The sequence below is a fragment of the Pseudomonas resinovorans NBRC 106553 genome (assembly GCF_000412695.1).
Taxonomy (GTDB): Bacteria; Pseudomonadota; Gammaproteobacteria; order Pseudomonadales; family Pseudomonadaceae; genus Metapseudomonas; species Metapseudomonas resinovorans_A.
This window is the reverse complement of the sequence record NC_021499.1, coordinates 4,352,904-4,410,250: the sequence shown is the minus strand read 5'-3', so window position 1 is coordinate 4,410,250 and position 57,347 is coordinate 4,352,904. Positions and strand designations below refer to the sequence as shown.

Annotated in this window: 53 protein-coding genes and 1 pseudogene (2 of these 54 cut by a window edge); 53 read left to right on the top strand and 1 reads right to left on the bottom strand. The window is 65.3% G+C overall.

Going from position 1 to position 57,347, the window contains the following annotated elements; genetic code table 11:
• Positions 1-574, top strand: the 3' portion of a protein-coding gene (gene flgD / locus PCA10_RS20020; RefSeq protein ID WP_016493896.1) for a flagellar hook assembly protein FlgD. It extends 101 nt beyond the left edge of the window; only the last 574 of its 675 coding nucleotides appear in the window; the start codon falls outside the window, past its left edge; it ends in the stop codon at positions 572-574.
• 46 nt (positions 575-620) lie between these two features.
• On the top strand, positions 621-1,958 hold the full coding sequence (flgE, locus tag PCA10_RS20015) for a flagellar hook protein FlgE (RefSeq protein WP_016493895.1): 1,338 nt from the start codon (positions 621-623) through the stop codon (positions 1,956-1,958).
• 103 nt (positions 1,959-2,061) lie between these two features.
• On the opposite strand, the gene PCA10_RS30445 is transcribed toward flgE, so the two are convergent.
• Positions 2,062-2,385 carry a hypothetical protein gene (locus PCA10_RS30445; protein ID WP_016493894.1) on the bottom strand — a complete coding sequence of 108 codons (324 nt, stop codon included), beginning with the start codon at positions 2,383-2,385 and terminating at the stop codon, positions 2,062-2,064.
• Here PCA10_RS30445 and flgF point away from each other — a divergent pair.
• The 51 genes and pseudogenes from flgF to PCA10_RS19755 form a co-directional block, all read left to right on the top strand.
• On the top strand, positions 2,384-3,127 hold the full coding sequence (flgF, locus tag PCA10_RS20010) for a flagellar basal-body rod protein FlgF (protein ID WP_016493893.1): 744 nt from the start codon (positions 2,384-2,386) through the stop codon (positions 3,125-3,127). The two genes, PCA10_RS30445 and flgF, sit on opposite strands and share 2 nt — an antisense overlap.
• 45 nt (positions 3,128-3,172) lie before the next feature.
• Positions 3,173-3,958: a flagellar basal-body rod protein FlgG gene (gene flgG, locus PCA10_RS20005; protein WP_016493892.1), complete on the top strand. Its 786-nt coding sequence runs from the start codon at positions 3,173-3,175 to the stop codon at positions 3,956-3,958.
• Positions 3,959-3,976: 18 nt separating this feature from the next.
• Positions 3,977-4,690 carry a flagellar basal body L-ring protein FlgH gene (flgH, locus tag PCA10_RS20000; RefSeq protein WP_016493891.1) on the top strand — a complete coding sequence of 238 codons (714 nt, stop codon included), beginning with the start codon at positions 3,977-3,979 and terminating at the stop codon, positions 4,688-4,690.
• 11 nt (positions 4,691-4,701) lie between these two features.
• A complete protein-coding gene (locus tag PCA10_RS19995) occupies positions 4,702-5,802 on the top strand; it encodes a flagellar basal body P-ring protein FlgI (protein WP_016493890.1) in 1,101 nt (366 codons plus the stop codon).
• Between the two features lie 9 nt (positions 5,803-5,811).
• On the top strand, positions 5,812-6,978 hold the full coding sequence (gene flgJ / locus PCA10_RS19990; RefSeq protein ID WP_016493889.1) for a flagellar assembly peptidoglycan hydrolase FlgJ: 1,167 nt from the start codon (positions 5,812-5,814) through the stop codon (positions 6,976-6,978).
• A 9-nt stretch (positions 6,979-6,987) separates the two neighbouring features.
• Positions 6,988-9,039 carry a flagellar hook-associated protein FlgK gene (gene flgK / locus PCA10_RS19985; RefSeq protein ID WP_016493888.1) on the top strand — a complete coding sequence of 684 codons (2,052 nt, stop codon included), beginning with the start codon at positions 6,988-6,990 and terminating at the stop codon, positions 9,037-9,039.
• Between the two features lie 11 nt (positions 9,040-9,050).
• Positions 9,051-10,298, top strand: a complete 1,248-nt coding sequence (flgL, locus tag PCA10_RS19980) for a flagellar hook-associated protein FlgL (RefSeq protein WP_016493887.1) — start codon at positions 9,051-9,053, stop codon at positions 10,296-10,298.
• A 23-nt stretch (positions 10,299-10,321) separates the two neighbouring features.
• Positions 10,322-11,017, top strand: coding sequence for an acyltransferase (locus PCA10_RS19975; protein WP_016493886.1), 696 nt, complete (start codon positions 10,322-10,324; stop codon positions 11,015-11,017).
• A 62-nt stretch (positions 11,018-11,079) separates the two neighbouring features.
• Entirely contained in the window at positions 11,080-11,550 is a 471-nt protein-coding gene (locus tag PCA10_RS19970; protein ID WP_041770374.1) for an adenylyltransferase/cytidyltransferase family protein, read from the top strand.
• Positions 11,547-13,130 (top strand): CDP-glycerol glycerophosphotransferase family protein, encoded by a 1,584-nt coding sequence (locus PCA10_RS19965; RefSeq protein ID WP_016493884.1) that lies wholly within the window; start codon positions 11,547-11,549, stop codon positions 13,128-13,130. Before PCA10_RS19970 ends, PCA10_RS19965 begins: the two co-directional genes overlap by 4 nt.
• The gene (locus PCA10_RS19960) at positions 13,120-14,400 is read left to right on the top strand and encodes an ATP-grasp domain-containing protein (protein WP_016493883.1); all 1,281 of its coding nucleotides are present in this window, start codon (positions 13,120-13,122) and stop codon (positions 14,398-14,400) included. The genes PCA10_RS19965 and PCA10_RS19960 overlap by 11 nt, the downstream gene beginning before the upstream one ends.
• Before the next feature lie 38 nt (positions 14,401-14,438).
• Positions 14,439-15,929 carry a glycosyltransferase gene (locus tag PCA10_RS29290; protein WP_016493882.1) on the top strand — a complete coding sequence of 497 codons (1,491 nt, stop codon included), beginning with the start codon at positions 14,439-14,441 and terminating at the stop codon, positions 15,927-15,929.
• A 133-nt stretch (positions 15,930-16,062) separates the two neighbouring features.
• Positions 16,063-17,187, top strand: a complete 1,125-nt coding sequence (locus tag PCA10_RS19945; RefSeq protein ID WP_041770371.1) for a DegT/DnrJ/EryC1/StrS family aminotransferase — start codon at positions 16,063-16,065, stop codon at positions 17,185-17,187.
• A gap of 31 nt (positions 17,188-17,218) precedes the next feature.
• Positions 17,219-18,496, top strand: a complete 1,278-nt coding sequence (locus tag PCA10_RS19940; protein ID WP_016493880.1) for a CDP-glycerol glycerophosphotransferase family protein — start codon at positions 17,219-17,221, stop codon at positions 18,494-18,496.
• Positions 18,497-18,543: 47 nt separating this feature from the next.
• Positions 18,544-22,029 carry a glycosyltransferase gene (locus PCA10_RS19935; RefSeq protein ID WP_051148087.1) on the top strand — a complete coding sequence of 1,162 codons (3,486 nt, stop codon included), beginning with the start codon at positions 18,544-18,546 and terminating at the stop codon, positions 22,027-22,029.
• A gap of 303 nt (positions 22,030-22,332) precedes the next feature.
• Positions 22,333-23,487, top strand: a complete 1,155-nt coding sequence (locus tag PCA10_RS19930) for a flagellin (protein ID WP_016493878.1) — start codon at positions 22,333-22,335, stop codon at positions 23,485-23,487.
• 81 nt (positions 23,488-23,568) lie between these two features.
• On the top strand, positions 23,569-23,934 hold the full coding sequence (locus PCA10_RS19925; protein WP_016493877.1) for a flagellar protein FlaG: 366 nt from the start codon (positions 23,569-23,571) through the stop codon (positions 23,932-23,934).
• A 95-nt stretch (positions 23,935-24,029) separates the two neighbouring features.
• Positions 24,030-25,472: a flagellar filament capping protein FliD gene (gene fliD, locus PCA10_RS19920; protein ID WP_016493876.1), complete on the top strand. Its 1,443-nt coding sequence runs from the start codon at positions 24,030-24,032 to the stop codon at positions 25,470-25,472.
• Between the two features lie 3 nt (positions 25,473-25,475).
• Complete coding sequence (gene fliS / locus PCA10_RS19915) at positions 25,476-25,874, top strand: flagellar export chaperone FliS (RefSeq protein ID WP_016493875.1); 399 nt, start codon at positions 25,476-25,478, stop codon at positions 25,872-25,874.
• Between the two features lie 84 nt (positions 25,875-25,958).
• Complete coding sequence (fliS, locus tag PCA10_RS19910) at positions 25,959-26,339, top strand: flagellar export chaperone FliS (protein ID WP_016493874.1); 381 nt, start codon at positions 25,959-25,961, stop codon at positions 26,337-26,339.
• Positions 26,340-26,364: 25 nt separating this feature from the next.
• Positions 26,365-26,661, top strand: a complete 297-nt coding sequence (gene fliT / locus PCA10_RS19905; RefSeq protein ID WP_016493873.1) for a flagellar protein FliT — start codon at positions 26,365-26,367, stop codon at positions 26,659-26,661.
• Positions 26,662-26,879: 218 nt separating this feature from the next.
• Positions 26,880-28,352 carry a sigma-54 dependent transcriptional regulator gene (locus PCA10_RS19900; protein WP_016493872.1) on the top strand — a complete coding sequence of 491 codons (1,473 nt, stop codon included), beginning with the start codon at positions 26,880-26,882 and terminating at the stop codon, positions 28,350-28,352.
• Between the two features lie 110 nt (positions 28,353-28,462).
• Entirely contained in the window at positions 28,463-29,668 is a 1,206-nt protein-coding gene (locus PCA10_RS19895) for a sensor histidine kinase (protein ID WP_016493871.1), read from the top strand.
• A 6-nt stretch (positions 29,669-29,674) separates the two neighbouring features.
• Positions 29,675-31,084: pseudogene (fleR, locus tag PCA10_RS19890) on the top strand (sigma-54-dependent response regulator transcription factor FleR).
• 235 nt (positions 31,085-31,319) lie between these two features.
• Positions 31,320-31,649, top strand: a complete 330-nt coding sequence (gene fliE, locus PCA10_RS19885) for a flagellar hook-basal body complex protein FliE (RefSeq protein WP_016493868.1) — start codon at positions 31,320-31,322, stop codon at positions 31,647-31,649.
• A gap of 14 nt (positions 31,650-31,663) precedes the next feature.
• Positions 31,664-33,454, top strand: a complete 1,791-nt coding sequence (fliF, locus tag PCA10_RS19880) for a flagellar basal-body MS-ring/collar protein FliF (protein ID WP_016493867.1) — start codon at positions 31,664-31,666, stop codon at positions 33,452-33,454.
• On the top strand, positions 33,447-34,463 hold the full coding sequence (fliG, locus tag PCA10_RS19875; RefSeq protein WP_016493866.1) for a flagellar motor switch protein FliG: 1,017 nt from the start codon (positions 33,447-33,449) through the stop codon (positions 34,461-34,463). Before fliF ends, fliG begins: the two co-directional genes overlap by 8 nt.
• A gap of 7 nt (positions 34,464-34,470) precedes the next feature.
• Positions 34,471-35,271 carry a flagellar assembly protein FliH gene (gene fliH, locus PCA10_RS19870; RefSeq protein WP_016493865.1) on the top strand — a complete coding sequence of 267 codons (801 nt, stop codon included), beginning with the start codon at positions 34,471-34,473 and terminating at the stop codon, positions 35,269-35,271.
• Positions 35,261-36,613 (top strand): flagellar protein export ATPase FliI, encoded by a 1,353-nt coding sequence (gene fliI / locus PCA10_RS19865; RefSeq protein WP_016493864.1) that lies wholly within the window; start codon positions 35,261-35,263, stop codon positions 36,611-36,613. The genes fliH and fliI overlap by 11 nt, the downstream gene beginning before the upstream one ends.
• 6 nt (positions 36,614-36,619) lie before the next feature.
• Entirely contained in the window at positions 36,620-37,069 is a 450-nt protein-coding gene (gene fliJ, locus PCA10_RS19860; RefSeq protein ID WP_016493863.1) for a flagellar export protein FliJ, read from the top strand.
• Positions 37,070-37,613: 544 nt separating this feature from the next.
• The gene (locus PCA10_RS19855; protein WP_016493862.1) at positions 37,614-37,919 is read left to right on the top strand and encodes an STAS domain-containing protein; all 306 of its coding nucleotides are present in this window, start codon (positions 37,614-37,616) and stop codon (positions 37,917-37,919) included.
• Positions 37,920-37,930: 11 nt separating this feature from the next.
• On the top strand, positions 37,931-39,625 hold the full coding sequence (locus PCA10_RS19850; protein WP_016493861.1) for an ATP-binding SpoIIE family protein phosphatase: 1,695 nt from the start codon (positions 37,931-37,933) through the stop codon (positions 39,623-39,625).
• 31 nt (positions 39,626-39,656) lie between these two features.
• Positions 39,657-40,010 (top strand): Hpt domain-containing protein, encoded by a 354-nt coding sequence (locus PCA10_RS19845; protein WP_016493860.1) that lies wholly within the window; start codon positions 39,657-39,659, stop codon positions 40,008-40,010.
• Positions 40,011-40,091: 81 nt separating this feature from the next.
• On the top strand, positions 40,092-41,357 hold the full coding sequence (locus PCA10_RS19840) for a flagellar hook-length control protein FliK (RefSeq protein WP_016493859.1): 1,266 nt from the start codon (positions 40,092-40,094) through the stop codon (positions 41,355-41,357).
• A gap of 326 nt (positions 41,358-41,683) precedes the next feature.
• Positions 41,684-42,202: a flagellar basal body-associated protein FliL gene (gene fliL / locus PCA10_RS19835; RefSeq protein ID WP_016493858.1), complete on the top strand. Its 519-nt coding sequence runs from the start codon at positions 41,684-41,686 to the stop codon at positions 42,200-42,202.
• Between the two features lie 13 nt (positions 42,203-42,215).
• Positions 42,216-43,187, top strand: coding sequence for a flagellar motor switch protein FliM (gene fliM, locus PCA10_RS19830; RefSeq protein ID WP_016493857.1), 972 nt, complete (start codon positions 42,216-42,218; stop codon positions 43,185-43,187).
• A gap of 42 nt (positions 43,188-43,229) precedes the next feature.
• The gene (gene fliN / locus PCA10_RS19825; protein WP_016493856.1) at positions 43,230-43,694 is read left to right on the top strand and encodes a flagellar motor switch protein FliN; all 465 of its coding nucleotides are present in this window, start codon (positions 43,230-43,232) and stop codon (positions 43,692-43,694) included.
• A 4-nt stretch (positions 43,695-43,698) separates the two neighbouring features.
• Complete coding sequence (fliO, locus tag PCA10_RS19820) at positions 43,699-44,145, top strand: flagellar biosynthetic protein FliO (RefSeq protein WP_016493855.1); 447 nt, start codon at positions 43,699-43,701, stop codon at positions 44,143-44,145.
• Positions 44,145-44,900, top strand: a complete 756-nt coding sequence (gene fliP / locus PCA10_RS19815; RefSeq protein ID WP_016493854.1) for a flagellar type III secretion system pore protein FliP — start codon at positions 44,145-44,147, stop codon at positions 44,898-44,900. Before fliO ends, fliP begins: the two co-directional genes overlap by 1 nt.
• A gap of 10 nt (positions 44,901-44,910) precedes the next feature.
• Positions 44,911-45,180 (top strand): flagellar biosynthesis protein FliQ, encoded by a 270-nt coding sequence (gene fliQ, locus PCA10_RS19810; RefSeq protein ID WP_016493853.1) that lies wholly within the window; start codon positions 44,911-44,913, stop codon positions 45,178-45,180.
• Positions 45,181-45,182: 2 nt separating this feature from the next.
• Positions 45,183-45,959, top strand: a complete 777-nt coding sequence (fliR, locus tag PCA10_RS19805) for a flagellar biosynthetic protein FliR (RefSeq protein ID WP_016493852.1) — start codon at positions 45,183-45,185, stop codon at positions 45,957-45,959.
• A 63-nt stretch (positions 45,960-46,022) separates the two neighbouring features.
• Positions 46,023-47,159 carry a flagellar biosynthesis protein FlhB gene (gene flhB, locus PCA10_RS19800; RefSeq protein ID WP_016493851.1) on the top strand — a complete coding sequence of 379 codons (1,137 nt, stop codon included), beginning with the start codon at positions 46,023-46,025 and terminating at the stop codon, positions 47,157-47,159.
• A 307-nt stretch (positions 47,160-47,466) separates the two neighbouring features.
• Positions 47,467-49,590 (top strand): flagellar biosynthesis protein FlhA, encoded by a 2,124-nt coding sequence (gene flhA, locus PCA10_RS19795; RefSeq protein WP_016493850.1) that lies wholly within the window; start codon positions 47,467-47,469, stop codon positions 49,588-49,590.
• A gap of 15 nt (positions 49,591-49,605) precedes the next feature.
• Positions 49,606-50,952 (top strand): flagellar biosynthesis protein FlhF, encoded by a 1,347-nt coding sequence (flhF, locus tag PCA10_RS19790; RefSeq protein ID WP_016493849.1) that lies wholly within the window; start codon positions 49,606-49,608, stop codon positions 50,950-50,952.
• Between the two features lie 76 nt (positions 50,953-51,028).
• The gene (gene fleN / locus PCA10_RS19785; RefSeq protein WP_081663982.1) at positions 51,029-51,862 is read left to right on the top strand and encodes a flagellar synthesis regulator FleN; all 834 of its coding nucleotides are present in this window, start codon (positions 51,029-51,031) and stop codon (positions 51,860-51,862) included.
• Positions 51,859-52,605, top strand: coding sequence for an RNA polymerase sigma factor FliA (gene fliA / locus PCA10_RS19780; RefSeq protein ID WP_016493847.1), 747 nt, complete (start codon positions 51,859-51,861; stop codon positions 52,603-52,605). The genes fleN and fliA overlap by 4 nt, the downstream gene beginning before the upstream one ends.
• 82 nt (positions 52,606-52,687) lie before the next feature.
• Entirely contained in the window at positions 52,688-53,062 is a 375-nt protein-coding gene (locus PCA10_RS19775; RefSeq protein WP_003083073.1) for a chemotaxis response regulator CheY, read from the top strand.
• A gap of 19 nt (positions 53,063-53,081) precedes the next feature.
• Positions 53,082-53,870, top strand: coding sequence for a protein phosphatase CheZ (locus PCA10_RS19770; protein ID WP_016493846.1), 789 nt, complete (start codon positions 53,082-53,084; stop codon positions 53,868-53,870).
• 11 nt (positions 53,871-53,881) lie between these two features.
• Positions 53,882-56,098 carry a chemotaxis protein CheA gene (locus tag PCA10_RS19765; RefSeq protein ID WP_016493845.1) on the top strand — a complete coding sequence of 739 codons (2,217 nt, stop codon included), beginning with the start codon at positions 53,882-53,884 and terminating at the stop codon, positions 56,096-56,098.
• 44 nt (positions 56,099-56,142) lie between these two features.
• Positions 56,143-57,264 (top strand): protein-glutamate methylesterase/protein-glutamine glutaminase, encoded by a 1,122-nt coding sequence (locus PCA10_RS19760; protein WP_016493844.1) that lies wholly within the window; start codon positions 56,143-56,145, stop codon positions 57,262-57,264.
• 16 nt (positions 57,265-57,280) lie between these two features.
• Positions 57,281-57,347: the beginning of a flagellar motor protein gene (locus PCA10_RS19755; protein WP_016493843.1), read on the top strand. It continues 674 nt past the right edge of the window; only the first 67 of its 741 coding nucleotides appear in the window; its start codon is at positions 57,281-57,283; its stop codon lies beyond the right edge, outside the window.

The window sequence follows — 57,347 nt, the reverse complement described above, 5'->3', positions numbered from 1 at the left end:
ACTGCTGGTGGCCCAGTTGAACAACCAGGACCCCCTGGCGCCCCAGGAAAACGGCGAGTTCATCGCCCAGCTGGCGCAGTTCAGCCAGGTGGAAGGCATCGAGAAGCTGAACAGCAGCATGGGTTCGCTGCTCTCCGGCTACCAGTCCTCCCAGGCGCTGCAGGCCTCCTCGCTGGTGGGCCGCAAGGTCATCGTCCCGAGCGAGAAGGCGGTGGTGGATACCGCGGAAACCTTCAAGGCCTCGGCCGTGCTGCCGGTGTCCAGCAGCAACGTCTGGGTCAACGTCTACGACAGCGCCGGCGCCCTGGTGAACCGCGTCAGCCTCGGCCAGCAATCGGCCGGCAACGTCAGCTTCATGTGGGACGGCAAGGACTCCAGCGGCAAGGTCATGCCGCCCGGCACCTACAAGTTCGAGGCACAGGCGCAGTACGAAGGCGAAACCAAGTCGCTCTACACGATGCTGCCGGCCAACGTCGACAGCGTCACCCTCGGGCAGAACGGCGGCGAGCTGATGCTCAACCTCGCCGGTCTCGGCAGCGTGCCGCTGTCCCAGGTCCAGGTCATCGGTCAGTAACTTCCCGGTTCAGAACGCCGGGAAGCACCGGCAAAGGAGATAAGAAATGGCGTTCAACATCGGTCTCAGCGGCCTGCGAGCCGCGACCAGCGATCTCAACGTCACCGGCAACAACATCGCCAACGCCGGTACCGCGGGCTTCAAGCAGTCCCGTGCGGAGTTCGCCGACGTCTATGCCGCCTCGGTGCTCGGCACCGGCAAGAACGCCCAGGGCAGCGGCGTGACGCTGGGGGACGTGTCCCAGCTGTTCAACCAGGGCAACATCAACTACACCCAGAACGCCCTGGACCTGGCCATCAACGGCAACGGCTTCTTCCAGACCAGCAACAACGGTGAGATCAGCTATACCCGTGCCGGCTACTTCGGTACCGACCGCAACGGCTACATCACCAACAACTTCGGTTACCGCCTGCAGGGCTATGGCGTGGACGGCAACGGCAACCTGCAGAACGGCGTGGTCAGCGACCTGCGCATCGAGTCGTCGAACCAGGCGCCCAAGGCCACTACCCAGGTGGCGCAGAAGTTCAACCTGAACTCCACCACCAAGGCGCCGACCAACACCCCGTTCGACCCGGCCGATCCGACCACCTACACGTCGTCCACCTCGGTCAACATCTATGACTCCCAGGGCAATGCCCACGTCATGACCCAGTACTTCATCAACAACTCCGACCCGGCCGCGACGCCGCCGGTGACCAACAACTGGAGCATGGCCGTGCTGGTGGATGGGCGTAACCCGTCCGACCCGACCAGCACCGACCCGCACACCACCAACCTGCTGTTCAATGCCGACGGCAGCCTGGACACGGCCGGCATGGCGGCGGGCGGTGAACTGAACTACGACCCGGCCACCGGCCTGATGACCCTCGACGACTGGGTGCCCGCCGTTTCCGATGGCGGTACGCCGGCGAACTGGTCGGGCAACGGCGCCACCGCCAACGCCGGCGGCATCAGCATCGATATTCGCGGCTCCACCCAATATTCCAGCACCTTCGCGGTGAACAGCATCAGCCAGGACGGCTACACCACCGGCCAGCTGGCGGGCCTGGAAATCGACGACACCGGGGTGATCTTCGCCCGCTACACCAACGGCCAGTCCAAGGTGCAGGGCCAGGTGATCCTGGCCAACTTCGCCAACGTCCAGGGCCTGACCCCGGTGGGCAAGACCGGCTGGGTGCAGTCCTTCGAGTCCGGCGAGCCGGTGGTCGGCACCCCGCGCTCCGGCACCCTGGGCGCCCTGCAGGCCGGCGCCCTGGAAGACTCCAACGTCGAACTGTCGGACCAGCTGGTGAACCTGATCGTCGCCCAGCGCAACTACCAGGCCAACGCCAAGACCATCCAGACCGAAGACGCCGTCACCCAGACCATCATCAACCTGCGTTGATGAGTGGCTGCGCGTCGGCCATGCGTTGTTGAAACTGACCCGAGGAATGCTCATTTACAGTCGTAAACTCCGCTTCCTCGGGCCACTTTCGCCTAGCCTGGCTCTAGCTCGCGAGCTCATCCGTTTCTGCATCCATCTGTAGGAGCGATTTCAATCGCGATTGGTCGGCGCAGCCGGCCCAGGTCCGGATTGGCAGGTCTTCGACCTGCATCGCGAATGAATTCGCTCCTACAAGCGGCAAATCCCCTTGCCGCTGGCGGCAGCCGCTAGCCGCCAGCGGTTTGACAAGGCCCTGCAAAGGGCCTTTTTCTTTTCTGTAAATTCCTTTTAATTCAATGGCTTGTAATTGAGTTTCGACATTGGCACGACGCTTGCTGGATAGCTTGCAAAGAGCCAAGGGCGGCAACGCCCACTCGGAGAAATTCATGGACAAGATGCTTTATGTCGCGATGAGCGGAGCCAGCCAGAACTCCCTGGCCCAGCGCGCCCACGCCAACAACCTGGCGAACATTTCCACTTCGGGTTTCCGCCGCGACTTCGAGCAGGCGCGTTCCATGCCGGTGTTCGGCGACACTTTCCCGTCGCGGGTCTACGCCATGACCGAGCGCCCCGGCACCGACTTCACCCCCGGCGCCCTGCAGGAAACCGGTCGTGACCTGGACGTGGCCGTGAAAGGGGAGGGCTGGATCGCCGTGCAGGCCCCCGATGGTGGTGAAGCCTATGTACGTACCGGCAGCCTGCAGATCGATGCCCTCGGCCAGCTGCGTACCGGCAATGGTTTGCCGGTCATGGGCAATGCCGGTCCCATCGCCATTCCGCCGGAGCAGAAGGTGGAGATCGGCCAGGACGGCACCATCAGCGTCCGCGCCCTGGGCGAGGCTCCCAACGTGGTGGCCGAGGTGGACCGCATCAAACTGGTCAACCCCGACCCCAAGCAGCTGGAGAAAGGCACCGACGGCATGATCCGCCTCAAGGACAACCAGCCGCCGGCCGCGGCCGACGCCAATGTCCAGGTGACCTCCGGCTTCATCGAGGCGAGCAACGTCAACGCCGTGGAAGAGATGACGGCGATCCTCTCGCTGTCCCGCCAGTTCGAGCTTTCCGTGAAGATGATGCGCACCGCTGAAGATAATTCCGCGGCAATGGCGCGGGTCTTGCAGTTCAGCTAATCACCAGTACGCGGCGCCATGATTCCGGCGCCCGAGGAGAAATAGATGCTTCCGGCACTCTGGGTCAGCAAGACCGGCCTGTCCGCCCAGGACATGAACCTGACCACCATTTCCAACAACCTGGCGAACGTTTCGACCACGGGCTTCAAGCGCGATCGCGCCGAGTTCGAGGACCTGCTGTACCAGATCCGTCGCCAGCCGGGCGGCCAGACCAGCCAGGACAGCGAGCTGCCCACCGGCCTGCAGCTGGGTACCGGTGTGCGCATCGCCGGCACCCAGAAGATCTTCACCCAGGGCAGCCTGCAGACCACCGAGCAGCCGCTGGACATGGCCATCAACGGCCGCGGCTTCTTCCAGGTGCTGATGCCCGACGGCACGGTCGCCTACTCCCGCGACGGCAGTTTCCACCTGAACTCCGACGGCCAGATCGTCACCTCCCAGGGCTTCGCCCTGGAGCCGGCCATCGTCCTGCCCGCCGAAGTGCAGACCTTCACCGTGGGCGAAGACGGCACCGTCTCGGTGACCACCACCGGCAACCCCGCAGCACAGATCATCGGCAACATCCAGACCGCCGACTTCGTCAACTACGGCGGCCTGCAGGCCATCGGCAACAACCTGTTCCTGGAAACCTCCGCCAGCGGCGCCCCGCAAGTCGGTACGCCGGGCCTCGCCGGCCTGGGCGTGGTGCAGCAGAACACCCTGGAAAACTCCAACGTCAGCGTGGTCGAGGAGCTGGTGAACATGATCACCACCCAGCGCGCCTACGAGATGAACTCCAAGGTCATCTCCACCGCTGACCAGATGCTCGCTTTCGTCACGCAGAACCTGTAACGCCCTGAGGTAGTTGTCATGAACCGGCTGATCATTCTTCTCCCGCTGCTCGGAGTCGCCCTCATCCAGGGCTGTGTGCAACCTGCGCCGCGACCGAACGATCCCTACTATGCGCCCGTGCTGCCGCGTACCCCGCTGCCCGCCGCACAGAGCAACGGCGCGATCTACCAGGCCGGTTTCGAGACCAACCTCTACGACGACCGCAAGGCCTACCGCGTGGGTGACATCATCACCATCACCCTCAACGAGCGCACCCAGGCCAGCAAGAACGCCAACTCGCAGATCCAGAAGGACAGCAACGCCAACATCGGCCTGACCTCGCTGTTCGGCGGCGGCGTGTCGGTGAACAACCCCAATGGCGGCCTCAATCCGCTGGACGCCGCGCGCCTGTCCCTGGACGCCGAATACAACGCCTCCCGCGACACCAAGGGCGACTCCAAGGCGGGGCAGAGCAACAGCCTGTCCGGCTCCATCACCGTCACCGTTTCCGAAGTGCTGCCCAACGGCATCCTCGCGGTGCGCGGCGAGAAGTGGCTGACCCTGAACACCGGCGACGAGCTGGTGCGCATCGCCGGCATGGTCCGCGCCGACGACATCGGCACCGACAACACCGTGCCGTCCACCCGGGTGGCCGACGCACGCATCACCTATTCCGGCACCGGCGCCTTCGCCGACGCCAGCCAGCCCGGCTGGTTCGACCGGTTCTTCATGAGCCCGCTGTTCCCGTTCTGATGAGACCGACCATGAAGCGACTGATCACCGCCCTCTGCCTGCTGCTCGCCGCAGGCGTGGCCCAGGCCGAGCGCCTGAAGGACCTGGCGAGCATCCAGGGCGTACGGACCAACCAGCTGATCGGCTACGGCCTGGTGGTTGGCCTGAACGGCACCGGTGACCAGACCACCCAGACGCCCTTCACCCTGCAGACCTTCAACAACATGCTGGCGCAGTTCGGCATCAAGGTGCCGGCCAACGTCGGCAACGTGCAGCTGAAGAACGTCGCGGCGGTGTCCATCCATGCCGACCTGCCGCCCTTCGCCAAGCCCGGCCAGGTCATCGACGTGACCATCTCCTCCATCGGCAACGCCAAGAGCCTGCGTGGCGGCAGCCTGCTGATGAGCCCGCTCAAGGGTATCGACGGCAACGTCTACGCCATCGCCCAGGGCAACCTGGTGGTGGGCGGCTTCGACGCCGAGGGCAGCGACGGCTCGCGGATCACCGTCAACGTTCCGTCCTCCGGCCGCATTCCTTCCGGCGCGACGGTGGAGCGTCCGGTGCCGAGCGGTTTCGAGCAGGGCAATTCCCTGACCCTGAACCTCAACCGCCCGGACTTCACCACCGCCAAGAACATCGTCGACAAGCTCAACGAACTGCTCGGCCCCGGCGTCGCCCAGGCCATCGACGGCGGCTCCGTGCGGGTCAGCGCGCCGCTGGACCCGAACCAGCGGGTGGACTACCTCTCGGTGATCGAGAACCTGGAGATCGAAGCCGGCCAGGCCGTGGCCAAGGTCATCATCAACTCCCGCACCGGCACCATCGTGATCGGCCAGAACGTGCGCGTGCAGCCGGCCGCCGTCACCCATGGCAGCCTCACCGTCACCATCACCGAGGACCCCATCGTCAGCCAGCCGGAAGCCTTCTCCGGTGGCCAGACCGCGGTCGTGCCGCGCTCGAAGGTCAGCGCCGAGCAGGAAGCCAAGCCGATGTTCAAGTTCGGTCCGGGCACCACCCTCGACGAGATCGTGCGTGCGGTCAACCAGGTGGGCGCGGCGCCGTCCGACCTGATGGCCATTCTCGAAGCGTTGAAGCAGGCCGGCGCGCTGCAAGCCGACCTGATCGTGATCTGAGGACGGGCGATGAATTCGAAACTCTCCTCAGGTCTCGCCTCCGGCTCCACCGTCGACAGCGGCGCCTACACCGACCTGAATCGCCTCAGCCAGTTCAAGGCCGGCAAGGAGCGTGACAGCGAGGGCAACATCCGCAAGGTGGCCCAGGAATTCGAGTCGCTGTTCCTCAACGAAATGATGAAGTCCATGCGCCAGGCCGGTGAAGCCTTCTCCGAAGGCAACTACCTGAACAGCAACGAGACCAAGACCTACCAGGAAATGCACGACCAGCAGCTCGCCCTGACCCTGTCCAAGCAGGGCGGTGTCGGCCTGGCCGATGTGCTGGCCCGCCAGCTGTCCAAGACCAACAAGTCCACCGGTCCCAATCCCTTCGCCCAGGTGCAGTCCGGCGTCCAGGCCAACTGGCCGGCCCAGGGCAGCAAGCAGGCGGCAAAGGGCGACGAGTCCAGCGTCGCGGTGCGCGACGATTCGCGCCTGATCAACCTGCGCCGCCTCGCCCTGCCGGGCAAGCTCGCCGACCGCCAGGCGGCCGGCATCGTGCCGTCCCCCGAACAGACCGCCGGTACTTCGCTTGCCGCCAAGGACTGGAGCGCCGCCCAGAGCTACGGCGCGCCCGAGCGTGAAGCCGTGGGCGTCGAGGCCGCCGACGGCGCCAAGGGCACCAGCAAGCGCCGCTTCGCCTCGCGTGACGAGTTCATCGAGACCCTGTTGCCGATGGCCGAGAAGGCCGCCGAGCGCATCGGCGTCGACCCCCGCTACCTGGTGGCGCAAGCCGCCCTGGAAACCGGCTGGGGCAAGTCGATCATCCGCGAGGCCGACGGCGACAGCAGCCACAACCTGTTCGGCATCAAGGCCCACAAGGGCTGGGACGGCGAGTCCGCGCGCACGCTGACCACCGAATACAAGGGCGGCAAGGCGGTGAAGGAGGCGGCGTCGTTCCGCTCATACGACTCCTTCGAGCAGAGCTTCCACGACTACGTGAGCTTCCTGCAGAACAACTCCCGCTACGACAAGGCGCTGGATTCGGCCGAGAAACCCGAGCAGTTCGTCCGCGAACTGCAGAAGGCCGGCTACGCCACCGACCCGCAATACGCCCGCAAGATCACCCAGATCGCTCGCGGCATGCAGATCTACCAAGCCGTCGCCAGCGTCGATGGCCCGACCAGAAGGATATGAGGCTGAGTCATGGCTGACCTACTAAACATTGGCCTGTCGGGGCTGCGCGTGAGCCAGTCGCAGCTGACCGTCACCGGCCACAACATCTCCAACGTCAATACGCCCGGTTTCACCCGGCAGAGCGCGACCCAGTCGACCAACCTGCCGCAGTTCTCCGGCTCGGGCTATATCGGCAGCGGCGTCAGCCTGACGGATATCCGTCGCAGCTACAGCGAGTTCCTCACCGCGCAGCTGCGCAACACCACGTCGCTGAGCAGTGACGTGGATGCCTACAAGAGCCAGATCGACCAGCTCGACTCGTTGCTGTCCGGCACCACCACCGGCATCACCCCGTCGCTGAAGAGCTTCTTCGCCGCCATGCAGACCGCCGCCGAGGACCCCGCCAACATGCCGGCGCGGCAGTTGGTGCTGTCCGAGGCCGAGGGCCTGGCCCGTCGCTTCAACACCGTCTCCGATCGGTTGAACGCGCAGAACGACTCGCTGAACAAACAGATGGCGTCGGTGGCGGACCAGGTGAACCGCCTGGCCGGTTCCATCGCCAGCCTCAACGACGCCATCGCTGTCGCCTCGTCCAATGGCCAGGTGCCGAACGACCTGCTGGACTCCCGCGACGAGGCGATCCGCCAACTGTCCACCTACGTGGGCGTGAGCGTGGTGCCCCAGAGCGACGGCACCCAGAGCATCTTCGTCGGCACCGGCCAGCCACTGGTGGTGGGCAACTCGGCCAACCGCCTCGAAGCGGTGCCCGGCAAGGGTGACCCCAGCCGTTTCGAGCTGGAGTTCGTCAGCGGTGATTCTCGCCAGGGCGTCACGTCGCTGCTCAGCGGTGGAGAACTGGGCGGCCTGATTCGCTACCGCACCGAGACCCTCGATGCCAGCCTCAATACCCTGGGCCGCCTGGCCATGTCCATCAGCGACCAGGTCAACACCCAGCTCGGCCAGGGCCTCGACCTGAAAGGGCAGGTGGGGGCGGCCCTGTTCGGCAACTTCAACGACCCGGCCCTCGCGGCGCTGCGGGTGAAGGCCTTCGCCGGCAACAGCAATGCCCAGCCGGCCCTGAACATCACCAATACCAGCCTGCTCACCACCAGCGACTACCAGATGGAGTACAACGCCTCGGCGACGCCGCCCTACTCGGTGCGCCGCTTGAGCGACAACCAGGAAATGGTCGTCAGCGACAGCACTCCGTCCGGCACGCTGACCATCAAGGACAGCGCCGGCCGTGACCAGGGATTCCAGATCGCCCTCGGCGTGCCGCCGCCCACCACCGGTGACAAGTTCGTGCTGCAGCCCACGCGCACCGGCGCCAAGGACATCAGTGCGGTGCTGGACCAGGCGGACCAGCTGGCCTTCGCCGCGCCCCTGCATTCGGAAGCGAACGTGCAGAACAAGGGCACCGGCGCGATCGGCCAGCCCAGCATCACCAATACCCTGACCCCCATGAGTCAGGCGCACCTGGCGGCGATTTCGTCGATCACCATGAACTACACGGCGGGCACGCCGGGGAGCCTGAGCTTTTCCGGCCTGCCGCCCGGCGTGACCATCACCCAGCCGACTTCGGGCACCCTGAGCGTGACGCCAGGGCAGACCAACCAGCTGAGCTACACCATTTCGGTCACCACGGGGACCCCTGCCACCACGCAGGAGTACCAGATCAGCCAGAGCTTCAGCGGACGGGCGGAAACCGGCGACAATTTCAGTCTCGCCATGAGCACCAACGGTGTTTCCGACAACCGCAACGCCCTCAAGCTGGTGGACTTGCAGACCAAGGCCGCGGTCGGTGTCGACGCCCTGGTGGGTGGCACCGGTTCCAGCTTCTCCGACAGCTACGGGGACCTGGTGGAGCGGGTGGGCACCCTGACCGCCCAGGCGCGAGTGGACAGCGAAGCCAGCACGGCGATCCTCAAGCAGGCCACGGACAATCGTGACTCGCTCTCGGCGGTGAGCCTGGATGAGGAAGCGGCCAACCTGATCAAGTTCGAGCAGTACTACAACGCTTCGTCGCAGGTGATTCAAGTTGCGCGCAGCCTGTTCGATACCTTGATGAGCACCTTCCGCTAACGGAGCCAGCCATGCGAATTTCCACTATCCAGCAATACAACAATGGCGTGGCGGGCCTGCAGCGGAACTACGCGAACGTCACCAAGACCCAGGAACAGATCAGCACCGGCAACCGCATCCTCACGCCGGCGGACGATCCGGTGGCGTCGGTCCGTCTCCTGCAGCTGGACCAGCAGCAGGGTGTGCTGGACCAGTACAACTCCAACCTGACCGCCGCCCAGAACAGCCTGAACCAGGAAGAAGTGACGCTGAATTCGGTGAACACCGTGCTCCAGCGTGTGCGCGAACTGGCGGGGGAGGCCGGCAACGGCGCCCTGAGCACCGAGGACCGCAAGGCCATCGCCGCCGAACTCAAGGAGCGCGAGGACGAACTGCTGAGCCTGATGAACACCCGCAACGCGCGGGGCGAGTACATCTTCTCCGGCTTCCAGGGCAAGACCCAGCCCTTCGTGCGCAATGCCGACGGCAGCTACAGCTATGAAGGCGACGAGGGCCAGCGCAAGCTGCAGGTGGCGAGCTCCCTGCAACTGCCCATCAGCGACAACGGCAAGCGCGTGTTCGAGAACGTGATCAACGCGGGAAGGCTGGGTAGCACCCTGACCAACAGCCCCGCCGGCTCCACCCTGAGCCCTTCGGCAGCGCTGGTGCAGGACGAGGTTTCCTTCTCCGGCAACCCGCCGTTCCCCGATGCCGGCGTGCAGATCGTATTCGGCAACCCCGACGCCAACAGCTATGAAATCTTCGCGATGGGGACCACCACCCCGGTACTGGGCAGTGGCGCCATCGATACCGATGCCACCACCGCCGACCAGGTGGTGTTCCGCGGCGTCAACATCAAGTTCGATGGCCTGCCCGTGGGCGGTGAGACAATCGACGTCACGGCCAAGCCCAACCAGCAGAAGCAGGGCATCCTCGACACCATCGCCAACCTGCGCATGGCCCTCGAGAATTCGACGGATACGCCGGCCGGCAACAAGGTCGTCCGTGACGCCGTGGCCGAGTCCCTGACCAACCTGGACAACGGCATGACCGTGGTCGACTCGGTGCGTGGCGAAATCGGTGCGCGCCTGAACGTGGTCGAGTCCACCCTCACCGACAACGAAGACGTGACCCTGGTGAACCAGTCCGTGCAGGCCGACCTGCGCGAGCTGGACTACTCCGAGGCGCTATCGCGGCTGAGCTTCCAGTCGATCATCCTCGAAGCGTCGCAGCAGAGCTATGTGAAGATCGCTTCGCTGAGCCTGTTCAACAAGCTGTAATCCCGCCGGAACCGAGTGAAGCCATGCAAGACGCAGTGATCCTGGAAGGCGCACGAGACTATGAAGATGCGCGCGGTAACCGCATCCACTGTCCGACGTTCCTGCCGGGCGTCAAGGTCATGTTCCGCGGCTCCAACAACCGGGTGGTCATAGACCCGGCGTCACGCGTCAACCGGCTGTCGCTGGAGTTCAACTGCTCCGAGGGCTACTTCGAGCTGGGCCGCAACGACTGGGACAACGCGTTCAAGGGGCTGGTGCGGATAGGGCAGGGGAGTCGGGTGGTCATCGGCCGCAACGTCACCTGCACGGCCCACTGCTTCATCGACGCCAGCGAGATGGCCTCGGTGACCATAGGCGAGGACTGCATGTTCGCCTCGGGGAACCAGCTGCGCACGGATGATGCCCACCCGATCTTCGATGTGCACACCGGCAAACGCATCAACATCGCGCGGGACATCCTGATCGGCAATCACGTCTGGCTCGGCTACAACGCCAAGGTCCTGGGTGGTGCCGACATAGGCGAGGGCACGGTGATCGGCATGGACAGCCTGGTGAAGAGCCGGCTGCCGAACAACTGCATCGCCGTCGGAACACCGGCGCGGTTGGTGCGCCGGGATATCGCCTGGGAGCGTCCGCATCTGTCCTTCGACGAGCCGTACTTCAAGCCCGATGCCGACAGCATCGTGAGATCCAGCTACTGGAACGAGACTCGGGATTGATGGGACCTGACAACGTCAACCGGCGGGGCGAGCCCGCCGAACTTTCCACAGGTGGTTCGCAAATGGGCAAGTCAGCGCTGGGAACAGTCATCACCTATGGCACCTTCGATATGTTTCATATCGGCCATCTGCGCCTGCTCAAGCGCATGCGCGAACTGGGCGAGCGCACGATAGTCGCGGTGTCCACCGACGAGTTCAATCGCCTGAAAGGCAAGAAGGCGCTGATTCCCTATGCCGAGCGCAAGGAAATCATCGAATCGCTGGACTGCGTCGACCTGGTGATCCCGGAGCAGTCCTGGGAGCAGAAGCCCGACGACATCCGCGAACACAAGGTCGATACCTTCGTCATGGGCAATGACTGGAACGGCAAGTTCGATCATCTGAAAGCCCACTGCCAGGTCGTCTACCTGGACCGTACCCGTGGGGTTTCCTCCACCGAGCTGCGCGAATCGCTGGCCAGCATCCTGGCCGACGACCGCCAGATCTCCAACATCCTGAGCCTGTTGAAGGCGCTGAAGGGCGATCTTGGATGAATAGCAGCGTTCAACACCATCCCGCGCTGCTCCTGTCGATTCCCGTCCCCGACGGTATTCGGCGCGAGGGCGAGGTGCTGTGCCTGACCGTCAACGCCAGCGACGCCAGCGCGGTCCAGGCTTGCCGCCTGCTGGTGGTGGGGCGGCGCGCCAAGGTGATCGCCGCCTTCACCTGCAGCCGTGGCGCCTCGGGCTTCGAAGCCCGGCTGCCACTGGAACTGTTCGGCGACGATGAAACCCGCTGGGACGTCAGGCTGGAAGCTACCCTGGACAATGGTGAGCGACTGGAGACCCAGCTGCTGGGCCGGCATCCGGGTGGCGAGACGCCCCGTCACTTCTTCAACGAGGCGCTGGCCGAGCGGGGCCTGTCGACCTACCTGAGCGACAGCGCCAGCTCCCTGGTGTTTTATGCCGCGCCCCTGGAGCTCCATGGCCGGGTCACCGCCGGGGAGAACGCCAAGCAGGCCTTCGCCGGTTACCTGGCGGACCTGCCGCTGGACGAGAACCTGGTGATCTTCGAGAGCTTCCTCGGCAAGAGCTACTCGGGCAATCCGCGCTACATCTACGAAGAGCTGCGCCGTTCGCGCCCGGACCTGCGCTGCGTCTGGTCCTACAACGGCGACCAGGCGATCCCCGGCGATCCGCAGGTGGTCAGGCGCGGTTCGCCGGACTACTACCGGCTGCTGGCGCAGGCCCGCTACCGGGTGAACAACGTCATTTTCCCGGTGCATGGGCGCAAGCCGGAAACCGTCTACCTGCAGGCCTGGCACGGCACGCCGCTGAAACGGCTGTCGTTCGACATCGAGGTCAGCGGGCCGGAAGTCGATGCCCGCGACAACTTCTACCGGGAATCCCGTTCCTGGAGCCTGTTGCTGAGCGAAAACGCCTACTCCACCGAGGTCTTCAAGCGCGCCTTCCGCTATCCGGGGGAGGTCCTGGAGCTGGGCTATCCGCTCACCGATCCGTTGCTGGACCCGGCGCCGGACAGCGCTGCGCTGGCCAGGCGCCTCGGTCTGCCGGAGGGCAAGCGCTTCATCCTCTACGCGCCCACCTGGCGGGACCACAAGGCCATCGGTGCCTGGCAGCACGCCTTCGACCTGCAGCTGGACCTGGCCACGCTGTCCGCTGGCCTTGCCGACGACCAGATGCTGCTGATCAAGGCTCATCACCTGGTGGCCGAGACCCTGGACCATGCCGCCTTGCCGGCCAATGTCCGGGACATGTCGCACCTGGATGATGTCAACGAGCTGTGCATGCTCGCGGATGTCCTGGTCACCGACTACTCCTCGGTGTTCTTCGACTTCGCTGTGACCGGCCGGCCCATCCTCTTCTACTGCTATGACCTGGAGCTCTACGCGTCGGCTATCCGCGGCTTCTACCTCGATGTGCACGAGGACCTTCCCGGCCCGGTGACCGCCACCACCGAAGGCCTGGTCGGTTTGCTCGGCGAGCTGGACGCGGTAGCCAGGGAATATGCGCCGCGCTATCGCGAGTTCCAGCAGCGCTTCTGTTCCTTGAACGATGGTCAGGTTGCGCGCCGCGTGGTCCAGGCCGTATTTGGTGACGCACGTGACGATTAAGGTCCTGGTTTTTCCCTGTGGCTCGGAGATCGGGCTGGAGATCCACTCGGCGCTGAAGTACGCCAAGGACGTCGAGCTGTACGGTGTTTCGTCGGTATCCGACCACGGCGAGTTCGTGTATGCCCGCTACCGGCAGATCGACGCCCATGTGGATTCGGATGAATTCATCCCGCAACTGAACCGCCTGATCGGCGAATGGCAGATCGACCTGGTGGTGCCGGCCCACGACAGCGTGATCCTCAAGCTGGCCGAGGAACAGGGGCGGCTTGCCGCCAGGGCCACGGTGCCCGAGGTGGAGCTGGCGCGCATCTGCCGCAACAAGAACGCCACCTATGCCCACTTCGCCGGTTGCGACTTCGTGCCCGACGCGGTGTCGGGCCTGGCATCGAACTATCCGATATTCGCCAAGCCGGCGGTGGGGCAGGGCTCCCAGGGCGTCGAGCTGGTTCGCGACGCGTCTCGCCACCAGCAGTTGCTGGACAGCGGCATCGAGTACGTGTTCTCCGAATACCTGCCGGGCGAGGAATTCACGGTCGACTGCATTTCCGATGGGCAGGGCGTGCTGCTCAAGGCGTCTCCCCGTGAGCGTGCGCGGGTCAAGTCGGGCATCAGCGTGCGTACCCGGCCGATCGAGCTGGGCGCCGAGGTGGACGCCATTGCCGCCTGCATCGCCGAAGCCTTCCGCTTCAAGGGCGGCTGGTTCTTCCAGGTCAAGCGGGCCCGCGATGGCCGCCTCAAGCTGCTCGAAGTCGCGCCGCGCACGGCGGGCTCCATGGGCCTGTCCCGCAACCTGGGGATCAACTACCCCTTGCTGAGCCTGTATGCCTACTCGGGGCTGGCCTTCTCGGTGATCGCCCAGCGGTACCCGATCCAGATGGACCGGGCCCTGAAGAACTGCTTCAAGGTGGAGCTGGACTTCGACCGGGTCTATCTCGACCTCGACGACACGCTGATCCTGCGCGGTGCGGTCAACGCCCTGCTGATGGCGCTGCTCTACCAGTGGCTGGCCAAGGGCGTGGAGATCGTGCTGATCACCCGCCATGCCGGCTGTCCGCGCGAGACCCTGGCGCGGTACCGGATAGCGCCGGAGATCTTCGCCGAGATCATCCACCTCCAGGACGGCACGCCGAAGAGCCGGGCCATCGGCCAGCGGGAGCGCTCGATCTTCATCGACGATGCCTACCGCGAACGCCTGGACGTGAGCACAAGCCTGGGTATTCCGGTCTTCGACCTGGATGCCATCGAACAATTGCTGGACTGGCGCGCCTGAGCCCGCTTCCCCCTTGCCCTGGTTGACGGAGCTACCGCATGCAACCTCTGCTTTCCATCGTCGTGCTCGTCTACAACACTGCGGAGTATCTGCAGGAGTGCTTCGATTCCCTGCTGAACCAGCGCTACCGGAACATCGAGATCATCGCCATCGATGACGGCAGTACCGACGACAGCCTGGCCATCTGCCGCACCTACGAGGCGCGCCATGGGAATTTCCGTTGCCTGACCAAGGCCAACGAGGGCGGGGCGATCGTGGGCAACCTCGGCATTTCCCTGGCCAAGGGCGAATACGTCGCCCTGGTGGACTCCGATGATGTGGTCACCGAGGACGGCTATGCGTTGCTGATGGAGGAAGCCCTGGCCCAGCGCGCCGACATCGTGGTCGGCCGTGCGGCGCGCCTGACCGACGGGGTGGTGAATGCGGTCTCCTTCCTCTACGAGCCCTTCGTCTGGAACCGTCGGCGGGTCATCGACTCGGTCGCGGAGTTCCCCGACCTGATGCACGACGGCTTCTACTGGAACAAGGTCTTCCGCCTGGACTTCCTGCGCGAGCATGGCCTGGGCATGGTCCCGGGCCTGCTCTACGCCGACCGCCCATTCGTGCACAAGGCCTATTACCTCAGTCGCAAGACCGCCATCATCACCGACCTCGTCTATCTCTGGCGCACACGGGCGACGGGTACGGCGCTGTCGATCACCCAGAACAAGGCGGCTGCATCCAACTTCCGGGATCGCATTCGCTCGATGACCATCGAGTGGACGGACTTCGAGCAGGTGGAGGGTGCCGACTGGTACCGCCGCCTGATCGCCGAGACCAACCTGCAACGGGCGCTCCACGTGATGTACTCCATCGTCGACTCGCCGAGTTTCCGCGCGGTCTTCGTCGAGGGCATGCAGCGCATCCTCGCCCTGTACGGCGACCTGGACTGGCGGCCGCTTGGGGCGCGCCGCGCGGTCTACCTGGAACTCCTGCGGCAGGGGGAGGTAGGCGGCCTGTGCTTCCTGCTCGGCCTGCAGAACGAAGGCAAGACCCTCGAGATCGACGGCAAGTGCTACTGGAAACAGCCCTTCCTCACTAGCCAGGAAGTGGTGGTTCCGCGCGAGCTGGCGCGCATCGACTTTCCCACCATCGGTTTCTTCCACATCAGCCGGCTGGCCCGCTGCGGCGACCAGCTGGAACTGGAACTGGACATCCCCGATGCCGTGATGGCCGGCACCGAGGTGGTGTTCGAGATGCAGTCCCTGATGGGCGACGAGATCATTACCTTCGAGGATCGCGGACGGCTGCGGCCCAACGTCTACGGCTACCGCATGACCTTGCCGGGCGATTTCCCGGCAGGGCACCGGAGCGGGGACCTGTTCGGCCTGATCCTCAATTATCGCTGCGGCGCCATCAGTGGCCGCTACCGCATCGGTCGCGCGCTGATGACGTCGTGGCTGCTCGAGGACTTTCCCATCGTCGGCCCGTTCGACTACCCGGTTTACCATTCGCCGGAGTTCGGCGGGGTGGGGATGCGGGTGGTCTGAGGTGAGTAGGTACGCCGATTGCAAGGTAAGCCTCGCCTGACCGTTTTTCGGCGCTGGACGTCGTTTTTCTGACGTCCCCCGCCATCGGCGGTCGGGCACTGGCTGCTCCCTTCCATGCTTCGGGTACCTAATGATGAAGAACAGGACGATTCCCGTTACAAGCCCGCTGCTGCCGCCCCTGGAGGACTTCGTTCCCTACCTGGAGAAGATCTGGGACAGCCGGATACTCACCAACGGCGGCAGCATGCACCAGGCGCTGGAAAGCGCGCTGTGCGAATACCTGGGCGTCGAGCATATCGCCCTGTTCGCCAACGGAACCCTGGCGCTGGTCACCGCGCTACAGGCGTTGCGCATCACCGGTGAGGTCATCACCACGCCCTATTCCTTCGTGGCCACGGCCCATTCGCTGCTGTGGAACGGCATCAAGCCGGTCTTCGTCGACATCGACCCGCATACCCTGAACCTCGACCCCGCCAAGATCGAGGCGGCCATCACGCCCCAGACCACCGCCATCCTGCCGGTGCACTGCTATGGCAATCCCTGCGATGTCGAGGCCATCGACCGCATCGCCGACATCTACAACCTGCGGGTGATCTACGACGCCGCCCATGCCTTCGCCGTCCGCGATATCGGCGGCAGCATCCTGCGCCACGGCGACCTGAGCGTGCTGAGCTTCCATGCCACCAAGGTGTTCAACACCTTCGAGGGTGGCGCGATCATCTGCCCCGACGCCAAGACAAAGCAGCGGATCAACCACCTGAAGAACTTCGGCTTCGTCAATGAAACGACGGTGGTGGCGCCGGGCATCAACGGCAAGATGAGCGAGATCAACGCCGCCTTCGGCCTGTTGCAGCTCAAGCACATCGACAAGGCCTTCGAGGCGCGACGCGCCATCGATGGCCTGTACCGCCGCCTGCTGGCCGGCGTGCCCGGGGTGCGCTGCCTGGAGCAGGGCAGCCAGGTGTTCGCCAACCATGCCTATTTCCCGATCCTGGTGGAGGATGGCTTCCCGACCTCGCGGGACCAGCTGTACCAGCATCTGCGCGACCAGGGGATCATGGTGCGGCGCTACTTCTTCCCGCTGATCAGTGATTTCCCCATGTACCGTGGCCTGCCTTCCGCCGTGCCGAGCAACCTGCCGATTGCTGGCGGCATGGCCGGCAAGGTGTTGTGCCTGCCAATTTTCCCGGATCTCGGGCTGGACGACGTGCAGGGCATCTGCGAGCTGATCGCCTCGGCCAGGGCCGCCTCGGCGTGAGGCCTGTGCTTACTCCTGGCGGAGTGCCCGCTTGAGCTTCCACGGTTCGTTCCGGCTCCTGGCCGACTGGCTGCTGTTGCCGCTCTGGTGGCTGTTCGACCGCCTGTTGCCCAAGCGCATGGACCTGTGGGCGTTCTTCGTCCATCCGTTGAAAAGCGACCAGTTCGTCGAGAACTCCCGGGCCGTGTTCGAAACGGTCAAGGCTGACCCTTTGATCCACAAACTCATCTTCACCCGTGGCGGCGAAGGCCTGGACCTGCGCCTGGAAGGGGCCTGCAACACCCGCCTGGTGGACCTTCAGAGCCTGGCCGGGTTGTTCGCCCTGGCCCGCTGCGGCGTCTACCTGCTGACCAACTCCATCGCCCTGGATATGTCCTGGCGCTGGCCGGATGGCGGCTTCAGCGTGCTCCGTCCGACCATGCGCCGGCGCATCGTGGTCAACCTCTGGCACGGCATCCCGCTCAAGCGACTGTTCGCCCTGGCCAACCCGACCCTGCGGGAAAACGCCGACCGGGTCGCCTTCAGGCGCCGCGAGCGTGCCCGTTACCAGGGGCTCGTGTGTTCGTCGGAGGTGGACAGCTACGCCATGGCGGCGATCTTCCACCCCATCGAATATTCCCGCCTCTGGCTGACCGGCCTGCCGCGCAACGACTTCCTGCGCATGCCCGAAGCGGCGCTGCCGGGATTCCTCGCGAGCGAAGTCGACACCATCCGCCGCTTCAAGCGCGGTCGACGCCTGGTGACCTACGCACCGACCTTTCGCGAGAGCGAGGTGGAGGCCGCCAGTTGCTACCAGTTCAGCGATGAGCAGATCTCCCGGCTCAAGGCGTTGATGGCGCGCCATGACGCGGTGTTCGGCTTCCGCATGCATTACTTCCGCAAGGGCGACCAGCTGTTCAACATGGAGCGCTATATCGATGGCGAAACCCTGTTCGACCTGGGCCACAAGGCCATCCACGAGATCGCCCCGGTGTTGCGCGAGTCCGACCTGGTGGTGACGGATTACTCGTCCGTCTATATCGACGCGCTCTACCTGGACAAGCCGGTGTTCAGCTTCGCCTACGACCTGGAGCACTACCAGGCACGGCAGAACGGCCTGCTCTACGACATGGAACTGGCCTTCCCCGGGCCGGTCCTGAAGGATTTCGACGACCTGCTGCGCGCCCTCGACGAGGAACTGACCTGCCCCCGGCAGGTGGCCGGCGGTCGCTACGCACAAACCAAGAAACTGTTCTTCAGCTTCCAGGACGACCGCAATTCCGCGCGGGTGGTCGGCAAGCTGAATGAACTCATCGGAAAGAGGCAATAGTGGCTGTGGCGAATCCCAACGAATCCAATCCCCTGGTCAGCATTGTCATGCCCGCCTACAAGGCGATGTACCTGGAGGAAGCGCTGGACAGCATCCAGCGCCAGACCTACCGACCGCTGGAACTGGTGGTCTGCGACGACTGCCGCAGCGACGAAGTGCAGGCCGTGGTGGAGGCCTTCGGCGCCCAGGCCGACTTTCCCGTCATCTACCGGCGCAACGAAACCCGGCTCTGGGAAACCCGCAGCGCCGCCCGGGGCATCGCCCTGGCGTCCGGCGACTACGTGAAGTTTCTCCACGACGACGACCGCCTGCACCCGGACTGCATCGAGGCGCTGGTCGCCGTGATGGAGGGCGATTCCGAAATCGCCCTGGCCAGCTCGCGACGCCGGCGTATCGACGAAGAGGGCAACCCGCTGCCGGATATCCTGGCAACCGCCCATCCCTTCCGCGAGGACGTGGTGGTCAACGGCGAACAACTGGTCAGCTTCTTCGCCGACTACACCGTCAATTTCATCGGCGAGCCCAGTACCGTCCTCTGCCGTCGTGGCGACCTGCTGGAGTTCGGCGACCAGCTATCGGTGCTCAACGGCAAGCGCATCACCTGGGTAGCGGACCTCGCGCTCTACGTGAAGCTGCTGCGACGTGGGCACCTGGCGATGCTGGCGCGGCCACTGACGGACTTCCGCGTGTCGCGGGAGCAGTACAGCCAGATCGGTCGCGACAAGCCGGGCATCGGCCAGCAGGGCCACGTCGATTTCCGCCAGGGTATCCGTGACCTCGGCTGGTACCGGGCCGACGCCAACAGCAGCCTGGTGGAGGTAGCCCCGATCACCCGGCTCAAGAGCCGCGTGTTCAAGCCGCTGGACCTCCTGGCCGCGCTGAACCGGGCGGCGAGCCAGGGCGGCATGGCGGTCAGTGCCTGGCTGGCCGAGCGGGTGCCGAGCGAACAGCAGATGGCCCTGATCGAGCAACGCCTGCAGGCAGTCGACGGCGGGCCGAGCATCGCCGTGCTGGTGTTCGACCGCCTGGGCGATGCCGAGGCGGTGGAACGCACCGTGGCAAGCCTGGAGACTGTCAACCTCTACCGCAAGATAAGCGTCCAGGTCCTCTCCACCGACCCGGCCGCGCTGGCCGGGCGATCCGCTGAGCCGTTGCCGGCCGAACCCGGTGCCCAGGTGGAGGCGCTCAACCGCGCGGCGGAGCGGGTGAGCGCCGATTGGTTGCAGGTGGTGGAGGCGGGTGTCGAATTCACCCCCAGCGGCTTGCTGGTGGCGGCGCTGGACCTGATCGAGGGGCAGTCGTGCCTCGCGGTCTACGCCGACGGCGTGATGCGCGGCAGCGATGGAGGATTGGGCGTGGCGCTGCGCCCGGACTTCAACCTCGACCTGCTCCTCAGCCTGCCGGCCAGCATGGCCCGGCACTGGCTGCTGCGGCGTGACAATTTCCTCGCCATGGCGGGCTTCGATGGCGCGTTCGCCCAGGCGTTCGAGCTGGAGTTCCTGCTGCGCCTGATCGAGCAACAAGGCCTCGGGGGGATCGGTCACATCAGCGAGCCGCTGGTGGTCAGCGATGCCTTCCGCCTCGAGGACAACCCCCACGAGCGGCAGGCCATCGAGCGCCACCTGCGAGCCCGCGGCTATGCCGAGCCCCAGGTGCTTTCGCGCAAGCCGGGCTGCTACGAGCTGGACTATGGCCACGCCGTGCAGGCCTCGGTGAGCATCCTGGTGGCGGTCAAGGACCAGCTCAGCCATGTCCAGCGCTGCCTGGAAACGCTGCTGGAGAACATCACCTACCCCCATTACGAGATCATGCTGCTGGACCTGGGCAGCAGTGAGCCGCAGACCCGCGAATGGCTGTCCGCCATCGGCGGGATGGGCGAGGACCGCCTGCGGGTGCTGACCTACCCGGCGGATGTTTCCCGCGAGGCCGCCTGCAACCACGCGGCGAGCGAAGCCCGTGGCGACCTGCTGCTCTGGCTCGGCGTCGGCGCCGGGATAGTCGACCAGGACTGGCTGCAACAACTGCTCAACCACGCGCTGCGTCCTGAAGTGGGCGCGGTGGGTGGCAAGCTCCTGACCTCCGACGGGCGCATCCGTCATGCCGGGCTGCTGCTGGGCTTGCGTGGCCCGGCCGGGCGCGCGTTCGAGGGCATGGCCCACGACAGCGCCGGCTACCTGCAGCGCCTGCAAGTGGACCAGAACTATTCGGCGCTGAGCGGCGAGTGCCTGATGCTCCGCCGTGACCTGTTCCTCGAGCTGGGCGGCTTCGACGAAGACCCGCAGCTGGCCAACTGGGCGGACGTCGATCTCTGCCTGCGCATTCGCCAGGCGGGCTACCTCAATGTCTGGACGCCACGGGTGCAGATCCTGATGGAGTCGCAACCCCAGCCGGAAGCGAGCCACGCCGAGGAAGACGTGATGTACGCCCGCTGGCTGCCCGTGTTGGCCCGCGACCCGGCCTACAACCCCGGGCTCTCGCTGCTCGCCGAGCCAGGCTTCAAGCTGGCGGACCCCAACCTGGCCTGGCGCCCGTTGCAGTCGTGGCGGCCCCTGCCGCGCGTGCTGGCGCATCCCGCCGACCTGTACGGCTGCGGCCACTACCGGGTGGTCCAGCCCTTCACCGCCCTGCAGAACGCCGGTCTGATCGAAGGGGCCATGTCAACCAGCCTGCTGCCGGTGGCCGACCTGGAGCGCTACGAGCCGGACGTCATCCTGCTGCAGCGCCAGATAGGCGAGGAGCGCCTGGAAGCCATGCGGCGGATGAAGGCCTTCTCGTCGGCCTTCAAGGTCTACGAGCTGGATGACTACTTGCCCAACCTGCCGTTGAAGAACGCGCACCGCCAGCACATGCCCAAGGACGTCCTGCGCTCCCTGCGCCGGGGCTTCGATTTGGTCGATCGCTTCGTGGTGTCCACCGCGCCGCTGGCCGAGGCCTTCGCCGGCCTGCACGAGCGGATCCAGGTGGTGGAGAACCGCCTGCCCCTGCATTGGTGGGGCGACCTGCACAGCCAGCGTCGCACCGCTGCCCGACCCAGGGTTGGCTGGGCCGGCGGCGCGGGGCACACGGGTGATCTGGAAATGATCATCGACGTCGTCAAGGAGTTGGCGAACGAGGTGGACTGGGTGTTCTTCGGCATGTGCCCGGAGGCCATCCGTCCCTATGTGAAAGAGGTTCACACGGGGGTCGAGATCAACAAGTACTCGAAGGCATTGGCGGCGCTGAACCTGGACCTGGCGCTGGCGCCCGTCGAGCAGAACCTGTTCAACGAGTGCAAGAGCAACCTGCGCCTGCTGGAGTACGGCGCGTGCGGCTTCCCGGTGATCTGCAGCGATATCCGCTGCTACCAGGGCGACCTGCCGGTTACCCGCGTCAAGAACCGCTTCAAGGATTGGGTGGATGCCATCCGCATGCACCTGTCCGACCTCGATGGCGCCGCGCGACTGGGCGATGAGCTGCAAGCCGTCGTCCGCCGTGACTGGATGCTGGAAGGCGAGAACCTGGAGCTCTGGCGCCGGGCCTGGATGCCCGACTGACGTTGAGCCCGGCATTCCGCTCACCCCGACAAGGCCCCGTCATTCGACGGGGCCTTGTCGTTTTGCGTGATGGGGAACACAGAGAAAACCCTTCAGTTTCTTCGGAACGCGTCGATAAGGAGAGTGGAAGGCAGGCGTAAATACGGAAAAGCAAGGGGCGGAAGATTTTTTTTCACCCACCCCCCTAAAGCTTCCCGAGACACCGCCGATACGAATTACGAATGCGAACTTAATGGGTGCCTGGGCGATGCCCACCCAAGCTCGCAAGCTCAGGCAAACACGCAGTCCTTGGAGGACACGACCATGGCTTTGACCGTCAACACGAACATCGCTTCCCTGAATACCCAGCGCAACCTGAACACCTCCTCCCGTGCGCTGGATACTTCCCTGCAACGTCTGTCCACCGGTTCGCGCATCAACAGCGCCAAGGACGACGCCGCAGGCCTGCAGATCTCCAACCGCCTGAGCAGCCAGATCAACGGCCTGGGCGTGGCAGTGAAGAACTCCAACGACGGCATCTCCATGGCGCAGACCGCTGAAGGCGCCCTGCAGCAGTCCACCAGCATCCTGCAGCGTATGCGTGACCTGTCCCTGCAGTCCGCCAACGGTTCCAACAGCGACGACGAGCGCAAGGCCCTGAACGCCGAAGTGACCGAGCTGAAGAAAGAACTGAACCGTATCTCCAACACCACCACCTTCGGTGGCAAGAAGCTGCTGGACGGCACCTTCGGCACCACCACCTTCCAGGTGGGCAGCGCCGCGAACGAAACCATCAGCGTCAACATCGACGAGATGAGCACCGACTCGCTGACCGGCAAGTACTACGAAGGCAGCGTCACCGCCGCCACCGGTACCGCCACCGCTTCCGGCACCGCTTCGGTGACCCTGACCGTCGACGGCAAGACCATGACCGTCGAGGCCAACATCGCCAGCGGCGCGACTGCGGTCGAAGCCTCCCGCGCCCTGGGCGCCGCGATCAACGACGCCAACCTCGGCGTGGGTGCCTTCGTGGACGACAATGGCGCGATGAAGATCGTGTCCCAGGACAAGGATGGTGCCAACCAGCTGACCGCCCTGAGCTTCAGCGGCGCTCCGACCGGCATCACCGCGGGCACCTACACCGCCGCCACCGCCGTGACCGAAGACAAGATCTCCGACATCGACGTGACCACGGTGCAGAACTCCCAGGAAGCCGTGCTGGTGATCGACCAGGCGATCAAGATGATCGACTCCCAGCGCGCCGACCTCGGTGCGGTGCAGAACCGCTTCGAGAACACCATCGGCAACCTGCAGAACATCTCGGAGAACGTGTCGGCAGCCCGTGGCCGTATCCAGGACACCGACTTCGCGGCGGAAACCGCTAACCTGACCAAGAACCAGATCCTGCAGCAAGCAGGTACCTCGATCCTGGCCCAGGCCAACCAGCTGCCGCAGGCCGTCCTCAGCCTCCTGGGCTAAGGCCCGGACGAGGCAAGGCGTTGAACGCGGGGGGAAGTGCTTGGCGCTTCCCCCCTTCTTGCCGTTTGTGAGGTGAGCACAATGGATATCGGAACAGTCAACCTGACGAGCAAAGGTGTAAGCGCGACGCCTGCCGGCACTGGCGCACTCCGTGGTCCGGTGGCGAAGGAAACCCCTGAGAAGGTTGCCGAGCTGGAGCGCGAGAAGTCCCAGACCGAGGAAGACACCGCACCGGTGGCAGCAGCGGCCTCCAGCATTCAGGAGTTCGTGCAGAGCATTCGCCGCAACCTGAACTTCGATGTGGACGACAGCAGCGGCCGAGTGGTGGTGCAGGTAACCGACTCGATGTCCGGCGAGGTTATCCGGCAGATCCCCTCTGAAGACGCATTGAAACTGGCGGAAAGCCTGTCGGAAATGCGCAGCCTGCTGTTCAAGGCGGAAGCCTGACAGCCAGGTTGGCACTGGCGTACGTGGTGGCACGATTCTTGACTGCTTTATCGTTGATTGACACAGGTGTCAGACGATTGGCGAGGTAACGGAAAATGGCTGGCGTAACCGGACTCGGTTCGAACATCAACATCGACAGCATCGTGAAGGCCCTGGTGGACGCCGAGAGAGCGCCCAAGGACGCCCAGCTGGCGCGAGTGGAGAAGAGCGCGACGTCGAAGTTCTCGGCTGTCGGCCAGCTCAAGAGCGCCATCAGCGATTTCCAGACCGCGCTGAAGGACCTCAACTCCGCTGACCTGTTCGCCAAGCGTTCGGCCAAATCGAGCAATACCGACCTGGCTACCGTTACGGCCACGAACAAGGCCAGCGCCGGAACCTACCAGCTGACGGTCGAGAAGCTCGCAGCCGCCAGCAAGGTGGGGACCGCAAGCTTCGCCAAGGGCGAGACTGCGGCCGCAGCCGGGACCCTCACCGTCAAGCTCGGCCCCGATGATCGTGGCGTCGATGTGCAGGTCGCCGCTGGCGCGAGCCTGTCCGAAATCCGCGACAGCCTGAACACCGCGCTGAAAGACAAGGGCGTCAGCGCCAACATCGTCAGCAACCCGGCGGATGGCTCTTCTCGCCTGGTGCTCAGCTCCAACACCACCGGCGCGGGCAAGGACATCTATGTCCAGACATCCGCCGGCCTGGAAGACTTCCGCATCGGCCAATTCGCCGATAACAACGCGGCGTCCAAGCCGACCGGCGCACTTGCCGCGCTCGATGGCGCCAGCGCTACAAGCAGCGGCTACATCACCCAGGCCCAGGACGCGGAGTTCACCATCGACGGCCTGAGCCTGCGCAGCTCCAGCAACACCGTGTCCGACGCGATTTCCGATGTCACCCTCAACCTGGTGAGCGCGGAGCCCGGCAAGAAGTTCACGGTGACGGTCGCCGAAGACACGTCGAGCGTGAAGGGCAACATCAAGAAGTTCGTCGACGCCTACAACAAGATGATAGGGGTGACCAAGACCCTGACCGCCGTAACCTCCGTTGGCGAAAGCAGCGCCCCCGTGACCGGCGCGCTGGTGGGCGACGCCACGGTGCGTTCATTGCTGTCCACCGTACGCAACGAGCTGGTGAACCCGTCCGGCCAGGGCGGTGGAATTTCGATCCTGTCGGACCTGGGCATCACCACCCAGAAAGACGGCACCTTGAAGATCGACGACACCAAGCTCGACAAGGCCCTCAGCACCCAATACGAATCCGTTGCCGGTTTCTTCACCGGCGAAAATGGCCTGACGTCCCGCCTGAACGGCAAGTTGGACGTCTACACCCAGGCCGGCGGCATCCTGTCCCAGCGCCAGGACGGCCTGCAGAGCACCCTCGACTCGGTGAAGGACCAGCGCACCAAGCTCGATGAGCGTATCGCCAAGGTCCAGACCCGTCTGTACGCCCAATACAACGCCATGGACTCGCTGATCGCCAACCTGAACACCACCGGCGATCGGTTGATCCAGGCTATCTCCAACCTTCCCGGCGTAGTGAAGCAGAGCTAAGCAATGGCCAATCCGATCGATACCTACAAGCAGGTCAAGACCAGTCAGGAAGTCGCCCCGTACCGCGCGGTGCAGTTGCTGCTGGACGGCGCCCTGGAACGCCTTTCCCTCGCTCGCCATGGCCTCGAAACCGGCAACCCGGAAGTTCGTGGCATGGCGGTCGGCTCCACCCTCAGCATCATCGGCGTGCTCCAGGGCAGCCTGGACAAGCAGCTCGGTGGCGAGATCGCCGAGAACCTCGATGCCCTCTACGACTACATGACCCGTCGCCTGTCCAGGGTCGCCCTGGACAACTCGCCGCGCCCCATAGACGAGGTCGAGGCGCTGCTGCTGGAGATCAAGCAGGCCTGGGACTCCATCGGCCCGGAAGTGAACACAGCGGTCCCCGCGGAAATTTCCTGATTTGCGCAAAGCTGCGGGCTAAAGCTCTCGCTGGTGCTGCCGATACCTTGGGTATCACAGCCCGACACACGAGCGAGAGCGAACATGAACGCGATGGCGGCCCTCAAGCAGTACCAGTCCGTGAACACCCAGGCCAAGGCCGTGGACGCCAGCCCCCACCGGCTGATCCAGATGCTCATGGAAGGCGGCCTGACCCGTCTCGCTCAAGCCCGTGGCGCCATCGAGCGCGGCCAGCTGGCGCAAAAAGGCGAGCTGATCGGCAAGGCAATCGCTATCATCGGTGGCCTGCGCGATGGCCTGAACTTCGAGCAGGGCGGCGATATCGCGGCCAACCTCGATTCGCTCTACGAGTACATGATGTCCCGCCTCCTCGAAGCGAACCTGAAAAGCGACGCTGCCCTGGTGGACGAAGTGGCCGGGCTGTTGCGTGACGTGAAAACCGGGTGGGATGGCATCGCTCAGTGATGCCCGTTTGGCAGGAGAATTTTCGATGAATGCATCAGTCCAGCGTCTTGAAGCAACCGGCAGCGCCCTGCGTGAAGCGTTGGCCCGCAAGGACTGGGCGGCCATTGGCGAGCTCGACCAGCTCTGCCGCCAGGCCGTCGACGACGCCATGATCGATGCCGTCGAAGACCCCGAGCAGCTCGGCAGCCGCATGCAGGAACTGCTGGCGCTGTACCGCGAGCTGGTGACCATCTGCCAGGCCGAGCAGCAGCGCATCGCGGGCGAACTGATCCAGCTCAACCAGGCCCAGCAGGGCGCCAAGGTGTACAAGCTGTTCGGCTGATGGCCCCGCACTACTCATCTGCCACTAGTTCGATATTGTTCTGTCAGCCGCTTAGCCATTCCGTCGGCTCGAACAAAAAAAGCACGCCATAAAATTGACTCGGCAAGGTTTTTTCACTTTACTAGTGGCCAATTGCCGGTCAAATCCCCTCCCGGGAAGCACCGTCTGCCCATGCGCTGTGGAACACGGCGTTCAGCCCTAAAAGCAAGAACCAGACAATGTGGCGTGAAACCAAGATTCTGCTGATCGACGACAATGGCGATCGCCGCCGCGAGTTCGCGGTGATCCTGAATTTCCTCGGCGAAGAGTACCTGGCCTGCGGCAGCGACGATTGGCGCGACGTGACGGGTTCGCTGAATTCCAGCCGTGACGTCCTCTGCGTCATGCTCGGCGAAGTCAGCGCCAAGGGAGGCGTGCTCGAAATGATCAAGCAGTTGCTGGAGTGGGACGAGTTCCTGCCGGTGCTGCTGATCGGCGACCAGGTCCAGGCCGAATGGCCGGAAGACCTGCGCCGTCGCCTGCTGGCCAGCCTGGAGATGCCGCCGAGCTACAACAAGCTGCTCGACTCCCTGCATCGCGCCCAGGTCTACCGCGAGATGTACGACCACGCCCGCGAGCGTGGCCGCCAGCGCGAACCCAACCTGTTCCGCAGCCTGGTGGGCACCAGCCGTGCCATCCAGCAGGTCCGCCAGATGATGCAGCAGGTGGCCGACACCGACGCCAGCGTGCTGATCCTCGGCGAGTCCGGCACCGGCAAGGAAGTGGTGGCGCGCAACCTTCACTACCATTCCAAGCGTCGCGAAGCGCCCTTCGTGCCGGTCAACTGCGGCGCGATTCCGGCGGAGCTGCTGGAAAGCGAACTCTTCGGCCATGAGAAGGGTGCCTTCACCGGCGCCATCACCAGCCGGGCAGGGCGCTTCGAGCTGGCCAACGGCGGTACCCTGTTCCTCGACGAGATCGGCGACATGCCGCTGCCGATGCAGGTCAAGCTGCTGCGCGTGCTGCAGGAGCGCACCTTCGAGCGTGTCGGCAGCAACAAGACCCAGAACGTGGATGTGCGCATCATCGCCGCCACCCACAAGAACCTCGAGCAGATGATCGAGGCCGGCAGCTTCCGCGAAGACCTCTACTACCGCCTCAACGTCTTCCCCATCGAGATGGCGCCGCTGCGTGAGCGCGTGGAAGACATCCCGCTGCTGATCAACGAACTCATCTCGCGGATGGAACACGAGAAGCGCGGCTCCATCCGCTTCAACTCCGCCGCCATCATGTCCCTGTGCAACCACGATTGGCCGGGCAACGTCCGGGAGCTGGCCAACCTGGTGGAGCGCATGGCGATCATGCATCCCTACGGCGTCATCGGCGTCAGCGAACTGCCGAAGAAATTCCGCCATGTGGACGACGAGGACGAGCAGCTCAAGGCCACCCTGCGCGAAGAGATCGAGGAGCGCTCGGCCATCGGTGCCGGCCTGCCGGGCATCGCCTCGCCGGCGCTGCTGCCGCCGGAAGGGCTGGACCTCAAGGACTACCTCGGCAACCTCGAGCAGGGGCTGATCCAGCAGGCGCTGGACGACGCCTCCGGTGTCGTGGCCCGCGCCGCCGAACGCCTGCGCATCCGCCGCACCACCCTGGTGGAGAAGATGCGCAAGTACGGCATGAGCCGCCGCGACGAGGAATTGGCGGAGGAATAATTCCGCTTTTTCCAAGTCCTTGTTTTTAAAGGATTAAATTTTAGGCACGGGTATTGCTACATCTCACTCGACCGACCGTCTGCTGACGGTCGATGGAGTGAGAGAAGAGCATGAGCCAAGCCGTCATCCCTGTACCGACCCCGGAAAACACCCCCGCCGAACAGGCCGGCCGCGCTGGTCTTGAACAGGCTTTTGCGCTGTTCAACCAGATGTCCGTCCAGCTCAGCGAGTCCTACAGCATGCTGGAGGCGAGGGTTACCGAGCTCAAGGGTGAACTGGCCCTGGTCAGTGCCCAGCGCATGCAGGAACTGGCCGAGAAGGAACGCCTGGCCAACCGCCTGCAAAGCCTGCTGGACCTGCTGCCCGGCGGTGTCATCGTGATCGACGGGCAGGGCGTGGTGCGTGAAGCCAATCCCGTGGCGCGCAGCCTGCTCGGCAAGCCGCTGGTGGGCATGCTCTGGCGCGAAGTGATCGCGCGCAACTTCGCCCCGCGTGAAGACGACGGCCACGAAATCTCCCTCAAGGACGGCCGCCGGTTGTCCATCGCCACCCGCTCCCTGAATGCCGAACCCGGCCAGTTGGTGTTGCTCACCGACCTGACGGAAACCCGTCGCCTGCAGGACCAGCTGTCCCGTTCCGAACGTCTTTCCGCCCTGGGGCGCATGGTCGCCTCCCTGGCCCACCAGATCCGCACGCCGCTTTCCGCCGCGCTGCTCTATGCCAGCCACCTGACCCAGCAGGTCTTGCCGACCGACCAGCAGCAACGTTTCGCCGGCCGCCTCAAGGAGCGCCTGCACGAGCTGGAACATCAGGTCCGCGACATGCTGGTGTTCGCCCGTGGCGAGCTGCCATTGCCGGACCGGCTGGCGCCCTCGGCGCTGTTCAATGCCTTGCGTACGTCCGCCGAATCCCATGTGCAGGAGCGTGAAGTACGCTGGCAGTGCGACCTCAACGACGGCGAGCTGCTGTGCAACCGCGACACCCTGGTCGGGGCGATGCTCAACCTGATCGAGAACGCCAACCAGGCCGCCGGCCGCGAGCTGCGCCTGAAGGTGCACCTCTACCGACGTGGCGGCGACCTGCGCCTGACCATCAGTGACAACGGCCCCGGCATCGACGCCGCCACCCTGGCGCGCCTGGGCGAACCCTTCTTCACCACCAAGACCACCGGCACCGGCCTCGGGCTGGCCGTGGTCAAGGCGGTGGCGCGCGCCCATCGCGGCGAACTGCAACTGCGCTCGCGGCTCGGCCGCGGCACCTGCGCCACCCTGGTACTGCCGCTGATTCCCGCGGCGCAATCGGTCATACAGGAGTAACGGACGATGACTGCCAAAATTCTGCTGGTTGAAGATGACCGCGCCCTGCGTGAAGCCCTGGCGGACACCCTGCTGATCGGTGGCTACGACTACCGTGCGGTGGACTGCGCCGAGGCAGCCCTGCAAGCGCTGGGCGAGGAGCCCTTCGGCCTGATGGTCAGCGACGTCAACATGCCGGGCATGGACGGCCATCAATTGCTGGGCATCGTTCGCCAGCGCCATCCGCAACTGCCGGTGCTGTTGATGACGGCCTTCGGTGCGGTGGAGCGCGCGGTGGACGCCATCCGCCAGGGCGCCGCCGACTACCTCCTGAAACCCTTCGAACCCGCCACCTTGCTGGAACTGGTGGCGCGCCATGCCCTGGGCCGCGTCAGCCAGGCCGCCAATGACGGCCCGGTGGCCCTGGAGCCGGCCAGCCGCCAGTTGCTGGAACTGGCCGCGCGGGTGGCGCGCAGCGATTCAACCGTGCTCATCTCCGGCGAGTCCGGCACCGGCAAGGAAGTGCTGGCGCAGTACATCCACCAGCAATCGCCCCGCGCGGGCGGCCCCTTCATCGCCATCAACTGCGCGGCGATTCCGGACAACATGCTCGAGGCCACCCTGTTCGGCCACGAGAAGGGCGCCTTCACCGGCGCCATCGCCAGCGCGCCGGGCAAGTTCGAACTGGCCGACGGCGGCACCATCCTGCTCGACGAGATTTCCGAAATGCCCCTGGGCCTGCAGGCCAAGCTGCTGCGCGTGCTGCAGGAGCGGGAAGTGGAGCGGGTCGGCGCGCGTCGGCCGATCAACCTGGATATCCGCGTGCTCGCCACCACCAACCGTGATCTGGCCGGCGAAGTGGCGGCGGGGCGTTTCCGCGAGGACCTCTACTATCGCCTCTCGGTGTTCCCCCTGGCCTGGCGTCCGCTGCGTGAGCGTCCCGCCGATATCCTGCCGCTGGCCGAGCGCCTGCTGGCCAAGCACGTCAAAAAAATGAACCACGCCGCCGTGCGCTTCTCCACCGACGCCCAGGCGGCCCTGCTGGCCCACGGCTGGCCGGGCAACGTGCGCGAACTGGACAACGCCGTGCAGCGCGCGCTGATCCTGTAGCAGGGTGGCCTGGTCCAGCCCCATGACCTGTGCCTGACGGCGCCCATCGGCATGGCCATCGCGCCTTCGCCGGCGCCGCTGCCCGCGTCCGTGGTGTCGCTGCCCCTGGCCGCCGCGCCCAGCCTGCCGGTCGAGGCGCCCAGTGCCCTGGGCGATGACCTGCGCCGCCACGAGTTCCAGATGATCATCGATACCCTGCGTTCCGAGCGCGGCCGCCGCAAGGAAGCCGCCGAGCGCCTGGGCATCAGCCCGCGTACCTTGCGCTACAAGCTGGCGCAGATGCGCGATGCGGGCATGGATGTCGAGGCCTACCTGTACGCCAGCTGAGGCCGGAGCCAGCCTTGCAGGATGGGGCAGGCGGCGGTCCGCGAGCCTGCGAAACCCATCGAGTGCGGATGATGGGCTTCGCTCCGCTCTACCCATCCTACGGTTGAATCCAAAGGCCCGGCCCTGCGCCGGGCTTTTTGCTTTCAGAATTCCCGCCGATTGGCACCCTTGTTGCAGATACCCCTGCATCGGACCGCGTAGCGTCAAAAAATCGCGGCAGTTGAAGGAGTAAGTGATGAGCCAGGGTGTTGAATTCAATCGCCTGATGTTGGAAATGCGGGCCATGCAGATGGATGCCATGGCGCGCAAGCCGGCCCCCGTGGAAGCCCCCGCGGCGGAGCTGCCGAGTTTCGCCGACATGCTTGGGCAGGCCGTGAACAAGGTGGCCGCCACCCAGAAAGTCTCCACCGACATGGCCACCGCCTTCGAGGTCGGCCAGAAGGGTGTGGACCTCACCGATGTGATGATCGCGTCGCAGAAGGCCAGCGTTTCCTTCGAGGCCATGACCCAGGTGCGTAACAAGCTGGTCCAGGCCTACCAAGACATCATGCAGATGCCGGTTTGAGGGCGGATTGAGAAATGGCTGAAGCCGCTGTTGCAAAGGTCCCTGCCAAGGTAGACGGGTCGGACTCCGGGGAAGAGAAGAAGCCGCTGTTCGGCTTGTCCTTCCTGGAAAACCTCTCGCAGATGAGCATGCTGCGTCAGGTGGGTCTGCTGGTCGGCCTGGCCGCCAGCGTCGCCATCGGCTTCGCCGTGGTGCTCTGGTCCCAGCAACCGGACTACCGCCCGCTCTATGGCAGCCTTTCCGGGCTGGACGCCAACCAGGTGGTGGAAGCCCTGACCGCCGCCGACATCGGCTACAAGATCGAACCCAACTCCGGCGCCCTGCTGGTGAAGTCCGAGGACCTCGCCCGTGCGCGCATGAAGCTCGCCGCCGCCGGCGTCACCCCCAGCGACAACACGGTCGGCTTCGAGATCCTCGACAAGGAGCAGGGTCTGGGCACCAGCCAGTTCATGGAGGCCACCCGCTATCGCCGGGGCCTGGAAGGTGAATTGGCGCGGACCGTTTCCAGCCTGAACAACGTCAAGGGTGCCCGCGTGCACCTGGCCATCCCGAAAAGCTCGGTGTTCGTCCGCGACGAGCGCAAGCCCAGCGCCTCGGTGCTGGTGGAACTCTATCCCGGCCGCTCCCTGGAGCCGAGCCAGGTGATGGCCATCGTCAATCTGGTGGCGACCAGCGTGCCGGAACTGGAGAAGTCCCAGATCACCGTGGTCGACCAGCGCGGCAACCTGCTCTCCGACCAGCAGGAACTCTCCGAGCTGACCATGGCCGGCCGCCAGTTCGACTTCACCCGGCGCATGGAAACCGTCTTCACCCAGCGCGTGCACAGCATCCTGCAGCCGGTGCTGGGCAGCGGGCGCTACAAGGCGGAAGTGTCCGCCGACGTGGACTTCAGTGCCGTCGAATCCACCGCCGAGATGTTCAACCCGGACCAGCCGGCCCTGCGCAGCGAACAGAAGCTGGCCGAGGAGCGGCAGAACAATGGCGGCCCCCAGGGCGTGCCCGGCGCGCTGTCGAACCAGCCGCCGGCGCCCGGCGCCGCACCGCAGCAGGCCACCGGTGCCGCGCCGGCCGGCGTGCAGCCGGGCCAGCCGATCCTGGACGACAACGGCCAGCAGATCATCGACCCGGCCACCGGCAAACCGCTGCTGGCGCCGTTCCCCACGGACAAGCGCGACCAGACCACCCGCAACTTCGAGCTGGACCGCTCGATCAGCCACACCCGTCAGCAGCAGGGCCGCCTGCGTCGGCTGTCCGTTGCGGTGGTGCTGGACGACCAGGTCAAGGTCGACCCGCAGACCGGCGAAACCAGCCGGGTACCCTGGACCGCCGACGAGATCACCCGCTTCACCCGCCTGGTGCAGGACGCGGTGGGCTTCGATGCCAGCCGTGGCGACAGCGTCAGCGTGATCAACACGCCGTTCCTGGCCGACAACAGCGAAGAAGTCATCGACATTCCCTTCTACACCCAGCCCTGGTTCTGGGATGTGGTGAAGCAGGTACTGGGCGTGCTGTTCATCCTGGTGCTGGTGTTCGGCGTGCTGCGTCCGGTGCTGAACAACATCAGCGGCGGCAACAAGTCCAAGGAACTGGAAGGCGGCCGCGGTGGCGACGTCGACCTGGGCGAAATGGGGCTGTCCGGCGAGCTGTCGGACGATCGTGTAAGCCTGGGCGGCCCGCAAAGCATCCTCCTGCCCAGCCCGAGTGACGGGTATGATGCGCAACTCAACGCCATCAAGAGCCTGGTGGCCGAGGATCCCGGCCGCGTGGCCCTGGTAGTCAAAGAGTGGATCAACTCCGATGAGTGAAAATCGCGCCGCGGTCAAGCTGAACAAGGTCGACAAGGCCGCCATCCTGCTGCTGTCGCTCGGCGAGACCGACGCCGCCCAGGTGCTCCGCCACATGGGGCCCAAGGAAGTGCAGCGGGTCGGCGTCGCCATGGCGCAGATGCGCAACATCCACCGCGAACAGGTGGAGCAGGTGATGAGCGAGTTCGTCGAGATGGTCGGCGACCAGACCAGCCTGGGCGTCGGCGCCGATGGCTACATCCGCAAGATGCTCACCCAGGCGCTCGGCGAGGACAAGGCCAACAACCTGATCGACCGCATCCTGCTGGGCGGCAGCACCAGTGGCCTGGACAGCCTGAAGTGGATGGAGCCGCGCGCCGTGGCCGACGTGATCCGCTACGAGCACCCGCAGATCCAGGCCATCGTGGTCGCCTACCTCGACCCGGACCAGGCCGCCGAAGTGCTCAGCCACTTCGACCACAAGGTGCGCCTGGACATCGTCCTGCGCGTGTCTTCGCTCAACACCGTGCAGCCTTCCGCGCTCAAGGAACTCAACCTGATCCTCGAGAAGCAGTTCGCCGGCAACGCCAATACCACCCGCACCACCATGGGCGGCGTGAAGCGCGCGGCGGACATCATGAACTTCCTCGACAGCTCGGTCGAAGGCCAGCTGATGGACTCGATCCGCGAAGTGGACGAGGACCTCTCGACCCAGATCGAGGACCTGATGTTCGTCTTCGACAACCTGGCCGATGTCGACGACCGTGGCATCCAGGCGCTGCTGCGCGAGGTTTCCTCCGATGTGCTGGTGCTGGCCCTCAAGGGCTCGGACGAGGCGATCAAGGAAAAGGTCTTCAAGAACATGTCCAAGCGTGCCGCCGAACTGCTGCGCGACGACCTCGAGGCCAAGGGCCCGGTGCGCGTCAGCGACGTGGAGTCGGCACAGAAGGAAATCCTCACCATCGCCCGCCGCATGGCCGAAGCCGGGGAAATCGTCCTCGGTGGCAAGGGCGGCGAAGAAATGATCTGAGGCGGTCATGGCCAGCAAGGAATCGCCAAGCGAACTGATCCGCGCCAAGGACGTCAACGTCTTCGATCGCTGGTCGCTGCCCAGCTTCGACCCGGCCGGCGCGGAGCCGGAGGTCGAGCCCGAGCCGGAAGCGGCGGTCACCGCCGCCGAGCCCGAGCCGGAACCGCAGATCGAGGAAGTGCCCATTGAGGACGTCAAGCCGCTGACGCTGGACGAACTCGAGGCCATCCGCCAGGACGCCTACAACGAAGGCTTCGCCACCGGCGAGCGCGACGGCTTCCATGCCGGCCAGCTCAAGGCCCGGCAGGAAGCCGAGACGGCCCTGAACGCGCGCGTGGCCCAGCTGGAGACCCTCATGGGCCAGCTGCTGGAGCCCATCGCCGAACAGGACCGGCAGATCGAGGAATCCCTGATACACCTCACCAGCCTGATCACCCGCCAGGTGATCCAGCGCGAGCTGCGCACCGATTCCAGCCAGATCCGCCATGTGCTGCGCGAGGCCCTGAAGCTGTTGCCCATGGGCGCCAGCAATCTGCGCATCCACATCAACCCGCAGGACTTCGAGCAGGTCAAAGCCCTGCGCGAACGCCACGAGGAAAGCTGGCGCATCCTCGAGGACGAAGCCCTGGAGCCGGGTGGCTGCCGTGTCGAGACCGAACATTCGCGCATCGATGCCAGTATCGAAACGCGGCTCGCCCAGGCCATGAAGCAACTCTTCGAGCAACAGCGCGAGCAGAAGGTGCATCCGCCGTCCGCCGACCTGGTGCTGGACCTGGACGCCCCGGACAGCCTCGACCATGCGTATTGAGCGGGCCAGCTTCGCCAAGCGCCTGGCGGGTTACAACGACGTCATCGACCTGCCCACGCAACCCCTGGTGGAAGGCCGCCTGCTGCGCATGGTGGGCCTCACCCTGGAAGCGGAAGGCCTGCGTGCGCCGGTCGGCAGCCGTTGCCTGGTGATCAACGACGACAGCTATCACCCGGTGCAGGTGGAGGCCGAGGTGATGGGTTTTGCCGGCAGCAAGATCTACCTGATGCCGGTGGGCAGCCTGTCGGGCATCGCGCCCGGCGCCCGGGTGGTGCCCCTGCCGGATACCGGCCGCCTGCCCATGGGCATGTCCATGCTCGGTCGGGTGCTCGATGGCGCCGGCCGCGCACTGGACGGCAAGGGCGGCATGAAGGCCGAGGACTGGGTGCCGATGGACGGCCCCACCATCAACCCCCTGAAGCGCCACCCCATCAGCGAGCCGCTGGATGTGGGCATTCGCTCGATCAATGCGCTGCTCACCGTCGGCCGTGGCCAGCGCCTCGGCCTGTTCGCCGGTACCGGCGTGGGCAAGAGCGTGCTGCTGGGCATGATGACCCGCTTCACCGAGGCGGAGATCATCGTCGTCGGCCTGATCGGCGAACGGGGCCGCGAGGTGAAGGAATTCATCGAGCACATCCTCGGCGAAGAAGGCCTCAAGCGTTCCGTAGTGGTGGCCTCGCCGGCGGACGATGCGCCGCTTATGCGCCTGCGCGCCGCCATGTACTGCACCCGTATCGCCGAATACTTCCGCGACAAGGGCAAGAATGTCCTGTTGCTGATGGATTCCCTGACCCGTTTCGCCCAGGCCCAGCGCGAGATCGCCCTGGCCATCGGCGAGCCGCCGGCCACCAAGGGCTATCCGCCCTCGGTGTTCGCCAAGCTGCCGAAGCTGGTGGAACGCGCCGGCAATGCCGAGCAGGGCGGCGGCTCCATCACCGCCTTCTACACCGTGCTTTCCGAGGGTGACGACCAGCAGGACCCCATCGCCGACGCCGCGCGCGGCGTGCTCGATGGCCACTTCGTGCTGTCCCGTCGCCTGGCCGAGGAAGGCCACTACCCGGCCATCGATATCGAGGCGTCCATCAGCCGGGTCATGCCCCAGGTGGTCAGTCCGGAGCAAATGAAGCTGGCCCAGCGCTTCAAGCAGCTCTGGTCGCGCTACCAGCAGAGCCGCGACCTGATCAGCGTGGGCGCCTATGTCGCCGGCGGCGATCCCGATACCGACCTGGCCATCGCCCGCCAGCCGACCATGAGCGCCTTCCTGCGCCAGGCCCTGGACGAGAGCGAAGGCCTGGCCCCGAGCGCCCAGCGCCTGGCGGCTTCCCTCGGCGTCCAGGGCTGATAACCCATGTCCGGCACCCGTGCGGCGCGCCTGGCGCCGGTAGTCGAAATGGCCGCCCGCGCCGAGCGCGAGGCGGCGCGCATGTTGGGCCGCTGCCAGGGCCAGGTGACCCAGGCGGAGATGAAGCTCGGCGAGCTGGAACGCTATCGTGGCGACTACCAGCAGCAGTGGATCGAGGAGGGCAAGCGCGGGGTTTCCGGCCAGTGGCTGATGAACTACCAGCGCTTCCTGTCCCAGCTGGAATCGGCCATCGGCCAGCAGGCGCAGAGCGTCAAATGGCACCGCGACAACCTCGACAAGGCACGTGCCGCCTGGCAACAGCGCCACGCTCGCCTGGAAGGGTTGCGCAAGCTGGTGCAGCGCTACCTCGATGAAGCCCGTGCAATCGAAGACAAGCGCGAGCAGAAGTTGCTCGATGAGCTGGTGCAGCGGATGCCGGGACGGGGGGAGGGCTGAGGTCTCGGTGCTCAGCTCAGCTCTGAGTGGGCTGATGGTTTCTGTTTCGCCTTCCCGGGCGAGTTCCTTTTCCAATCGTTGAAAAGGAACCAAAAAACTTGCCCCGACATCCGGGTTTGGCTTCGCCAAACTTCCCTCGCTCCATCCTTGCTCCGGGGGCCGGCGCGAAGGGCCATCCATGGCCCCGCGCGCCTCTCGCGGCATCCATGCCGCTCGTCCCCCTGCGCAAGGATTCCACTCGGCCTCCTGAAGGGGCGGTTTGCGCGGCGTCATTTTCGCTGCTTCGTTTCAGGCCGCAGTTGGCATCAGGTTGGTTTGTGCCTCGTCGGCGCGAGTCACCCCTCGCCCTCTGGGAGAGGGGCGGGGGGAGAGGGAGGCATCAGCTGGCTCGGAGTCAGTTCGGTATGAGTTGCCCTCGCCAGTTTTACTCCCGGTCATCCCGACAGCCTAAATTTCTTCTCCGCGCCGCTTTCCGGTTGCCCTGCTTGGAGGCGGGTGCTAAATCTTCTCCACGCGCTTTCCGAACTTGAACAAGGAGCTATGCATGGCCATTACCTCGATGCCCTCCGATGATGGGCAGGAGCTGACCATCACCATCCAGGGACGTTTCGATTTCGGCGCCCACCAGGAATTCCGCGACGCCTACGAGCGCGTCAACACCACCCCCAAGCGCTACGTCGTGGACCTCAAGGGCACCACCTACCTCGACAGCTCTGCCCTCGGCATGCTGCTCCTGCTGCGTGACCACGCCGGCGGCGAACGAGCGCAGATCCGCCTCGCCAACTGCAACCCCGACGTCCGCAAGATCCTCGCCATTTCCAACTTCGAACAACTGTTCCAGATCGCCTGAGGTTCATCGCCATGCCGTCGCCGCTGACGATCCTGATTGCCGAGGACAACGCGGCGGACAGGCTGCTGCTTTCCACCATCGTCAGTCGCCAGGGCCATCGCGCCCTCACCGCCGCCAATGGCCTGGAAGCCGTGTCGCTGTTCCAGCAGGAACAGCCGCAGCTGGTGCTGATGGACGCCCTGATGCCGGTCATGGACGGCTTCGAGGCGGCCCGGCGGATCAAGCAGCTGGCGGGCGAGGCCCTGGTGCCGATCATCTTCCTCACCTCGCTGACCGAGAACGAGGCCCTGGTGCGCTGCCTGGAGGCCGGCGGCGACGACTTTCTCGCCAAGCCCTACAACCGCGTCATCCTCGAAGCCAAGATCAAGGCGCTCGACCGCCTGCGCCGCCTGCAGGACACCGTGCTGCAGCAGCGTGACCTGATCGCCCGGCACAACGAGCACCTGGTCACCGAGCAGCGGGTGGCCAAGGCGGTGTTCGACAAGGTGGCGCATTCCGGCTGCCTGAGCGCGCCGAACATCCGCTACCTGCAATCGCCCTATGCGCTGTTCAACGGCGACCTGCTGCTGGCCGCCTACAAGCCGTCCGGCGGCATGCACGTGCTGCTCGGCGACTTCACCGGCCATGGCCTGCCGGCGGCCATCGGCGCCATGCCGCTGGCCGAGGTGTTCTACGGCATGACCGCCAAGGGCTACGCCATGGCGGACATCCTGCGGGAGATGAACGCCAAGCTGAAACGCATCCTGCCGGTGGGGGTGTTCTGCTGCGCCACCTTCCTCAACCTGAGCTTCCAGCGGCGCATGGTCGAGGTGTGGAACGGCGGCCTGCCGGACGGCTACCTGCGCCGCGCCGGCAGCGGCGAGCGGGTGCCGCTGGTGTCCCGCCACCTGCCGCTGGGGGTGCTCGAGCAGAGCGCCTTCAATGCCCACTTCGAGGCGTACCCCATCGAGACCGACGACCGCATCTTCCTGGTCTCCGATGGTGTGCTGGAAACCCGCAACGACAACGACGAAGTCTTTGGCGACCAGCGCCTGCGCGAGGTGTTCGACGCCAACGGCGATGGCAATCGCCTGTTCGACGAGATCCAGCTGGCTCTTAGCGCCTTCCGTGGTCACGCCCAGGACGACGTGAGCATGATCGAGGTGCGCATGCTCGATGAGGTCACCGAGCGCGCCAAGCTGGCCTTCACCGACAGCGGCCATTCCAGTCCGCTGGATTGGTCCGCCAGCTTCGAATTCCGCGCCCAGACCCTCAAGCGCTTCAATCCCTTGCCCTTCCTCCTGCAGCTCCTGCTGGAGGTCCAGGGCCTGCGCGACCAGGGCGGGGCACTCTACACCGTGCTCGCCGAGCTCTATTCCAACGCCCTGGAACATGGCGTGCTGGGGCTGGACTCCTCCCTGAAACGCAATGCCGAGGGCTTCGCCCGCTACTACCGTGAGCGCAGCGAGCGCCTGGCCGCCCTGGAGGCCGGATATGTGCGCTTCAACCTGCAATTGCTTCCCGAGGGACGGGGAGGGCGCCTGATCGTCAAGGTGCAGGACAGCGGCAAGGGCTTCGACCTGGCGGGCGTATTGGCCGGCCCGACATCGATGGACAGCCTCTGCGGCCGGGGCCTGACCCTGGTGAGCAAGCTCGCGGCCCACTGCGAGCCCGGCGAGGGCGGCCAGGGCATACATGTGGAGTTCCGCTGGCCCGCTCAGGCATAATTTTCCGACTTCAGTACAGGGAGCGAGGGATTTGTCCGATATCCATCTCGACCATTCAGTGCTGTCTGCCCTGCGGGACGTCATGGAGGACGAGTTTCCGGTGTTGCTGGATACCTTCCTGGCGGACTCGACCGAACGCCTGCGGCAGATCCAGGACAGCCAGCGGCTAGCCGACAGCCAGGCGCTGCGCCTGGCTGCCCACAGCTTCAAGGGCAGCTGCAGCAATATGGGCGCGCTCCTGCTGGCGGGCCTGTGCAAGCAGCTGGAAGACATCGCCCATCGCGACCAGTTGGCCGACGCGCCTGCCCTTATCCTGCAGATCGAAGAAGAGTTCCTCATCGTGCGCGCGCTGATGCAGGAAGAGCGTCGCGGGCTGGCCGGCTGAGCCGCGATTTCCCCAGGGCCGAAATGTTGGCCCGTCCCTTGCAATCCCCCTGGCACGAACCAACCCGAGCGGAGAGTGCCCATGCCCGTTGCCCCCGATCTGCTTCTTCAGGCCAGGCCTGAGGTGAAGCCGAAAGCACCGGCCGCGAAAGCCCCGGATAAACCGGTGGAAACCAGCAAGGGCGAGGCATCCAGCTTCGCCCAGATGTATGCCAAGGAACGTCAGGCCAAGGCCGCCGAGCGCAACGACGCGGCTGCCAAGCAGGCCAAGGACAAGACCGATGAAGTGGCCGGCCAGGAAAAGCCGACCGCCGACCCTGCCGCCACCGCGCCCGCCGTTGCCGATAGCGGCAAGGCCTTGCCGGCCGAAGAGGGCGAGACCAGCGAAGCTTCGGTCCCCGAAGAGCAGGTCCTGGACCCACTGCTGCTGATGGCCATGACCGGCCAGGCACCGGCCGATGACGCTGCCGCCGCCGCCGAGCTCGGCAGCGAGCTGCTGCCTGTGCCGCCCACGGTCAACAGCGCGGCCCCGGCTACCCTGAGCGAGGCCAGCCTCGACCCCGACCTGGATCAGCTCAACGGCTTGCCGGCGGTGAAAATGGCCCTCGAACAGGGTGCCCAGGCCGCCCAGCAGGCACAGAACGCCACGCAGACGGCGCCCACCGCCGACCAGGACTTCGCCAGCGCCCTGGCCGCCTTCGCGGACGAGCCGCTGGAAGCGGGCGAGGGCAAGCTGGACAGCGAACTGTCGACCGCCACCTTGTCGGTGGAGGTGGCCGATGGCCTGGGCGAGAACAAGGGCGAGGTGCGCAACGAACTGCTCGCCAGTCGTCTCAACAGCCTGAGCCAGGCCATCAGCCAGCAGGCCGCCCAGGCCCAGCGTGCGCCGGTCTTGGTGCCGGGCCAGCCGGTGCCGTTGAACCAGGGCGGCTTCAGCGAAGCGGTGGTGGACCGGGTGATGTGGCTGTCCAGCCAGAACCTCAAGTCCGCCGAGATCCAGCTCGATCCGCAGGAGCTGGGCCGCCTCGAGGTACGGGTGAACCTGAACCAGGACCAGACCCAGGTGACCTTCGCCAGTCCCAACGCCAACGTCCGCGACGCCCTCGAAGGGCAGATGCACCGTCTGCGCGACATGTTCGCCCAGCAGGGCATGAACCAGCCGGACGTGAACGTCTCCGACCAGTCCCTCAGCCGTGGCTGGCAAGGGCAGGGCGGTGACGGCGAGCGCCGTGGCGGCAACCGTGCCGATTTTGGCGCCGGCAGCGGCGATGAGGAAATCTCGGTCAGCCACAGCGAGATTCGTCCGACCCACAGCGGCGGGCGTGGCCTGGTGGACTACTACGCCTGACGGCCCGCTTGCACGAACGCAGACCCCGGCGCCGGACTTGTAGGCGCGACGTAGGATGGGTTGAGCTTGCGATACCCATGCTGTTTGGTTGGAGCAGATGGGTATCGCTTCGCTCAAGCGGAGCGCCGCCCGCCAAATCCTACGAAGCGCCCGGCACCGGCGTGCCGGTTTCCCGCAATCCCCCCGTGACAGTCGCCCCCCGACACTGGTATATCCGCTGCCCTGAAGCAGTTGCCTCACGCGCCGGCTGGCCGGCGATCTGGCATAACACTTGCTCATTCCCCTGGAAACGGCGGATTCATCCCGCCCAGTGACGGATTATTGGCATGGCGACGAAACAAGCGAAGGCCCCGGCAGAGGGTGGTGCGGCAGGTGGCAAGAGCAAGCTGAAGCTCATCATCCTCGGCGTGGTCGCGCTATTGCTGGCGATCGGCCTGTCGGTGGGGGCCACCTGGTTCTTCCTCAGTCGCGGCGACAAGGCCGCCGAGCCCGCCAAGGAAGAGGCGAGCGCCGCGCCTACGCGGCAACCGGCCATCTACCAGGACATGGCGCCGGCCTTCGTGGTCAACTTCAACCAGAACGGTCGCCAGCGCTACATGCAGGTGAGCGTGGCGCTGATGGCCCGTGACCAGGCCCAGCTCGACGCGCTCAAGGTGCACATGCCGGTGCTGCGCAACAAGCTGGTCATGCTGTTCTCCGGGCAGAGCTTCGAGAACCTGATCACACCGGTTGGCAAGGAGATGCTGCGCCAGCAGGCCACCGCCACGGTGCAGGAACTGGCCAAGCAGGAGACCGGCGCGATGACCGTCGAGCAAGTGCTCTTCACCAACTTCGTATTGCAGTAGGCAAGGTACGACCATGGCTGTTCAAGACCTGCTGTCCCAGGACGAGATCGACGCGCTGCTGCACGGCGTCGACGACGGCCTGGTGGAAACCGAAACCGATGCCGATCCCACCAGCGTCAAAAGCTATGACCTGACCAGCCAGGACCGCATCGTCCGGGGGCGCATGCCGACCCTGGAAATGATCAACGAGCGTTTCGCCCGCTACACCCGCATCAGCATGTTCAACCTGCTGCGCCGCTCGGCCGATGTGGCGGTGGGCGGCGTGCAGGTGATGAAGTTCGGCGAGTACGTGCATTCGCTCTACGTGCCCACCAGCCTCAACCTGGTGAAGATGAAGCCGCTGCGCGGCACCTCGCTGTTCATCCTCGACGCCAAGCTGGTGTTCAAGCTGGTGGACAACTTCTTCGGCGGTGACGGCCGCCACGCCAAGATCGAGGGCCGCGAGTTCACCCCCACCGAGCTGCGCGTGGTGCGCATGGTGCTGGACCAGGCCTTCGTCGACCTGGCCGAAGCCTGGCACGCGGTGATGGAAGTGAACTTCGAATACATGAACTCGGAAGTGAACCCGGCCCTGGCCAACATCGTCAGCCCCAGCGAAGTGGTGGTGGTGTCCACCTTCCATATCGAGCTGGACGGCGGCGGCGGCGACCTGCACGTCACCATGCCCTATTCGATGATCGAGCCGATCCGCGAGATGCTCGACGCCGGCTTCCAGTCCGACGTCGACGACCAGGACGAGCGCTGGATCAAGGCCCTGCGCGAGGACATCCTCGACGTCAGCGTGCCGGTGGCCGCCACCGTGGTGCGCCGCCAGCTCAAGCTGCGGGACATCCTGCACATGCAGCCGGGGGACGTCATTCCCGTGGAGCTGCCCGAACACATGATCATGCGCGCCAACGGCGTGCCGGCCTTCAAGGCCAAGCTTGGATCGCACAAGGGCAACCTGTCCCTGCAGATCCTCGAACCTATCGAACGCCAGCGCTGATAGCGCGCTGTCCCAGCATTCAGAGCCAGCCGAGGTCAAGCGATGGCAAACGACATGGATACCCCCACCCCCGAAGAACAGGCACTGGCCGATGAATGGGCCGCGGCCCTGTCCGAAGCCGGTGACGCGTCCCAGGACGACATCGACGCCCTGATGAACCAGGGCGCCGCCGCGCCGAGTTCGCCACGGGCGCCCATGGAAGAATTCGGCAGCATGCCCAAGGCCACCGGCCCGGTGACCCTGGACGGTCCCAACCTGGATGTGATCCTCGACATCCCGGTGTCCATCTCCATGGAAGTGGGCAATACCGACATCACCATCCGCAACCTGCTGCAGCTCAACCAGGGTTCGGTGATCGAGCTCGACCGCCTGGCCGGCGAGCCGCTGGATGTGCTGGTCAACGGCACCCTGATCGCCCACGGCGAAGTGGTGGTGGTGAACGAGAAGTTCGGTATCCGGCTGACCGATGTGATCAGTCCGAGCGAACGCATCAAGAAGCTGCGCTGAGACCATGCGCCGTCTTCTCTTCGCGGGGCTGCTCCTGCTGCCCCTGGGCGGCTTCGCCGCCGAACCCGCCGCGACCACTGTCACCCCTGCGCCGGCTGCCCTAGCCAGCCAGGCCGGCAGCGGCATGGCCGCGCAACTGGGCCAGCTGGGCATCGGCCTGTTGCTGGTGGTGGGGCTGATCTTCCTGCTCGCCTGGCTGATGCGTCGCGTCCAGCAGCTCGGCCCCCGTGGCGGCCAGGTGATCAAGCTGGTGGCGACCCAGGCCCTCGGCCCCCGTGATCGGCTGGTGCTGGTGCAGGTGGGTGGCGAGCAGATCCTCCTGGGGATCAGCGCCGGGCGCATCGCGCCGCTGCACGTGCTGAAAGAGCCGGTGCCCACGGGCGAGGCCCAGTCCGCCAGCCCGGAATTCGCCCAACGCCTGATGGAACTGCTCGGCAAGGACAAGCATTGATGCCCCTGCACCGCCTCCTCATCGCGCTGCTGCTGGTACTGGCCGCGCCGCTCGCCCTTGGCGCCGACAATCCGCTGTCGGTGCCGGCCATCACCCTGTCCACCAACCCCGAAGGCCAGCAGGAATACTCGGTAAGCCTGCAGATCCTGCTGATCATGACGGCGCTGAGTTTCATCCCGGCGTTCGTCATGCTGATGACCAGCTTCACCCGGATCATCATCGTCTTCTCCATCCTGCGTCAGGCCCTGGGCCTGCAGCAGACGCCGTCGAACCAGATACTCGTCGGCCTGGCGCTGTTCCTGACGATGTTCATCATGGCCCCGGTGTTCGACCGGGTGAACCGCGACGCCCTGCAGCCCTACCTGAACGAGCAGCTGAGCGCCCCGGACGCCCTGGCCAAGGCCGAGGTGCCGATCAAGGACTTCATGCTGGCGCAGACCCGCGCCAGCGACCTCGAGCTGTTCATGCGCCTGTCCAAGCGCACCGACATCGCTAGCCCCGATGCCGCGCCGCTGACCATCCTGGTTCCGGCCTTCGTCACCTCCGAATTGAAGACGGCGTTCCAGATCGGCTTCATGATCTTCATCCCCTTCCTGATCATCGACCTGGTGGTGGCCAGTGTGCTCATGGCCATGGGCATGATGATGCTCTCGCCGCTGATCATTTCCCTGCCGTTCAAGATCATGCTGTTCGTCCTGGTGGATGGCTGGGCGCTGGTCATCGGCACCCTCGCCAGTAGTTTCGGCGGCGTCTAGGAGGCTCGCGATGACCCCTGAAATAGCCGTCGACCTGTTCCGCGAGGCGCTCTGGCTGACCTGCATCATCGTCGGCATCCTGGTGGTGCCGAGCCTGGTGGTGGGCCTGATCGTGGCCATGTTCCAGGCCGCCACCCAGATCAACGAACAGACCCTGAGCTTCCTGCCGCGCCTGTTGGTGATGCTGGTCACCCTGATCTGGGCCGGCCCCTGGCTGACCCGCCAGCTGATGGAGTACATCCAGACGCTCTACCAGAACATCCCCTTGCTGATCGGCTGACCATGCTCGAGCTCAGCGATGCGCAGATAGGTGGATGGGTCGGCAGCTTCATGCTGCCGCTGTTCCGTATCGCCGCGCTGCTGATGACCATGCCGATCATCGGCACCCAGCTGGTACCGGTGCGGGTGCGGCTCTACCTGGCCCTGGCGATCGCCGTGGTGCTGGTGCCGACGCTGCCGCCCATGCCCCAGGTGGACGCCCTCGACCTGCGCAGCATCATGCTGGTGGGCGAACAGGTGCTGGTGGGGGCCTTGCTCGGCTTCGTGCTGCAGCTGTTCTTCCATGCCTTCGTGGTGGCCGGGCAGATCATCTCCATGCAGATGGGCCTGGGCTTCGCCGCCATGGTCGACCCCACCAACGGCGTGTCCGTGCCGGTGCTCGGCCAGTTCTACCTGATGCTGGTGACCCTGCTGTTCCTCGCCATGAACGGCCACCTGGTGGTGTTCGAGGTGCTCGCCGAGAGCTTCGTCACCCTGCCGGTGGGCGGCGGCCTGCTGACCAACCACCACTGGGAAGTGGCCGGCAAGCTCGGTTGGGTCATGGGCGCGGGCCTGTTGCTGGCGCTGCCGGCGATCACCGCACTGCTGGTGGTCAACATCGCCTTCGGCGTGATGACCCGCGCGGCGCCGCAGCTGAACATCTTCTCCATCGGCTTCCCGCTGACCCTGGCCCTCGGCATGGTGATCGTCTGGATCGGCATGGCCGACATCCTCGCCCAGTACCAGGTGCTGGCCAGCGACGCCCTGCAGTTGCTGCGGGAAATGGCGAGGGCGCGATGAGCGATCTTTTGACGATTTCCCGGCAACGGGCAACTCCACCGACGGCAACGCAGGTAGTTTTCCATGGCGGAAAGTGAGAGCGGGGCGGACAAGAGCGAGGAACCCACAGGGAAACGGATGCAGGAGGCCCGCGAGAAGGGCCAGATCGCCCGTTCCCGCGAGCTCAACACCCTCGTCGTGACCCTGGCTGGCGCCGGCGGCGTGCTGGCCACCGGCGGTGGCGTGGCCGACATGATGATGAAGATGATGCGCTCCAACTTCTCCCTCTCTCGGGAGGTGCTGATGGACGAGCGCAGCATGGGCATCTGGCTGCTGCTGTCGGGCAAGATGGCGCTGGATGCCGTCATGCCGTTGCTGATCACCCTGCTGGTGGTGTCCATCGCAGGTCCCATCTCCCTCGGAGGCTGGCTGTTCTCCACCGAGGCGCTGATGCCCAAGTTCAGCCGGATGAACCCGTTGTCCGGGCTCAAGCGCATGTTCTCCCTGCACTCCCTGGCCGAACTGCTCAAGGCCCTGGCCAAGTTCGCGCTGATCCTGATGGTGGCCCTGGCGGTGCTCAACTCCGACCGCGACGACCTCTTGGCGATCGGCCACGAGCCCCTGGAAATGGCCATCCTGCACAGCGTCCAGGTGGTGGGCTGGAGCGCGGTCTGGCTGGCCTGCGGGCTGATCCTGATCGCCGCGGTCGACGTGCCCTTCCAGCTCTGGGACAACAAGCAGAAGCTGATGATGACCAAGCAGGAGGTGCGCGACGAATACAAGGATTCCGAGGGCAAGCCCGAGGTCAAGTCGCGCATCCGCCGCCTGCAGCGGGAGATGGCCGAGCGCCGCATGATGGCCGCCGTGCCCGAGGCCGACGTGGTCATCACCAACCCGACCCACTTCGCCGTGGCGCTGAAATACGACGCCGAGAAGGGCGGCGCGCCCATGCTGCTGGCCAAGGGCAATGACTTCACCGCCCTGAAGATTCGCGAGATCGCCCAGGAGAACAAGGTGACGGTGCTGGAATCGCCAGCCCTGGCGCGGGCGGTCTACTACTCCACCGAGCTGGACCAGGAAATCCCCGCCGGCCTCTACCTGGCCGTGGCCCAGGTGCTGGCCTACGTCTACCAGCTCAAGCAGTTCCGCGCCGGCCGCGGCAAGCGCCCGACACCGCTCAACGACCTGCCGATCCCGGCGGACCTGCGCCGGGACGAATAACCGCGGGTGAGGTCACCTTGTAGGGGCGAATTCATTCGCCACGGGCAGCTCAGCTCGTAGGATGGGTCGGGCGGCGTTCCGCGAGCTTGCGATACCCATCAATCATGTCCGCATGGGTATCGCTCCGCTCAACCCATCCTACGTGGCCTTCCCCGGATCTCATCCGGAATCCCTCTCCACTTCTCGCAAAATCAATCTCTTAACGAAGTTGGAAGGCTTCTTGCACAAGGGAAGTCAGGACGCCTGTTGGCGTCAAAAGATTGGATGCGCGGAGCGGAATTCCGCGGAAAGGGGTAGGGGAGTAGCAGTGGATCGTACGCAACTGATCGGCAATGTCCGCAACAACCTGGTGGGCATGGGTCGTGGCAACCTCGGGGTGCCGCTGCTGGTACTGGTGATGCTGGGCATGATGACCCTGCCGGTGCCGCCGTTCCTGCTCGATGTGTTCTTCACCTTCAACATCGCCCTGTCGATCGTGGTGCTGCTGGTCAGCGTCTACGCCCTGCGTCCCCTGGATTTCGCCGTCTTCCCCACCATCCTGTTGGTGGCCACCCTGCTGCGCCTGGCGCTCAACGTGGCCTCCACCCGTGTGGTGCTGCTCCACGGTCAGGACGGCCACGACGCCGCGGGCAAGGTGATCCAGGCCTTCGGCGATGTGGTGGTGGGTGGCAACTACGTGGTCGGTGCGGTGGTCTTCGCGATCCTGATGATCATCAACTTCGTGGTGGTCACCAAGGGTGCCGGGCGTATCTCCGAAGTGAGCGCGCGGTTCACCCTGGATGCCATGCCCGGCAAGCAGATGGCCATCGACGCCGACCTCAACGCCGGTCTGATCGACCAGGCCGAGGCCAAGAAGCGCCGTAGCGAAGTGTCCCAGGAAGCCGACTTCTACGGCTCCATGGACGGTGCCAGCAAGTTCGTCCGTGGTGACGCCATCGCCGGCCTGCTGATCCTCTTCATCAACCTCATCGGCGGCATGGCCATCGGCATGCTGCAGCACGGCCTGAGCTTCGGCGACGCCGGCCGCATCTACTCCCTGCTGACCATCGGCGACGGCCTGGTGGCGCAGGTTCCCTCGCTGCTGCTGTCCACCGCCGCGGCGATCATGGTGACCCGCGTGTCCTCTTCCGAGGACATGGGTCAGCAGGTCAACCGGCAGATGTTCGCCTCGCCCAAGGCCCTGGCGGTGTCCGCCGCCATCCTCATCGCCATGGGCCTGGTGCCGGGCATGCCCCATGTGCCCTTCGTCGGCCTCGGCCTGGTGGCCGCAGGCGGCGCCTGGTTGATCTGGAAGAAGCAGACGCGCGTCAAGGAAGAGGCGGTGCAGGAGGAGAAGCGCCAGCAGGAGCTGCTGCCCGCCCAGCGCGCCCAGGAAACCAAGGAGCTGGGCTGGGACGACGTGACCCCGGTGGACCTGGTGGGCCTGGAAGTGGGCTATCGGCTGATTCCGCTGGTGGACCGCAACCAGGGCGGCCAGTTGCTGGCGCGGATCAAGGGCGTGCGCAAGAAGCTGTCCCAGGAGATGGGCTTCCTGATGCCCTCGGTGCATATCCGCGACAACCTCGACCTGCTGCCCAACGCCTACCGCCTGACCCTGATGGGCGTCAGCGTGGCCGAGGCGGAGGTCTACCCGGACCGCGAGCTGGCCATCAACCCCGGCCAGGTGTTCGGCACCCTCAACGGCGTGGCCGCCAAGGATCCGGCGTTCGGCCTGGAAGCGGTGTGGATCGACGCCAGCCAGCGCGACCAGGCCCAATCCCTCGGCTACACGGTGGTGGACGCCAGCACCGTGGTCGCCACCCATCTCAACCAGGTCCTGCACAAGCACGCCCACGAGCTGCTCGGCCACGAAGAAGTCCAGCAGTTGATGCAGAACCTCGCCAAGAGCTCGCCGCGCCTGGCCGAAGAGCTGGTGCCCGGCATGGTGTCGCTGTCGACCCTGCTCAAGGTCCTCCAGGCGCTGCTGCAGGAACAGGTGCCGGTGCGCGACATCCGCACCATCGCCGAAGCCATCGCCAACCTAGCGCCCAAGAGTCAAGATCCCGCCGCGCTGGTGGCGGCGGTGCGCGTCTCGCTATCCCGCGCAATCGTGCAAAGCATTGTGGGACTAGAGCCGGAGCTGCCCGTGATCACTCTGGAGCCCAGGTTGGAACAGATATTGCTCAATAGCCTGCAGAAGGCCGGACAGGGTTCGGAAGATGGCGTTCTTCTGGAACCCGGGATGGCCGAAAAGTTGCAACGCTCCCTGGTAGAGGCGGCGCAGCGTCAGGAAATGCTCGGCAAGCAGGCGATCCTGCTGGTGGCCGGACCGATCCGGGCAATGATGTCGCGCTTCGCAAGGCTCGCCGTGCCCACCATGCACGTACTGGCCTACCAGGAAATACCGGACAACAAGCAGGTCACCATAGTCGCGACTGTGGGCCAGAACTAACCGAGGGCAAGGACCATGCAGGTCAAACGCTTCTTCGCCGCCGATATGCGTCAAGCCATGAAGCTGGTGCGTGATGAACTGGGCGCGGATGCCGCCATCATCGGCAATCGTCGGGTCGCCGGCGGTGTCGAGCTGACCGCGGCGCTGGACTACCCGCTGCCGGCCCCGGCACCGAGCAAGCCCAACCCGGCCCTCGAAGCCGAGCTGCGCAAGACCCAGGCGCGCATCGCCGAAGCCCAGGCCGAGCTGACCACCCGTGCCATGGCCGATGCCGGCAAGGACCGTCAATTGTTCGCCGGGGAGTCGCTGACCGCCATCGAGTCCGAGCTGCCCGAGTCGGCGCTGTCCGCCGCCATGAGTCGCCCGCGTCCGGCGCCGCGTCCGCTGGAAGCGGTGAGCACGCGGCCGCCGGTGGTCGAGCAAGCCGCCCTGGACGCCATGCGTTTCGAGCTGAGCGGCCTGCGTGAACTGATCGAAGTGCAACTGGGGTCCATCGCCTGGGGCCAGATGCAAAGCCGTCGCCCGCAGCAGGCCAACCTCTGGCGCCGCTTGCAGCGCATGGGTCTGTCGGCCGAGCTGGGCCGCGCCCTGCTGGACAAGGTGGCCAAGGTCAACGAACCGCGCCAGGCCTGGCGCATGCTGCTGGCGCACCTGGCCCACGCCATCCGCACGCCGAAGATCGAGCCGCTGGAAGAGGGCGGTGTGATCGCCCTGGTCGGTCCGGCCGGCATGGGCAAGACCACCACGCTGGCCAAGCTGGCCGCCCGCTACGTGCTTAAGTACGGCGCCCAGGGCGTCGCCCTGGTGAGCATGGACAGTTTCCGCATCGGCGCCCAGGAACAGATCAAGACCCTCGGCCGCATCCTCGGCGTACCGGTGACCCTGGTGGACCCGGGCCAGTCCCTGACCCAGGCCCTGGCGCCGCTGATGCGCAAGCGCGTGGTGCTGATCGATACCGCCGGTCTGCCGGTCAACGATCCGGCCCTCACCCTGCAGCTGGAAGCGCTGGCAAGCCGGTCGATAAACGCGAAGAATTACCTGGTCATGGCCGCTACCAGCCAGAGCCAGGTGCTCAAGGCCGCCTATCACAGCTACAAACGCTGCGGCCTGGTGGGTTGCGTCATTACCAAGGCGGACGAAGCGGCCAGTCTGGGCGAGGTTTTGGGGCTGGCTATCGGCCAGCATCTCCCGGTAGCCTATCTCGCCGATGGACCGCGAATCCCGGATGATCTGCAGGTTCCGCGCAGCCACCAGCTGGTGAGCCGTGCGGTGAGCCTCCAGGCACCGGAGGATCCAAGTGAAGAAGCCATGGCTGACCTGTTCGCCGGGCTCTACCAGAATCCGGCGCGGCGCGCCGGTTGAAGAATCGTTAGCCGCCCCCGAGGGGGCGGTGCTGGACAGCCAAGTGGCCCAGTCGACCTAAGGCAAGGTATTTGAAATGGGTAGTATGCATCCCGTACAGGTGATCGCGGTGACCGGCGGCAAGGGTGGCGTCGGCAAGACCAACGTGTCGGTGAACCTTTCGCTGGCACTGGCCGAGCTGGGTCGTCGCGTCATGTTGTTGGACGCCGACCTGGGACTCGCCAACGTCGACGTCCTGCTCGGCCTCACCGCCAAGCGCACCCTGGCCGATGTGATCAATGGCGAATGCGACCTGCGCGACGTGCTGTTGCAGGGGCCGGGTGGCATTCGCATCGTCCCGGCCGCCTCCGGCACGCAGAGCATGGTGCAGCTCTCGCCCATGCAGCACGCCGGCCTGATCCAGGCCTTCAGCGACATCAGCGACAATCTCGACGTGCTGGTGATCGACACCGCCGCCGGTATCGGCGATTCGGTGGTCAGCTTCGTCCGCGCCGCCCAGGAAGTCATCGTGGTGGTCTGCGACGAGCCGACCTCGATCACCGACGCCTACGCGCTGATCAAGCTGCTCAACCGCGACTACGGCATGAATCGCTTCCGCGTGCTGGCCAACATGGCCCACAGCCCGCAGGAAGGACGCAACCTGTTCGCCAAGCTGACCAAGGTCACCGACCGCTTCCTCGACGTCGCCCTGCAGTATGTCGGCGCGGTGCCCTACGACGAATCGGTGCGCAAGGCCGTGCAGAAGCAACGCGCGGTCTATGAAGCCTTCCCGCGCTCGAAGTGCTCGCTGGCGTTCAAGGCGATCGCACAGAAGGTCGACAGCTGGCCGCTGCCGGCCAATCCGCGTGGTCACCTGGAGTTCTTCGTCGAGCGGCTGGTCAGACAGCCCTCCGCGGAACACCCTGTATGACACCCGCCACGGGGCTGCGTATGTACGGCAAGGCACAGGCAAGGGATTCGCAACATCAACTGATCGAGCGCTACGCGCCCCTGGTCAAGCGCATCGCCTATCACCTGCTCGCGCGCCTGCCGGCCAGCGTGCAGGTGGAAGACCTGATGCAGTCCGGGATGATCGGCCTGCTCGAAGCCTCGAAGAAATACGACGGCAGCAAGGGCGCGAGTTTCGAAACCTACGCCGGTATCCGCATTCGCGGGGCCATGCTCGACGAGGTCCGCAAGGGCGACTGGGCACCCCGTTCGGTGCACCGCAACACCCGCATGGTGAGCGACGCGATCCGGGTAATTGAAGCCAGAACGGGACGCGACGCTAAAGATCAGGAAGTTGCTGCCGAACTTGGATTGAGTCTCGAAGACTACTACGGCATCCTGAGCGACACCTTGGGCAGCCGCCTGTTCAGCTTCGACGACCTGTTGCAGGACGGCGAGCAGGGCGGCGTGCACGAGGACGCCGGTGTCACTCCTTTCTCACCTTCCCAAGATCTGGAAGAAGAACGCTTCCAGGCCGCGCTGGCGGATGCCATCGCGAACCTGCCGGAGCGTGAGCGCCTGGTGCTGGCGCTGTACTACGACGAAGAATTGAACCTGAAGGAAATCGGTGAAGTGCTGGGGGTCAGCGAATCGCGAGTCAGCCAGTTGCATAGCCAGTGCGCGGCCCGTCTGCGCGCGCGGCTCTGTGAATGGCGCGCGCGCTGAACGCACACCGCTTCCAGATTTGAACGGCGCTCCCGGCAAGAGGGGCGTTTGAGACTGTACGGAGGTCGACTTGGACAAGAACATGAAAATCCTCATCGTGGATGATTTCTCGACGATGAGACGCATCATCAAGAACCTCTTGCGCGATTTGGGATTCACCAATACCGCTGAAGCCGACGATGGCACCACGGCCCTGCCGATGCTGCACAGCGGCAACTTCGACTTCCTCGTGACCGACTGGAACATGCCCGGCATGACCGGCATCGACCTGCTGCGCGCCGTGCGTGCCGACGAGCGCCTGAAGCACCTGCCGGTGCTGATGGTGACCGCCGAAGCCAAGCGCGACCAGATCATCGAAGCGGCCCAGGCCGGCGTGAACGGCTATGTGGTCAAGCCCTTTACCGCCCAGGTCCTGAAAGAAAAAATCGAGAAGATCTTCGAGCGGGTCAACGGCTGATGTCAGCCGCGAGGGCACCATGGACCAGAACGAACACCTGCTGGGAGACTTCGAGTCGACCCTGAAAGTCCGTGCGCGGGAACTGGTGGATAGCCTTGAGAAAGGCAATTTCACCGATGCCGTGCAACTCATCCACGAACTCAACCAAGTCCGCGACCGTGGCCTGTACCAGGAAGTAGGCAGGCTCACCCGTGAGCTGCACAACGCCATCGTCAACTTCCAGATCGACCCGCACCTGCCCCACGCCCAGGAGATGTCGCAGATCGCCGACGCGACCGACCGGCTGTCCTACGTGGTGCAGATGACCGAGAAGGCCGCCAACCGCACCATGGACCTGGTGGAGGAAAGCGCGCCGCTGCTCAACGGCCTGAGCGACGAAGCCCAGCAATTGGGCGAGGAGTGGGGGCGCTTCATGCGCCGGGAAATCGGCGCGGATGGTTTCCGTGACCTGGCCCGTCGCGTCGAGCAATTCCTCTCCCGCAGCCAGCGCGACACCGATGCGCTGTCGGGCAAGCTCAACGACATCCTGCTCGCCCAGGATTACCAGGACCTCACCGGCCAGGTGATCAAGCGCGTGACCCAACTGGTCACCGAAGTGGAAAGCAACCTGGTGAAACTGGTGCTCATGGCCAGCCAGGTGGACCGTTACGCGGGCATCGAGCACGACCACGCGGCGCTGCGCGCCGAGCTGGAACAACAAAAAAGTCCTTCCAGGGGTGAAGGTCCGCAGATCCATGCCGATATACGGGAAGACGTGGTGTCCGGACAGGACGACGTCGACGATCTGCTATCCAGCCTTGGTTTCTAGGGAGCGCTCATATGAGCTTCGACGCCGATGAAGAAATCCTCCAGGACTTCCTGGTAGAGGCCGGCGAGATTTTGGAGCAATTGTCCGAGCAGCTGGTCGAGCTGGAAAGCCGCCCGGACGATATGGACCTGCTCAACGCGATCTTCCGTGGTTTCCATACCGTCAAGGGCGGCGCTGGTTTCCTCCAGCTCAACGCCCTGGTCGAGTGCTGCCACATCGCTGAAAACGTCTTCGACATCCTGCGCAAGGGCGAACGCCGCGTGGATGCCGAGCTGATGGACGTGGTGCTGCAGGCGCTGGACACGGTCAACGAGATGTTCCGCGAAGTGCGCGAACGCAGCGAACCGACTCCCGCTACCCCGGAGCTGCTGGCCGCCCTGGCGCGCCTGGCCGAACCGGGTGGCGCCGAGCCGGCCCCCGCGGCGCCCGCACCGGTAGTCGAAGCACCCGCGCCGGTGGCGGCCTCGGCCGATATCACCGACAGCGAGTTCGAACAGTTGCTCGATGCCCTGGCCGACAACGCCAGCGCTGAAGCAGAAGCGCCGGCGACCGCCGACGACGAAATCACCGACGATGAATTCGAAGCGCTGCTGGACCAGCTGCACGGCAAGGGCAAGTCCGTTGCCGCCGTGGAGCCGGAGGCCGCGATAGCCGTCCATGCTCCGGCCGTGGCCCTGGCCACCGCTGGCGGCGGCGACGAGATCTCCGACGACGAGTTCGAGGACCTGCTCGACCAGCTGCACGGCAAGGGCAAGTTCAACGGCGCCGCCGAGCCTGTCGCCAGTGCCCCGGTCGCTGCCCCGGCACCCGTTGCCGACAGCGGCGAAAACATCACCGACGACGAATTCGAAGCGCTGCTCGACCAGTTGCATGGCAAGGGCAAGTTCTCGGCTCCGGCTGAAGAACCCGCCGCCCAGCCGGTGCCTGCCGCCGCGCCCGCCGTCAGCCGTGCGGTCGCCCCGGCAGCGGTCGCCAAGCCCGCCGCCAAGGCCGAGCCCGCGCCGCGCCAGGCAGCGCCCGCCGCCAGCAATGGTGCCGCCGGCCCGGCCGCCGTCAGCGAAACCGAGACCACCGTGCGGGTCGATACCGCGCGCCTGGACGAGATCATGAACATGGTCGGCGAGCTGGTGCTGGTGCGTAACCGCCTGGTGCGCCTGGGGACCAACAGCGGCGACGAGGCCATGGCCAAGGCCGTGTCCAACCTCGACGTGGTGACCGCCGACCTGCAGACCGCGGTGATGAAGACGCGGATGCAGCCGATCAAGAAAGTCTTCGGCCGCTTCCCGCGCCTGGTCCGCGACCTGGCGCGCAACCTGAAGAAGGAAATCAACCTCGAGCTGGTGGGCGAGGAAACCGACCTCGACAAGAACCTGGTCGAGGCGTTGGCCGACCCGTTGGTGCACCTGGTGCGCAACGCCGTCGACCACGGCATCGAGTCGCCCGAGGAGCGCGAGGCCGCCGGCAAGCAGCGTACCGGCCGCGTGGTGCTCTCGGCTGAACAGGAAGGCGACCACATCCTCCTGATGATCACCGACGACGGCAAGGGCATGGACGCAGCCGTGCTGCGCGCCAAGGCGGTGGAGAAGGGCCTGCTGGACAAGGATGCCGCCGACCGCCTGACCGAGCTGGAGTGCTACAACCTGATCTTCGCCCCGGGTTTCTCGACCAAGTCTGAGATTTCCGACGTGTCCGGCCGTGGTGTCGGCATGGACGTGGTGAAGACCAAGATCTCCCAGCTCAACGGCACGGTGAACGTGTTCTCGCAGAAGGGCCAGGGTTCGAAGATCGTCATCAAGGTCCCGCTGACCCTGGCGATCATGCCGACCCTGATGGTGATGCTGGGCAATCAGGCCTTCGCCTTCCCGCTGGTGAACGTCAACGAGATCTTCCACCTCGACCTGTCCCGCACCAATGTGGTGGACGGCCAGGAAGTGGTGATCGTCCGCGACAAGGCCCTGCCGTTGTTCTACCTCAAGCGCTGGCTGGTGCAGAGCGCGGCGGTGGAAGAGCAGGGCGAGGGCCATGTGGTGATCCTCTCCGTGGGCACCCAGCGCATCGGCTTCGTGGTCGACCAGCTGGTGGGCCAGGAAGAGGTGGTGATCAAGCCCCTGGGCAAGATGCTGCAGGGTACGCCGGGCATGTCCGGCGCCACCATCACCGGCGACGGCCGTATCGCGCTGATCCTCGACGTGCCGAGCATGCTCAAGCATTACGCACGCCGTGGTTGATCTGGGGCGGCCAGCGATGGCCGCCCGCTAGGAGCTTTATTCTTATGGCAGTCAAGGTTCTGGTGGTGGATGACTCCGGGTTCTTCCGCCGCCGCGTCTCGGAAATCCTTTCCTCCGACCCCAATATCCAGGTGGTGGGCACCGCCACCAATGGCCGCGAAGCCATCGACCAGGCGCTGGCGCTCAAGCCCGACGTCATCACCATGGACTACGAGATGCCGATGATGGACGGCATCACCTCGGTGCGGCACATCATGCAGCGCTGCCCGACCCCGGTCCTGATGTTCTCCTCGCTGACCCACGAAGGCGCCCGCGTCACCCTCGACGCCCTGGACGCCGGCGCGGTGGATTTCCTGCCGAAGAATTTCGAGGACATCTCCCGTACCCCGGAGAAGGTCAAGCAGCTGCTCTGCGAGAAGGTCCACAGCATCGCCCGCAGCAATCGCCGCTACAGCAGTATCAGCAGCCCGTCCCATGCGGCACCGGCACCGGCACCGGCGCCGGCCGCCAGCAGCAGCGTGCCGGCGCGCGCGCTGCACACGCCGGCGCAGCCGAGCCACGCCGCCCCGGCGGCCCCGGCCGGTTCCGCCGCCCCAAAGCGTAAGGCCTACCGGCTGGTGGCGATCGGCACCTCCACCGGCGGGCCGGTTGCCCTGCAACGCGTGCTCACCCAGCTGCCGGCCAACTTCCCGGCGCCGCTGGTGCTGATCCAGCACATGCCGGCGGCCTTCACCAAGGCCTTCGCCGAACGCCTGGACAAGCTCTGCCGGATTTCCGTCAAGGAAGCCGAGGACGGCGACGTGCTGCGTCCCGGCCTGGCCCTGCTGGCCCCCGGCGGCAAGCAGATGATGGTCGACGCCCGTGGCGTGGTGCGCATCCTCCCCGGCGACGAACGCCTGAACTACAAGCCTTGCGTGGACATCACCTTCGGTTCGGCGGCCAAGTCGTACAACGACAAGGTCCTGGCCGTGGTGCTCACCGGCATGGGCGCGGACGGCCGCGAAGGCGCGCGCCTGCTCAAGCAGGGCGGCAGCCAGGTCTGGGCCCAGGACGAGGCCAGCTGCGTGATCTACGGCATGCCCATGGCCGTGGTGAAGGCCAACCTGGCCGACGCGGTCTACGGCCTGGACGACATCGGCAAGCACCTGGTCGAGGCCTGCATGTAATGGAGAACACCAGGTAATGGATGTACTTAGCCTGATCGGGGTAATCCTGGCCTTCGTCGCCATCATCGGCGGCAATTACCTCG

Excerpts from the sequence above, each read along its gene's own strand:
- flgE (WP_016493895.1), top strand. The coding sequence starts at position 621 with ATGGCGTTCAACATCGGTCTCAGCGGCCTGCGAGCCGCGACCAGCGAT.
- flgF (WP_016493893.1), top strand. The coding sequence starts at position 2,384 with ATGGACAAGATGCTTTATGTCGCGATGAGCGGAGCCAGCCAGAACTCC.
- PCA10_RS30445 (WP_016493894.1), bottom strand. The coding sequence starts at position 2,385 with ATGAATTTCTCCGAGTGGGCGTTGCCGCCCTTGGCTCTTTGCAAGCTA.
- flgG (WP_016493892.1), top strand. The coding sequence starts at position 3,173 with ATGCTTCCGGCACTCTGGGTCAGCAAGACCGGCCTGTCCGCCCAGGAC.
- flgH (WP_016493891.1), top strand. The coding sequence starts at position 3,977 with ATGAACCGGCTGATCATTCTTCTCCCGCTGCTCGGAGTCGCCCTCATC.
- PCA10_RS19995 (WP_016493890.1), top strand. The coding sequence starts at position 4,702 with ATGAAGCGACTGATCACCGCCCTCTGCCTGCTGCTCGCCGCAGGCGTG.
- flgJ (WP_016493889.1), top strand. The coding sequence starts at position 5,812 with ATGAATTCGAAACTCTCCTCAGGTCTCGCCTCCGGCTCCACCGTCGAC.
- flgK (WP_016493888.1), top strand. The coding sequence starts at position 6,988 with ATGGCTGACCTACTAAACATTGGCCTGTCGGGGCTGCGCGTGAGCCAG.
- flgL (WP_016493887.1), top strand. The coding sequence starts at position 9,051 with ATGCGAATTTCCACTATCCAGCAATACAACAATGGCGTGGCGGGCCTG.
- PCA10_RS19975 (WP_016493886.1), top strand. The coding sequence starts at position 10,322 with ATGCAAGACGCAGTGATCCTGGAAGGCGCACGAGACTATGAAGATGCG.
- PCA10_RS19970 (WP_041770374.1), top strand. The coding sequence starts at position 11,080 with ATGGGCAAGTCAGCGCTGGGAACAGTCATCACCTATGGCACCTTCGAT.
- PCA10_RS19965 (WP_016493884.1), top strand. The coding sequence starts at position 11,547 with ATGAATAGCAGCGTTCAACACCATCCCGCGCTGCTCCTGTCGATTCCC.
- PCA10_RS29290 (WP_016493882.1), top strand. The coding sequence starts at position 14,439 with ATGCAACCTCTGCTTTCCATCGTCGTGCTCGTCTACAACACTGCGGAG.
- PCA10_RS19945 (WP_041770371.1), top strand. The coding sequence starts at position 16,063 with ATGAAGAACAGGACGATTCCCGTTACAAGCCCGCTGCTGCCGCCCCTG.
- PCA10_RS19935 (WP_051148087.1), top strand. The coding sequence starts at position 18,544 with ATGCCCGCCTACAAGGCGATGTACCTGGAGGAAGCGCTGGACAGCATC.
- PCA10_RS19930 (WP_016493878.1), top strand. The coding sequence starts at position 22,333 with ATGGCTTTGACCGTCAACACGAACATCGCTTCCCTGAATACCCAGCGC.
- PCA10_RS19925 (WP_016493877.1), top strand. The coding sequence starts at position 23,569 with ATGGATATCGGAACAGTCAACCTGACGAGCAAAGGTGTAAGCGCGACG.
- fliD (WP_016493876.1), top strand. The coding sequence starts at position 24,030 with ATGGCTGGCGTAACCGGACTCGGTTCGAACATCAACATCGACAGCATC.
- fliS (WP_016493875.1), top strand. The coding sequence starts at position 25,476 with ATGGCCAATCCGATCGATACCTACAAGCAGGTCAAGACCAGTCAGGAA.
- fliS (WP_016493874.1), top strand. The coding sequence starts at position 25,959 with ATGAACGCGATGGCGGCCCTCAAGCAGTACCAGTCCGTGAACACCCAG.
- fliT (WP_016493873.1), top strand. The coding sequence starts at position 26,365 with ATGAATGCATCAGTCCAGCGTCTTGAAGCAACCGGCAGCGCCCTGCGT.
- PCA10_RS19900 (WP_016493872.1), top strand. The coding sequence starts at position 26,880 with ATGTGGCGTGAAACCAAGATTCTGCTGATCGACGACAATGGCGATCGC.
- PCA10_RS19895 (WP_016493871.1), top strand. The coding sequence starts at position 28,463 with ATGAGCCAAGCCGTCATCCCTGTACCGACCCCGGAAAACACCCCCGCC.
- fliE (WP_016493868.1), top strand. The coding sequence starts at position 31,320 with ATGAGCCAGGGTGTTGAATTCAATCGCCTGATGTTGGAAATGCGGGCC.
- fliF (WP_016493867.1), top strand. The coding sequence starts at position 31,664 with ATGGCTGAAGCCGCTGTTGCAAAGGTCCCTGCCAAGGTAGACGGGTCG.
- fliG (WP_016493866.1), top strand. The coding sequence starts at position 33,447 with ATGAGTGAAAATCGCGCCGCGGTCAAGCTGAACAAGGTCGACAAGGCC.
- fliH (WP_016493865.1), top strand. The coding sequence starts at position 34,471 with ATGGCCAGCAAGGAATCGCCAAGCGAACTGATCCGCGCCAAGGACGTC.
- fliI (WP_016493864.1), top strand. The coding sequence starts at position 35,261 with ATGCGTATTGAGCGGGCCAGCTTCGCCAAGCGCCTGGCGGGTTACAAC.
- fliJ (WP_016493863.1), top strand. The coding sequence starts at position 36,620 with ATGTCCGGCACCCGTGCGGCGCGCCTGGCGCCGGTAGTCGAAATGGCC.
- PCA10_RS19855 (WP_016493862.1), top strand. The coding sequence starts at position 37,614 with ATGGCCATTACCTCGATGCCCTCCGATGATGGGCAGGAGCTGACCATC.
- PCA10_RS19850 (WP_016493861.1), top strand. The coding sequence starts at position 37,931 with ATGCCGTCGCCGCTGACGATCCTGATTGCCGAGGACAACGCGGCGGAC.
- PCA10_RS19840 (WP_016493859.1), top strand. The coding sequence starts at position 40,092 with ATGCCCGTTGCCCCCGATCTGCTTCTTCAGGCCAGGCCTGAGGTGAAG.
- fliL (WP_016493858.1), top strand. The coding sequence starts at position 41,684 with ATGGCGACGAAACAAGCGAAGGCCCCGGCAGAGGGTGGTGCGGCAGGT.
- fliM (WP_016493857.1), top strand. The coding sequence starts at position 42,216 with ATGGCTGTTCAAGACCTGCTGTCCCAGGACGAGATCGACGCGCTGCTG.
- fliN (WP_016493856.1), top strand. The coding sequence starts at position 43,230 with ATGGCAAACGACATGGATACCCCCACCCCCGAAGAACAGGCACTGGCC.
- fliO (WP_016493855.1), top strand. The coding sequence starts at position 43,699 with ATGCGCCGTCTTCTCTTCGCGGGGCTGCTCCTGCTGCCCCTGGGCGGC.
- fliP (WP_016493854.1), top strand. The coding sequence starts at position 44,145 with ATGCCCCTGCACCGCCTCCTCATCGCGCTGCTGCTGGTACTGGCCGCG.
- fliQ (WP_016493853.1), top strand. The coding sequence starts at position 44,911 with ATGACCCCTGAAATAGCCGTCGACCTGTTCCGCGAGGCGCTCTGGCTG.
- fliR (WP_016493852.1), top strand. The coding sequence starts at position 45,183 with ATGCTCGAGCTCAGCGATGCGCAGATAGGTGGATGGGTCGGCAGCTTC.
- flhB (WP_016493851.1), top strand. The coding sequence starts at position 46,023 with ATGGCGGAAAGTGAGAGCGGGGCGGACAAGAGCGAGGAACCCACAGGG.
- flhF (WP_016493849.1), top strand. The coding sequence starts at position 49,606 with ATGCAGGTCAAACGCTTCTTCGCCGCCGATATGCGTCAAGCCATGAAG.
- fleN (WP_081663982.1), top strand. The coding sequence starts at position 51,029 with ATGGGTAGTATGCATCCCGTACAGGTGATCGCGGTGACCGGCGGCAAG.
- fliA (WP_016493847.1), top strand. The coding sequence starts at position 51,859 with ATGACACCCGCCACGGGGCTGCGTATGTACGGCAAGGCACAGGCAAGG.
- PCA10_RS19775 (WP_003083073.1), top strand. The coding sequence starts at position 52,688 with ATGAAAATCCTCATCGTGGATGATTTCTCGACGATGAGACGCATCATC.
- PCA10_RS19770 (WP_016493846.1), top strand. The coding sequence starts at position 53,082 with ATGGACCAGAACGAACACCTGCTGGGAGACTTCGAGTCGACCCTGAAA.
- PCA10_RS19765 (WP_016493845.1), top strand. The coding sequence starts at position 53,882 with ATGAGCTTCGACGCCGATGAAGAAATCCTCCAGGACTTCCTGGTAGAG.
- PCA10_RS19760 (WP_016493844.1), top strand. The coding sequence starts at position 56,143 with ATGGCAGTCAAGGTTCTGGTGGTGGATGACTCCGGGTTCTTCCGCCGC.